Annotated in this window: 34 protein-coding genes, 4 tRNA genes and 4 rRNA genes (1 of these 42 cut by a window edge); 24 read left to right on the top strand and 18 right to left on the bottom strand. The window is 49.1% G+C overall.

Features of this window, described 5'->3' with window-relative positions; genetic code table 11:
• The 5 genes from AB0763_RS11910 to AB0763_RS11890 form a co-directional block, all read right to left on the bottom strand.
• Window positions 1-1,694: the 5' portion of a peptidase M14 gene (locus AB0763_RS11910; protein WP_306101989.1), read on the bottom strand. Its footprint begins 307 nt before the window's first position; 1,694 of the gene's 2,001 nt are visible here — the first part of the coding sequence; its start codon is at window positions 1,692-1,694; its stop codon lies off the left edge, out of view.
• Window positions 1,691-2,548 (bottom strand): ABC transporter permease, encoded by an 858-nt coding sequence (locus AB0763_RS11905; protein WP_306101988.1) that lies wholly within the window; start codon window positions 2,546-2,548, stop codon window positions 1,691-1,693. Before AB0763_RS11905 ends, AB0763_RS11910 begins: the two co-directional genes overlap by 4 nt.
• Before the next feature lie 2 nt (window positions 2,549-2,550).
• Entirely contained in the window at window positions 2,551-3,477 is a 927-nt protein-coding gene (locus AB0763_RS11900; RefSeq protein WP_306101987.1) for an ABC transporter permease, read from the bottom strand.
• 69 nt (window positions 3,478-3,546) lie between these two features.
• Window positions 3,547-5,079 carry an ABC transporter substrate-binding protein gene (locus AB0763_RS11895; RefSeq protein ID WP_306101986.1) on the bottom strand — a complete coding sequence of 511 codons (1,533 nt, stop codon included), beginning with the start codon at window positions 5,077-5,079 and terminating at the stop codon, window positions 3,547-3,549.
• 113 nt (window positions 5,080-5,192) lie between these two features.
• The gene (locus AB0763_RS11890) at window positions 5,193-7,022 is read right to left on the bottom strand and encodes an ABC transporter ATP-binding protein (RefSeq protein WP_306101985.1); all 1,830 of its coding nucleotides are present in this window, start codon (window positions 7,020-7,022) and stop codon (window positions 5,193-5,195) included.
• Between the two features lie 256 nt (window positions 7,023-7,278).
• Between AB0763_RS11890 and AB0763_RS11885 the strand changes: the two genes are divergently transcribed.
• Window positions 7,279-8,178, top strand: a complete 900-nt coding sequence (locus tag AB0763_RS11885) for a LysR family transcriptional regulator (protein WP_306101984.1) — start codon at window positions 7,279-7,281, stop codon at window positions 8,176-8,178.
• Window positions 8,179-8,326: 148 nt separating this feature from the next.
• Here the strand turns inward: AB0763_RS11885 and rfbB are convergent, their stop codons facing one another.
• Entirely contained in the window at window positions 8,327-9,412 is a 1,086-nt protein-coding gene (gene rfbB, locus AB0763_RS11880) for a dTDP-glucose 4,6-dehydratase (protein WP_306101983.1), read from the bottom strand.
• A gap of 765 nt (window positions 9,413-10,177) precedes the next feature.
• Between rfbB and katG the strand changes: the two genes are divergently transcribed.
• The gene (katG, locus tag AB0763_RS11875; RefSeq protein WP_306101982.1) at window positions 10,178-12,352 is read left to right on the top strand and encodes a catalase/peroxidase HPI; all 2,175 of its coding nucleotides are present in this window, start codon (window positions 10,178-10,180) and stop codon (window positions 12,350-12,352) included.
• A gap of 105 nt (window positions 12,353-12,457) precedes the next feature.
• Here katG and AB0763_RS11870 read toward each other — a convergent pair whose 3' ends face one another.
• Window positions 12,458-13,234: an SDR family NAD(P)-dependent oxidoreductase gene (locus AB0763_RS11870; protein ID WP_306101981.1), complete on the bottom strand. Its 777-nt coding sequence runs from the start codon at window positions 13,232-13,234 to the stop codon at window positions 12,458-12,460.
• 399 nt (window positions 13,235-13,633) lie between these two features.
• Here AB0763_RS11870 and AB0763_RS11865 point away from each other — a divergent pair, with 399 nt between their 5' ends.
• Together AB0763_RS11865 and AB0763_RS11860 are read left to right on the top strand one after the other, a co-directional pair.
• Window positions 13,634-14,401: a FadR/GntR family transcriptional regulator gene (locus AB0763_RS11865; RefSeq protein WP_306101980.1), complete on the top strand. Its 768-nt coding sequence runs from the start codon at window positions 13,634-13,636 to the stop codon at window positions 14,399-14,401.
• A gap of 69 nt (window positions 14,402-14,470) precedes the next feature.
• Window positions 14,471-15,679 (top strand): multidrug effflux MFS transporter, encoded by a 1,209-nt coding sequence (locus AB0763_RS11860; protein ID WP_306101979.1) that lies wholly within the window; start codon window positions 14,471-14,473, stop codon window positions 15,677-15,679.
• A 76-nt stretch (window positions 15,680-15,755) separates the two neighbouring features.
• Here AB0763_RS11860 and AB0763_RS11855 read toward each other — a convergent pair whose 3' ends face one another.
• From AB0763_RS11855 to AB0763_RS11835, 5 genes are read right to left on the bottom strand one after another with little or no spacing between them, the layout of a single operon-like run.
• Window positions 15,756-18,068 carry a cellulose synthase subunit BcsC-related outer membrane protein gene (locus tag AB0763_RS11855; RefSeq protein WP_306101978.1) on the bottom strand — a complete coding sequence of 771 codons (2,313 nt, stop codon included), beginning with the start codon at window positions 18,066-18,068 and terminating at the stop codon, window positions 15,756-15,758.
• The gene (locus AB0763_RS11850) at window positions 18,065-19,171 is read right to left on the bottom strand and encodes a glycosyl hydrolase family 8 (protein ID WP_306101977.1); all 1,107 of its coding nucleotides are present in this window, start codon (window positions 19,169-19,171) and stop codon (window positions 18,065-18,067) included. Before AB0763_RS11850 ends, AB0763_RS11855 begins: the two co-directional genes overlap by 4 nt.
• A complete protein-coding gene (locus tag AB0763_RS11845) occupies window positions 19,159-21,459 on the bottom strand; it encodes a cellulose biosynthesis cyclic di-GMP-binding regulatory protein BcsB (protein ID WP_306101976.1) in 2,301 nt (766 codons plus the stop codon). Before AB0763_RS11845 ends, AB0763_RS11850 begins: the two co-directional genes overlap by 13 nt.
• Window positions 21,456-23,711: a UDP-forming cellulose synthase catalytic subunit gene (gene bcsA, locus AB0763_RS11840; protein ID WP_306101975.1), complete on the bottom strand. Its 2,256-nt coding sequence runs from the start codon at window positions 23,709-23,711 to the stop codon at window positions 21,456-21,458. The genes AB0763_RS11845 and bcsA overlap by 4 nt, the downstream gene beginning before the upstream one ends.
• Window positions 23,692-24,135 (bottom strand): hypothetical protein, encoded by a 444-nt coding sequence (locus AB0763_RS11835; protein WP_306101974.1) that lies wholly within the window; start codon window positions 24,133-24,135, stop codon window positions 23,692-23,694. The genes bcsA and AB0763_RS11835 overlap by 20 nt, the downstream gene beginning before the upstream one ends.
• A gap of 350 nt (window positions 24,136-24,485) precedes the next feature.
• Here AB0763_RS11835 and AB0763_RS11830 point away from each other — a divergent pair, with 350 nt between their 5' ends.
• Together AB0763_RS11830 and AB0763_RS11825 are read left to right on the top strand one after the other, a co-directional pair.
• Window positions 24,486-26,345 (top strand): DUF294 nucleotidyltransferase-like domain-containing protein, encoded by a 1,860-nt coding sequence (locus AB0763_RS11830; protein ID WP_306102086.1) that lies wholly within the window; start codon window positions 24,486-24,488, stop codon window positions 26,343-26,345.
• Entirely contained in the window at window positions 26,345-27,133 is a 789-nt protein-coding gene (locus AB0763_RS11825) for an exonuclease domain-containing protein (RefSeq protein ID WP_306101973.1), read from the top strand. The genes AB0763_RS11830 and AB0763_RS11825 overlap by 1 nt, the downstream gene beginning before the upstream one ends.
• Window positions 27,134-27,219: 86 nt before the next feature.
• Here AB0763_RS11825 and AB0763_RS11820 read toward each other — a convergent pair whose 3' ends face one another.
• Window positions 27,220-28,128: a polysaccharide lyase family 7 protein gene (locus AB0763_RS11820; protein WP_306101972.1), complete on the bottom strand. Its 909-nt coding sequence runs from the start codon at window positions 28,126-28,128 to the stop codon at window positions 27,220-27,222.
• 282 nt (window positions 28,129-28,410) lie between these two features.
• On the opposite strand from AB0763_RS11820, the gene AB0763_RS11815 reads away from it, so the two are divergent.
• From AB0763_RS11815 to AB0763_RS11805, 3 genes are all read left to right on the top strand, one after another.
• Window positions 28,411-29,439 (top strand): polysaccharide lyase family 7 protein, encoded by a 1,029-nt coding sequence (locus AB0763_RS11815; protein ID WP_306101971.1) that lies wholly within the window; start codon window positions 28,411-28,413, stop codon window positions 29,437-29,439.
• Between the two features lie 329 nt (window positions 29,440-29,768).
• Window positions 29,769-31,544, top strand: coding sequence for a sodium:solute symporter family protein (locus AB0763_RS11810; RefSeq protein WP_306101970.1), 1,776 nt, complete (start codon window positions 29,769-29,771; stop codon window positions 31,542-31,544).
• A gap of 214 nt (window positions 31,545-31,758) precedes the next feature.
• Window positions 31,759-32,505, top strand: coding sequence for a polysaccharide lyase family 7 protein (locus tag AB0763_RS11805; RefSeq protein ID WP_306101969.1), 747 nt, complete (start codon window positions 31,759-31,761; stop codon window positions 32,503-32,505).
• Between the two features lie 334 nt (window positions 32,506-32,839).
• Here AB0763_RS11805 and AB0763_RS11800 read toward each other — a convergent pair whose 3' ends face one another.
• The 3 genes from AB0763_RS11800 to AB0763_RS11790 form a co-directional block, all read right to left on the bottom strand.
• Window positions 32,840-33,463 (bottom strand): bifunctional 4-hydroxy-2-oxoglutarate aldolase/2-dehydro-3-deoxy-phosphogluconate aldolase, encoded by a 624-nt coding sequence (locus AB0763_RS11800; RefSeq protein WP_306101968.1) that lies wholly within the window; start codon window positions 33,461-33,463, stop codon window positions 32,840-32,842.
• An 87-nt stretch (window positions 33,464-33,550) separates the two neighbouring features.
• A complete protein-coding gene (locus AB0763_RS11795; protein ID WP_306101967.1) occupies window positions 33,551-34,483 on the bottom strand; it encodes a sugar kinase in 933 nt (310 codons plus the stop codon).
• Between the two features lie 145 nt (window positions 34,484-34,628).
• The gene (locus AB0763_RS11790) at window positions 34,629-34,964 is read right to left on the bottom strand and encodes a cupin domain-containing protein (RefSeq protein WP_306101966.1); all 336 of its coding nucleotides are present in this window, start codon (window positions 34,962-34,964) and stop codon (window positions 34,629-34,631) included.
• A 301-nt stretch (window positions 34,965-35,265) separates the two neighbouring features.
• Here AB0763_RS11790 and AB0763_RS11785 point away from each other — a divergent pair, with 301 nt between their 5' ends.
• From AB0763_RS11785 to AB0763_RS11760, 6 genes are all read left to right on the top strand, one after another.
• Window positions 35,266-37,428, top strand: coding sequence for a heparinase II/III family protein (locus tag AB0763_RS11785; RefSeq protein WP_306101965.1), 2,163 nt, complete (start codon window positions 35,266-35,268; stop codon window positions 37,426-37,428).
• 11 nt (window positions 37,429-37,439) lie between these two features.
• Window positions 37,440-39,602 carry a heparinase II/III family protein gene (locus AB0763_RS11780; protein WP_306101964.1) on the top strand — a complete coding sequence of 721 codons (2,163 nt, stop codon included), beginning with the start codon at window positions 37,440-37,442 and terminating at the stop codon, window positions 39,600-39,602.
• Window positions 39,603-39,751: 149 nt separating this feature from the next.
• Complete coding sequence (locus tag AB0763_RS11775) at window positions 39,752-41,101, top strand: MATE family efflux transporter (RefSeq protein ID WP_306101963.1); 1,350 nt, start codon at window positions 39,752-39,754, stop codon at window positions 41,099-41,101.
• A 461-nt stretch (window positions 41,102-41,562) separates the two neighbouring features.
• Window positions 41,563-43,836 (top strand): bifunctional diguanylate cyclase/phosphodiesterase, encoded by a 2,274-nt coding sequence (locus AB0763_RS11770; protein WP_306101962.1) that lies wholly within the window; start codon window positions 41,563-41,565, stop codon window positions 43,834-43,836.
• Between the two features lie 155 nt (window positions 43,837-43,991).
• Window positions 43,992-44,789, top strand: coding sequence for a MetQ/NlpA family ABC transporter substrate-binding protein (locus AB0763_RS11765; protein ID WP_306102085.1), 798 nt, complete (start codon window positions 43,992-43,994; stop codon window positions 44,787-44,789).
• A 248-nt stretch (window positions 44,790-45,037) separates the two neighbouring features.
• Window positions 45,038-46,483 carry an HD-GYP domain-containing protein gene (locus tag AB0763_RS11760; protein WP_306101961.1) on the top strand — a complete coding sequence of 482 codons (1,446 nt, stop codon included), beginning with the start codon at window positions 45,038-45,040 and terminating at the stop codon, window positions 46,481-46,483.
• Window positions 46,484-46,573: 90 nt separating this feature from the next.
• On the opposite strand, the gene AB0763_RS11755 is transcribed toward AB0763_RS11760, so the two are convergent.
• Both AB0763_RS11755 and AB0763_RS11750 read right to left on the bottom strand, forming a co-directional pair.
• Window positions 46,574-47,458: a multidrug transporter gene (locus AB0763_RS11755; RefSeq protein ID WP_306101960.1), complete on the bottom strand. Its 885-nt coding sequence runs from the start codon at window positions 47,456-47,458 to the stop codon at window positions 46,574-46,576.
• 165 nt (window positions 47,459-47,623) lie between these two features.
• Window positions 47,624-47,794 (bottom strand): hypothetical protein, encoded by a 171-nt coding sequence (locus AB0763_RS11750; RefSeq protein WP_306101959.1) that lies wholly within the window; start codon window positions 47,792-47,794, stop codon window positions 47,624-47,626.
• 296 nt (window positions 47,795-48,090) lie between these two features.
• Here AB0763_RS11750 and AB0763_RS11745 point away from each other — a divergent pair, with 296 nt between their 5' ends.
• The 9 genes from AB0763_RS11745 (at window position 48,091) to AB0763_RS11705 (ending at window position 57,648) form a co-directional block, all read left to right on the top strand.
• Complete coding sequence (locus tag AB0763_RS11745) at window positions 48,091-49,347, top strand: HD-GYP domain-containing protein (protein WP_306101958.1); 1,257 nt, start codon at window positions 48,091-48,093, stop codon at window positions 49,345-49,347.
• A 405-nt stretch (window positions 49,348-49,752) separates the two neighbouring features.
• A 16S ribosomal RNA gene (locus AB0763_RS11740) occupies window positions 49,753-51,304 on the top strand.
• A gap of 88 nt (window positions 51,305-51,392) precedes the next feature.
• Window positions 51,393-51,468: transfer RNA gene (locus AB0763_RS11735), tRNA-Glu, on the top strand.
• 131 nt (window positions 51,469-51,599) lie between these two features.
• Window positions 51,600-51,675: transfer RNA gene (locus tag AB0763_RS11730), tRNA-Lys, on the top strand.
• Between the two features lie 51 nt (window positions 51,676-51,726).
• Window positions 51,727-51,802 (top strand) — tRNA-Val (locus AB0763_RS11725).
• A gap of 467 nt (window positions 51,803-52,269) precedes the next feature.
• Window positions 52,270-55,160: ribosomal RNA gene (locus AB0763_RS11720) — 23S ribosomal RNA — on the top strand.
• 242 nt (window positions 55,161-55,402) lie between these two features.
• A 5S ribosomal RNA gene (rrf, locus tag AB0763_RS11715) occupies window positions 55,403-55,518 on the top strand.
• A gap of 437 nt (window positions 55,519-55,955) precedes the next feature.
• Window positions 55,956-57,507: ribosomal RNA gene (locus AB0763_RS11710) — 16S ribosomal RNA — on the top strand.
• The 16S, 23S and 5S rRNA genes sit together here with 4 tRNA genes alongside, the layout of an rRNA operon.
• A 64-nt stretch (window positions 57,508-57,571) precedes the next feature.
• Window positions 57,572-57,648, top strand: a tRNA-Ile gene (locus AB0763_RS11705).
• Window positions 57,649-57,671 lie beyond the last annotated feature (23 nt).

The raw sequence follows: 57,671 nt of genomic DNA, 5'->3' as shown, positions 1-57,671 counted from the left end.
GCCAGCTGGTGAGTCAAATATTCGATAAAGGCCAACGCGAGATGACTGTAATGGGCTTGATAGCGAACAATGACAAAAAAGCCTTTGGGTATGGTCCAGTCTGCAAAGCCAGCCGGAATATAGCCCGACAGTGGCCGTACCCATTCGTGGGCGGGGTAGCCGTGTAAATTGATGTGCAGCTTGGCCGCAGTCTGTTGTCGCGCTTGATCGCGAATGGCGGTTTCGAAACGCTGATGAGACGAGTGGTATTCTAAGTCATTGCCAAGTGCCGTGTAGCGCGCGGCGTGATGCATATGAGTGGGGTTGGCTTGCAACAAGTCGTGATACAAGGCGTAACCATCGGGATTTTCCAGTGGCGAGATAACAAAGTGGTGACCGGGTTGTTGACTCAGTTGCTGCGCGGCGCGCAATGCCCCGAGGATGCCGGTTGATTCATTGGCGTGCTGGCCAGCACTGATGATCACCGGGTGATCGCTGCCTTGACAATACTTGGCGTTCACACGGCGTCCACTGACCGATTGGGCGTACCAAGACTCGCCTTTTATCTCTGCAAGCGCGGTCGCAACCTGGGCACTGCTCAGTGGTTTGGTCGCCGTGTCCAACGCCAGTTTTTCTTCACTGCCGCTTAAGGGGGCCCGCTCTTTTGCGGTCGGAGCCTGATAATCACTTAAATAACAATGACAGTGATAATCCCCGTCTTGATAAGTAATATTGGGAATAATTTGCCCAAACTGGGCATCGCGATCTTGAAGAGATTTACCTTGCTGCAGCTTACACCACTCTTGCAAGGTAAAATAAAAATCCTCGTGCAGGCCTTCACGCAAGCTGATGTGTTCGTGTGCCACGCCAAGCGGTTCATCGAGCAGCGGCGCTTGCACCTCTATCATTAAGCGCTCAAAGTGGGGCCGTTCGCTTAGCGCATCGCAAAGTTGACTTATCGCGCTATCAAAGATTTGCTCGTAATCACAATACACTCGCTCGTCGAGCAGAGGACGATGATCTGGGTCGCTGATTTTTATCCAGCCGGTGGGCGAAAGGCTGGTTTGGCCGGTTATACTGGTTTTGACGGCATTGGGCGCAAAAATGTCATAGTGGATTGGCTCGCAATGAGGCCGTTTTAGCGTCAATTGATAGTGGAGTTGCTGATCGTCGCGCGGGGTGAATTCGATGTTGGCGCGATCAAACACACTGCCAAATGGATAGGTTTCGAGAGCAAAGCGTTTATCACTGCCAAAGGCATCGCTAGGGTAGTGTACCACCAAGGTGCTGTCGGGGTGGTTAAATCGCTCGCGGTCGGCTTGGCTCAAGTCTTCGAATAAGAAATGCACAAAGGGTTTATAGGCACTGTGAATCCGGGCATGTACACCGTGTTTAAACAGTGTTGTTTCGGCTCTGCGACGGGTTTTTTGATCGTTAAATACCCACATTTCGATGTGATGATGACGAAAAGCAGGCTGACATAAGTAATCGACCCACTGAGTCAGGGTCGAGGATAGGGTTTGTCGGACTAACGACACCTCGCCCTGCGCGTAAGGGCGCCAGGCCTTGTCGGGGCAAGATGTCGCGAGTGAGGTCGCCGTCGTGGCCAAGGCCTGCGCTTTAGACATCGCATTGGAGACATGCGCGTTGGAGACATGCGCGTTGGGGATACTCATGTTCGGGCGCACCCAATTGTTGTCCTTAAACAGTCTCATCGCGAGGTTCTCCCTGTCGGATCTAGGGTGTCGCGCAGCCAGTCACCCAATAAGTTCAGGCCCAACACCGTCAACAATATGGCCAAACCGGGAAACACCGTTACCCACCACGCGGTTTGAATGTAGGTACGTCCATCAGCGAGCATGCCTCCCCAACTGGGCGTCAGCGGGTCGACCCCTAAGCCCAGAAAAGTCAAACTGCTTTCTAAAAGAATGTTATTGGCAATGTTGAGCGTCATTAACACAATCACAGGGCCAATGAGATTGGGCAGTAAATGGCGCAATAAGATATTGCGATGACTGACTCCGATCGCTTTGGCCGATTGAATGAACTCGCGGTCTCGTAGCGATAACACCGAGCCTCTCACCAAGCGAGCGTATTGCACCCATTGTGATAAAATCAGCAATAGGATCATATTGGTCAGCCCGCCACCGACAATGGCCATGAACGTAATCGCCAACAAGATAAACGGCAGCGCCAATTGGACATCGGCAAAGCGCATGACAAACTTGTCCCAAACACCGCCAAAGTAGCCAGACACTAACCCCATCGCCACGCCGATCACCACGGCACCAAACACCGAAAACAAGCCCACTTTTAACGACACCGCACCGCCACTGATCACGCGAGCCAGAATATCGCGACCAAGGGGATCGGTACCAAACCAATGCTCGCCCGAGGCAAAAGGCGCTGCCAAACGAGACATCAAGTTGATTTGGCTGGCACTGTCACCAAACACCCAATCCGAGGTCATGACCAATAAGCACATGGTCCCAGTCAGGAGTGCGCCTAAGATAAATTCCAAACAGAGGTAACGGGAGAAAGGACGTTGTTTTACTAGAGAACTCGACATGATTAAGACTCCGTTCTGATACGAGGATCAATCAGTCCATAAGCGATATCGACCAATAAATTAACCCCGACAATGACGAAAGAAAGTAAGGTGATCACCGCTTGTAAAACCGGATAATCGCGACCGGCGACGGCATCAAATGCCAAAGTGCCAAGCCCTGGCCAATTAAACACGCGCTCAATGATGACGATGCCACCGAGCAAACCACCAAATTGCAGACCAAAATAGGTGATCAGCGGAATAGAACAATTGCGCAAAGCGTGTTTGTACAAGACGGTTCGCTCGCTTAACCCTTTGGCTCTGGCGACCATGATGTATTGCGATTGCAGGGTTTCGAGCATTGCAGTGCGCACCAGTCGCACATTGGTCGCGGTTAAAATCACGCCCATGGTCAGGGCTGGCATGACATAGCTTTTCCAATCGTTCATACCGCTGGCTGGCAACCATTGCAGATAGATAGAGAAAAACAATACCAGCATCAAGGCCAACCAAAAGTTGGGAAAGGACAAGCCGATCAAGGAAAAAATTCGAATGGCCTGATCGACCCAAGTGTTGCGCTTGATCGCCGCCTGAATACCGAGTGGAATCGACAGTACAATCGACACCATCATCACGGCAAAAGCGAGCCATAAGGTGGCAGGTAAGGCCAAGCCAATCAGTTGCGATACTGGGGTCCCACCCATAAAGCTGTTGCCAAGGTCACCGGTAAACAGGCCTTGGACAAAGCCCAGGTATTGCTCGATAAAAGGACGGTTGACGCCAAGCGCTTCGCGGATATGAGCCAGATCGGTTTCACTGACACTACCCGCGCCTTGGGTCAACATCAGCGCGGGATCGCCGGTCAAGCGAATGGCAAACGCGACAATTAACGTCACGGCGACCACGACAAATAACGCCTGTAACAGCCGGCTGAATAAAAACGGTATCATGATACACTCCTCAATGCCTGGTGCCTGCCAGGCGCAGTATGAAATCCAATAGCAGCAAAGCGATGGTGATTATTCGACCGTCACTTGGTTGAACAGCAGGCGGTTATCCACCGCGGGGGTGAAGTTTTTCACCTTATTCGAGACACCATAAATGGCATTGAGACTGTACAAAGGCAATTCGAGGGCCTGGTCGACGGTATAGCGCGCGATGGTTTTTAACAGCGCCTCTCGCTCGGTTTTGTCGGTCATGGAGCGTTGCTGCTCGAGTAAGCGATCGAGTTTGGCGTCGCTGTCGTAAGGGTTCCACTTCTCGCCGCTGTGGTACATGAAGTAAGCGGTGTTGTCGTAGTCGAGGGTCCAGCCTCCCCAGCCCTGTTGGAACATCGCGCCTGTCTTGCCATTGGGGATGATGTCATTGAGCATAATGTTGCTTTCATAGGGTTTGATGGTGGCGTTAAGACCAATGATTTGCAGATAACTGGCAATCGCTTGAGCGACTTCATTGAAAGTGGCGTTGTTGCCGCGAATATCGATTTGAATCGACGTACCCGGTTTGACACCCGCTTGTTTCAACAAGGCTTTGGCTTTGGCCGGGTCATAGGGCAAGGGTTTTAACTCTGGGTCGTTGCCAAAGGAAATGCTGCTTTGGAAGCTGGTGATGGCTTGCGCTTGGCCGCCTAAAATGGCATCGATAATGGTCTGGCGATCAACGCCGTAAATAATGGCTTTGCGCACGCGAACGTCTTCGGTAATGCCGTTTTTGGTGTTAAAGCGCAGCGCATACACGCTCGGGCTGGTGGCTGACTCAATCGATAATTTTGCGTCTTTTTCAATCGTCGGGACCATAGAGATCGGAATAATAGGGGGCACCACCATGTCGACGCGACCCGATTGCAACTCGGCCACCGCGGTGGCTGGCTCGGCAATGAAACGGTAGTGCAAGCGGTCGAGCTTTGGTGCGCCACGCCAATGATTGGCAAAGGCTTTTAGGGTCACACCCACTTTGGGATCGTATTGAGTGAGCTCAAAAGCGCCGGTGCCAATCGGGTGGCGGTTAAAATACGCTTCGCCCTTTTCCTCAATGTACTTGGGGGGCACAATCATCGCCCCATAACCGGATAATTTGGTCAGTAACACGGGGTCGGGCTGACTGAGGTAAAAGTCGACCGTGTCGTTATCAACAATCGTCACTTTTTCTATCGCGGAATAGTTAGAGCGTTGCGGCCCTTTGCGACCTTCCTCACCGAGTAAGCGATCAAAGGTGTATTTTACTGCCTCGGTATTAAAAGGTTCGCCGTTTTGGAAGGTCACGCCTTGGCGCAAGGTAAAGCGGATACGTCGGCCGTTGTCGAGCTCTTGCCATTGGGTAGCGAGGGCCGGTTTTAAGGTTAGGTCGGTGTCGCGATAGGTCAAACCGTCAAAAATATTGGTTGCCACCGTTGACCAAGCCAACAAATACGTATCAATCGGATCCCAACTGCCGGGGTCTTGGGAGGTGGCGACATTTAAGGTGCCGCTGGCTAGGGCTGGCATGCTCATCGCTAGAGAAGAAGCCATCAAAAGTGGCGCCGCAAGCTTGCTAAGGGAAAAACGAGGGTTCATCGTAAACTCCATTTACTGTGAGGTGGTGAGACTATCTCCTAGCCTCTTTTCGTTCACAGACAAAGCATGGCATAAACTAAGCGATGTCTTGTCTGCTCGTCTAGTTCGGTTTGTTAAGCGAGTTGTGCGACCCAATGTCCTTGCGAAATCTCGCGATAACACAAGGCGTCGGGCTCTTGGCCAACCGCTCGGATCGGGCTTGGAATATCGCCGGTCATGGCAACGTGTTGGCGCTCGCGAGTGGGGTCGGCGACGGGCACGGCTTGCAATAACTTTTTCGTATAGGGGTGCTGAGGCGATTCCATGATCTGTTGTCGGGTGCCTAACTCGGCAATTTGCCCGAGGTAGAGCACGGCAATTCGGTGACTGATTTTTTCGACTACCGCCATGTCGTGACTGATAAACAGCAGTGCAATCCCTTGTTCGCGTTGAATTTCCATCAATAAGTGAATGATTTGCGCTTGAATGGTCACGTCGAGCGCAGACAGGGCTTCGTCGGCAATGATCAACTTGGGTTTACACGCCAACACTCTGGCGATGCACACCCGTTGTCGTTGCCCCCCAGAGAATTGGTGGGGATAGCGGTTAGCGCACTCGGGATCTAGGCCCACTCGCGTGAGCAGTTGCGCGACCTGTTGATCAATTTCGGCTTGGTTGGTGGCCAGTTGGTGCGTTTTGATCGGCTCAGCAATCGAAAAGCCAATGGTTTTTCGCGGGTCGAGTGAGGCAAAAGGGTCTTGGAAAATGTACTGCACCTCTTGTTTGAGTCGGTGCTGCTCACGCGCGCTTAATTGAGAGATCGCTTGGCCGTTAAACATCACCTGCCCAGAAGTCGGTTGTTGCAGTTGTTGAATGGTGCGACCTATGGTGGATTTGCCTGATCCCGATTCGCCGACCAAGGCCAGGGTTTCGCCGGGATAGACCGTAAAGTTGACGTGCTCAACGGCGTGAACGCGATGGGTGACGCCTTTGAGCCAGTGTTTTTTTACATCAAAGCGCACCACTAAATCCTCTACTCTGAGCAAGGGCGCTTGATCGTAGCGAGCGGTGTCTTGAACCTTTTCCTGGCCAATAATGTGTTTTTTGCCTTCGATCATTTGTGCCATCGGCGATTGCTTGGGATGAGGTTCACCGCGCATCGAACCGAGCTTGGGCACGGCGCTGAGCAAGGTTTGCGTATAAGGGTGTTGGGGCTTAGCAAACAGCGCTTTGACTTCGCCTTGTTCAACTTTTTCCCCTTGCCACATGACCACCACCTCGTCGGCAATTTCGGCCACCACCCCCATATCGTGAGTGATAAAAATGACGGCCATCCCGAGTTCTTTTTGTAGATCTGAGATGATGGCGAGGATTTGCGCCTGAATCGTGACATCTAAAGCGGTGGTGGGTTCGTCGGCAATCAACAGTTTCGGGCGACAGGCGAGGGCCATGGCAATCATCACGCGCTGACGCATGCCGCCAGACAGTTGATGAGGGTAGCGCTTTAACATGCTCTCGGCGTTGGGCAGACGCACCATTTCTAACAGGCGGTGTGCTTGTTTTAGCGCCTCAGCTTTGGTCTTTTTCTCATGCAGTTGGATGATTTCCGCAATCTGATCGCCAAGCGTATAGACAGGGTTGAGCGAGGTCATTGGCTCTTGGAAGATCATGGCAATGTCATTGCCGCGGATGGTGCGCATTTGTTTCTGAGACAGGGTGAGCAAGTCTTGTTTTTGGCCCTGGTGCTCAAACCAGATGTGGCCGCTGTGATACTCGGCACCGGAGAGGTCGGCTAAACGCATAATCGACTGTGATGACACGGATTTCCCTGAGCCAGACTCACCGACAATGGCCAGTGTTTTTCCGGCCGATACCGAAAAACTCAGGTTTTTTACCACCGGAGAGGATCCGAAATTTACCGACAGGTTTTCAACCGTTAGCAATGGGGTATCAAGTTTCGTCACAGTCAATATCCTTATTTTCGCCATAGTCAGAAAGGGGAAACGGGCGTAGACGCGCTGACCCTTTCTTTGATACTCAGTGTCATCCTGACACCCTTGGCAACACAGTTTGGTTGCATTTATCTTACTATCATCGCTTTTTTTAGCATGACATCCACTCATATTAACGCATTAACAATAACAAGATGTTATGCTGAGATGGCATGGTGAGCAGAACATCACCGGTATGGAATGAATCTGAGTGGCAAGGGAAATTATTGTGAAATTTCGTCAAATCGAAGCGTTTCGCTATATTATGTTGCGTGGCACAACGGCGGCAGCGGCAGCAGAAATGCACATCACTCAGCCGGCGGTCAGTCGGCTAATCAAAGATTTAGAAGTCTCTTTGGGCTTTATGTTGTTTGAGCGATCTGGCAATCGCTTAATCCCGACCCTCGAAGCCAACCAGTGGTTTAAATCGGTGGAAGAGAGCTTTCTCGGCCTGGAAAAGTTGGCGGCGGTCGCCGACAAAATTCGCCATCAGGTACCCAGTGAGCTCAAAATTGCTTGTACTTCCGCGATTGGCACCTCTTTAGTGCCTCTGGCGATTAAAGAACATCGACGCTATTTTCCCGATGAACATTTCTCTGTGTTTACCCACTCTGTGTCGGAGATGGTGATCAAATTGCAAAATCATGCCATTGACTTAGCGGTAGGCCTGCCAGTCCCTCAATTACCCGGTATTGTGCAAGAAGAATTGGGCCAGGCCCGATATGTGTTTGCCGCGCGAGACGATCATCCGCTGATGGCGCAAACACAGGTCAACATAGAAGACTTGGTCGACGAGTCGGTGCTGACGGTGATCAACTCCGATCCCAACTATTGGTCGGCGTTGAATCACGTACTCGATCCGATAGAGCATCGAATTCGGCGACATATCGGCATCGACACCTCCCATACTGCTTATGCCATGATTGAACAAGGGTTGGCGGTGGGGGTTCTGGAGCCTTTTGCCGCGCGAACCTGGCAATCAAGCCGAGTGGCGACACGCCGGTTTGAGCCAGAAATTCGTTACCCCTATGGCCTGGCGTATTCCACCAATGCCAAACACCACACGTCTCTCAGTCGCTTTATAGAATCCTTAACCATGGTCGCGAAGACCATGACAGAGTTTGACTGAGTGAAACGCCGATGCAACGCGGATAATCGCCGGTAAAAAGAAGGGCAAGCTCAGCCGGAGGTTTGTATCAAACCGGCTTCACTTCCCCTTTCTTGTGTCTTATACCAATCTGATTAAGCAAAAGCTGACGACAACGTCTCGCTCTTGGTTACTTGGCCATTAACGGCTTCCACCAATCATCGTTGTGCAGATACCAGTTGACGGTTTTGCGAATGCCGGTTTCAAAGGATTCAACAGGCTGGTAACCAAGCTCGTTATTGGTTTTGGTTGCATCGATGGCGTAACGACGATCATGCCCCGCTCGGTCTGTGACATAAGTGATCAATGACTTAGATTGACCTTGAGCGACGGCTTTTCCTTGCGGGTATTTTTGCGCTAGGCTCGGTTCGGCGGCAAACGCTTCATCCATCAACTCACACACTAAGTTAACAATATCGATATTTTGCCATTCGTTATGGCCACCGATATTGTAATTTTCTCCCAAGCGGCCTTTCTCAAGCACCAGTTCAATGCCTCTGGCGTGATCTTCGACGTACAACCAATCGCGCACTTGCTTGCCATCGCCATAAATCGGCAGGGCTTTATCGTGCAAAATATTGGTGATGATCAATGGAATCAACTTCTCTGGGAAGTGGTAAGGGCCGTAATTGTTTGAGCAGTTCGAGGTAGTGACTTCTAGGCCATAGGTGTGGTGGTAGGCACGCACTAAATGGTCGGAAGCGGCTTTCGAGGCTGAGTAAGGCGAATTGGGCGCGTAGGCGGTTTCTTCGGTAAAGGCCGGGTCATTGGGCTCTAGGGTGCCGTACACTTCGTCGGTAGACACGTGGTGGAAACGGTGTGCTAAAGGCGCTTGACCTTGCGTTTTAGGCTCGTCAATCCAACACTTTTTCGCCGCTTTGAGCAAGCTGTACGTACCGAGAATGTTGGTCTCAATAAAGGCGTCTGGGCCGGTGATTGAGCGGTCGACATGAGACTCAGCGGCAAAGTGCACAATGGTGTTGAGCTGGTGCTGTGTGATCAATGACTCAACCAAGGCGGTATCACAGATATCCCCTTGCACGAAAGTAAAGTTAGGGTTTTGCTCGACAGCAGCTAAGTTAGCGCGGTTGCCTGCATAGGTTAACGCATCGAGTACGATGACCTTGTCGTTGGTGTGTTGCTCTAACCAATACAGGGCAAAATTGGCCCCGATAAAACCGGCGCCACCGGTTACTAATACATTGCGTTGTTCCATGAATGACATCGTCCAATAACGGTAAGTGAAAACCCGCGACTCTGAGGCCGCGATTTGAATTGACTAACCTAGTGGAAAATGACCGAGGAGTCTATCGTAAGGGGCTAATTTACTGTTAAAAAATGATCAATTAATCAAAAGACTCATCTAGACTGGCGCAAAGGCGGGGACCGCCTGAGTCAGGCGAATCTGATTCAGTATGGGGACAATGATAGCGCAGGAAAAAGCGTGAGAGCCAAGCAAGAACAGACGGTGAGTCTTTCTTTTACCAGGGATTTTCTTCACGGTGTTATTGCGTTTCTCAACCCGCCATTGAGTGAGATAGGTATTAAGGCCTCATGGCGCAATCAAGAGCGCGAGATTGTCAGGCCAACAAGCCTTGATAAGAAAAAATTGACCAAAATTTGTCATTAAATCTTCAATCGTCATTGGGGTCAGGATGTTAAGGTATTTGCACTTGATTTGCTAAGGGATGTCTTGGCCACTAGCGCCTTTTTCTTATTTGGCGATGACAATTGAATAGTTTCGAACTATTAATTAGATAGGTTCAATCGACTTTACCGAACACCCAGGTGTGATAGAGTTCAAATCAAGCAGGCTTGGTTAAAAAATACGCTGGCAAGGCTCGGTGAATTGAACAATACTGACCTTACTGGTTAGCAAGCCATATATAGATAACTAACTGGAATATAAGAAAAGCTTGTCGTTCCTCATGTCGTTTCAATAAGAGGTTCACGAGATCATCAACGGAAAGCGGAGTACGCAATGAGCAATCAAAATCAGTCTTCAGGCAAATGTCCTGTTATGCATGGTTCAGTTACCTCGAACGAAAACCCCAATGCACATTGGTGGCCGAACGCACTAAATTTGGATATTTTGCATCAGCACGATCGCAAACCCAACCCTATCGATGAAGATTTTAACTACCGTGAAGCAGTAAAAAAACTCGACGTAGAGGCACTGAAAGATGATCTTCGCCAACTGATGACCGACAGCCAATCTTGGTGGCCGGCAGACTGGGGTCACTACGGCGGTTTGATGATTCGTATGGCTTGGCACTCAGCCGGTACCTATCGAATCGATGATGGCCGTGGCGGTAGCAGCACGGGCAACCAGCGCTTTGCTCCCCTCAACTCTTGGCCAGATAACGCAAGCCTAGATAAAGCGCGTCGTTTGTTGTGGCCAATCAAGAAAAAATACGGCAACAGCTTAAGCTGGGCTGACTTGATGATTTTAGCCGGTAACGTGGCGATTGAAGACATGGGCTTAAAACCATTCGGTTTCTCTTTCGGTCGCGAAGATATTTGGCACCCTGAAAAAGACATCTACTGGGGCTCAGAAAAAGAATGGTTGGCGCCATCGGGCAGTGAAGGTTCTCGTTACTCTGGTGAACGCGACCTAGAAAATCCATTGGCCGCGGTGATGATGGGTCTTATTTACGTGAACCCAGAAGGCGTTGATGGCAACCCTGATCCACTGAAAACAGCGCAAGATATGCGAGTGACTTTTGCTCGTATGGCGATGAATGACGAAGAAACTGTGGCACTTGCTGCAGGTGGTCACACCTTTGGTAAATGTCATGGTAACGGCAATGCCGAAGACCTTGGCCCAGATCCAGAAGCCGCTGACATTGAAGACCAAGGTCTAGGCTGGAACAACAAAGTCGGCCGCGGCATTGGCGCGAATACCGTCACCAGTGGGATTGAAGGCGCGTGGACGACGAACCCAACCAAATGGGATAACGGTTACTTCTACTTACTGTTCACCTATGACTGGGAATTGACTAAGAGCCCTGCAGGCGCATGGCAATGGGAACCAGTGAACATCAAAGAAGAAGACAAACCGCTTGATGCCGAAAACCCGAATGTTCGTCGTAACCCAATCATGACCGATGCCGATATGGCGTTGAAAATGGATCCGACTTACCGCGAGATTTCTGAGCGCTTCTACAATGACCACGAAGCCTTTGCCGATGCGTTTGCTCGTGCATGGTTTAAGTTGACGCACCGCGATCTCGGCCCTAAATCGGCGTACATTGGCCCAGAAGTACCAGCAGAAGATCTGATTTGGCAAGACCCGGTACCAGCAGGAACCACAGACTACGATCTTGGCGGACTTAAGCAAGCCATCATCGACAGCGGTTTAAGCCAAACCGATATGATCACCACTGCTTGGGACAGTGCGCGTACTTACCGCAACTCTGATCGTCGTGGCGGTGCCAATGGCGCGCGTATTCGCCTGGCCCCACAAAAAGATTGGCAAGGTAACGAGCCAGAGCGTCTTGCTCGCGTCTTGTCCGTACTCGAGCCGATTGCCGAGCAATTTGGTGCCAGTGTCGCGGATACGATTGTCCTTGCTGGTAACATCGGTATTGAACAAGCCGCCGCTGCCGCGGGTTTCCCAACGGAAGTGCCGTTTACCCCAGGCCGTGGTGATACCACGCAAGAGCTGACTGATGTGGAATCGTTTGAACCGCTAGAGCCGGTCGCTGATGGCTTCCGCAACTGGCAAAAAGCCGACTATGTGGTTCAGCCTGAAGAAATGTTGCTCGACCGCGCGCAATTGATGAACTTAACTGCGCCTGAAATGACCGTACTTCTTGGTGGTATGCGCGTACTTGGTACCAACTACGGCGGGACAGGTCACGGTGTGTTTACCGACAATGTCGGCGCACTCACTAATGACTTCTTTGTCAACTTGACCGACATGCAATACAGCTGGAAGCCAAAAGGCAAGAACGTTTACGACATCTGTGACCGTGAATCTGGTGACGTGAAGTGGACAGCGACTCGTGTTGACTTGGTGTTTGGTTCAAACTCAATTCTTCGCGCTTATGCTGAAGTCTACGCACAAGACGACAACAAAGAGAAGATGGTCAAAGACTTTATCAAAGTGTGGACCAAAGTGATGAACGCTGATCGTTTCGACTTGTTGGCTTAATCACAATCTTCACCGCAATAGAAAAGACAACGCCGAGCTCAATGCTCGGCGTTTTTTTAAATGGTGTTGAGTTTATACCAATCTCACGCAATCTTGGCTTTGACTCTAAGGCGCGATTTGACCGCCGTTGACATCCAACACTTGGCCGGTGATGTAGCCCGAGCAAGCATGGGAAGCCAAAAAAGCAAAAGAAGGAGCGACTTCTTCACTGGTGCCAAAGCGACCCATCGGAATTGAGTTGGCGATCGCGGTACGGACTTCGTCGGATTTACCGTCGTGGAACGCGGTATCAATGGTGCCCGGCGAGACAATGTTAAAGCGAATATTGTCCTTGGTGAATTCTTTGACCCAATTGCGGTGAATATCGTGTAGCCAAGCTTTAGAAGCGGCGTAAATCCCAGCGCCGACACCGCCGCCTTCACGTGCAGCAATCGAGCCGGTACTGATCACACAACTGGTTTGCCCAGATTGTTGTGCCGATTGCTTGAGAAAGGGAATGGCGTATTTGGTCATCATCAACGCAGAGCGCGCATTGAGGTTCATGACGTGATCGTAAAATGCGTCATCGATACCTTCTAATGGGCTTCTTCCTCCTAGGCCGCCGGCGTTGTTGATTAAAATATCAAGGCCACCAAAGTGGTCGGTAAAGTCTTGTACTAACTGTTGGCATTGCGCGCTTTGCGTCAGGTCGGCGGCAAAAAACGCCGCTTCACCTTGCTCTTGATTGAGCTCGGCGACCAATTGATCGATAGCATCAGAATGGGTACGGCCATTTAAGCCGACTTTTGCCCCTAATTGGACAAAAAGTTTTGCTGCGGCCAAGCCCATGCCGATGGTTGAGCCGGTGATTAAAATGCGTTTGCCTGCAAGATCGTTAAACATAGTCGGGTTACCTCATACAATGGGAATGTTCTGAACAACGAAATAATTGTAGTACAATATTACATTAAAGGCTATTTTTGGCTATGTTTATGATTTTATTTGTGATTGATGACGCAAAATACCGTTCGACATCGATCAAGTCCTTATTGTTGTTCACGTTATTATCAACAGGCGGTTTTGTGAAATAAGTCGAAAGTTATGATTGAAATATCACTCTATGTTGCCAATTTGATAGAGAATTGGCGACCTTTCATCCAGAGTGACACGACTGGCCTCGATACAACAAATACTGTTAAGTTGAGTAAAAAAACGCAAATAGATGGCAGAAATCACGGCTGAGATTATTTTTTATGTTATATTAGTATTAAATACTACTAATTATTTTAGGTTGTACGCACCATGGCGAATTCTTTTTCTTCAATCTCTGGCTCAAAGCGCAGCTTGCACGTTCAAGTGGCACGAGAGATTGCTCGAGGAATTTTATCGGGAAAAATTGAGCAAGGTTCTATCTTACCTGGTGAGATGTTCTTGTGTGAGCAATTTGGCGTAAGTCGCACGGCGCTTCGAGAAGCGGTTAAGCTACTGACATCGAAGGGCATGCTAGAATCAAGACCTAAAGTTGGTACCAAAGTGGTCGAAAGAGCTTATTGGAATTTCCTCGATTCACAACTGCTTGAGTGGATGGATGGCATTACCGATAAAAGCGTTTTTTACCGTCAATTCCTCGGCTTGCGTTTGGCCATCGAGCCAGAAGCCTGTCTGCTGGCGGCGAAACACGCCACCGCGGAGCAACGCATTCAACTGTCGGAAGCATTTCAAGAAATGTGTGTCGTGGCTGAGGCACAACCGTTTGATCAGCAAAAGTGGACTCAGGTTGATATGCGCTTTCACGATCTGATTTTCCGCTCGACGGGCAACGATTTTTATTTGCCGTTTGGCAACATTCTCAAGACCATGTTCGTCAACTTCTTTATTCACTCTTCGAAAGATGGTGGTACGTGCATTGATGAACATCGCACGATTTACGAAGCGATCATGGCGGGCAATGGCGAAAAAGCCAAATTGGCGTCTGTGACTCATCTCAATGAAAACAACCATCGCTTACAAGCGCTTGAAGAACAAAACCAAGCCTTATTAGCACAAAGCGGTATTAAAAAAGCCGTTTAACCATTCATGATTTGTGACCCCAAAAAAGAGAACTTCGCGTTCTCTTTTTTATGGTCTGAGGAAAATGTCTTGCAACAATTACAACCGCGCCTTGGTCGCAAGTGGACCCTGTTATTTTTGGTGATCATCAGCGCCTTTCCCCCCCTTACGACCGATTTGTATTTGCCGGCTTTGCCCCACATGGTCGAAACGCTAAACACATCACAAACCTTGATCAACTTGACCCTGAGTGGTTACTTTGGCGTTTATGCCACGGGCTTGTTGTTTTGGGGGCCATTGAGTGAAAAGTTTGGCCGCAAGCCGATCATGTTAGTCGGCATCGGGCTTTATATCCTGGCCAGCTTGGCTTGTGCGGCCAGTTACTCCGTGGAAATGTTGATTGGTTCACGGGTCTTGCAAGCGTTTGGCGGCAGTGCCGTCACCGTTGTCGCGACCGCGATTGTCAAAGACATGTATCAGGGACGCGAGCGAGAAAAAATCATGGCCACCATCATGTCCTTAGTGATCATCGCGCCGATGATCGCCCCGGTATTAGGGGCCTTTTTATTGACGATCGGCAACTGGCACTGGATGTTCATTGCATTGGCGCTTTTTGGGGCCTTGTGTGTGCCGTTTGCTTTGGCCTATCGAGAAACCCTGACTGAAAAGTACACCGGCTCTGTATTTCGCGCTTGGGGGCGATTGTGGGTAGTGACACAAAATCGCGCGTTTTTGCAGTTGCTGTTGATTTTTTCTTTACCTGCGCTGGCGATGATGGCCTTTTTGGCGGCGGGCTCTTATGTCTACATCAATGGCTTTGGCCTTACCGAGCAGGTATTTAGTTACTTTTTCGCGTTTAACGCCTTTTGTGCGTCGTTTGCCCCGCGGGTGTATTTAAAAGTGACGCGTTATATCTCGATACCCACGATGATAAGCTGCAGTTTTCTTGGTTTGACTTTATCGGGCGTGGCGATGACCTGCTTAGGGGCCAGCAGTCCCTACGTATTTGCATTATTGGCGGCGACGGCGACCATGTCGGTTATCTCTTTGCGGGTGCCGGGGACGAACTTAATGTTAGAACAACAAAGCAAAGACACAGGCTCTGCGGTGGCGGTGATCCAATTTTCGACCATGATGTGCGGCGCGCTTGGCATGTCGCTGGTGTCACTCAATCCAGAGACCATGTTGCAAAACCTTGCCTACATTCAGCTGGCGATTGGCTTGGTGGGCAGTGTGCTGTGGTGGCGAGTCAAACATCGGCCTTTTGTGGTTGATAAGCTGCCTCAGGTTGAACCTTGATAGACCATGGTCAAAGCGCCGAATAAAAAAGGGCAGCACTTCAGTGGGCTGCCTCTTTTTTATTACCATGTGCTGATCAATACCAAGCGTAGTGTAATCGATATGGAGAAGACGAGATCAAGCCATCACTGGTCACGCCAGTCCGCTCGGCTTGATTCCAGCGTAGTTCAATGCCTAACAATGCTTGATCGTAAGAGGCACTGGCCTGATATTCCAATAAACCGGCTAACTCCCAGCGCGAGTCTAACAACCACTGTCCTTCTAAGCGCAGAGCCGCGCCCAAGCCACTGTCGTTACTTTGGCTGACCGAGGTTGACGCGCCATATCGATCGCTGATGACATCGCCATTATCGACTTGGTTATAGCCAAGCGCGATTCGTCCTGCCCATTGCCAAGTGCGATTTTCTTCGCTGAGCCACTGCAGTTGTCCGCCAGCACTGATAAATTGTTGTGGGCTAAAGTAACCGCCATTGCCCAGTGAATAATCGTTTTGGTTCTCTTGATAATGCATCCAAGACAAGTAAGGCCCGAGGCGAAGGTAGTCAAACGGATAAGACAATTGACTGGCGATATCTTTATTTAACCCAGTGCTTATACTGAATTTTTGATTACTGCCGACGTCAGTGCCTTCAATCCAAGCCCAATCAAGCTGCGCATTCGATGACCAGGTAGGGTCCCATTGGTAATTGAATAAGGCGCGAGCCCCATTGGCACTGACACTGCCCCAGCGTTCACCCTCGTCGTTCACTCCTGTGGTGCTGAGTATGGTTTCTTCTATCGGGTCGCGATACAGGCTCGCAGCGTAACTCCAAGGATCGTCAAACCAAACCCCTGACAGCATGGCAAACCACCGCGACGGCAAATTGTCTTGAGGTTGTTGATACGTCAAGCGAGCAAGGGCGTTCCAATCGCCGCCTTGTCTGCGGTAAAAAGCCTGTAATTGGCTGGCTTGAGTATCGAAATTGCCACCTTGGTATGTCAAGTAAGCGGTTTTTAGCCCATATTGAGCACCGTCATTTCGGCGGGTGTAACCCAGTGAGTATTGCTGGCTCTGCAAGCCGGTTAAGTTATTGCCGGTGTCGTTATTTTGCCAATCAAACCCCGCTGATAACGTGGTTTGATCTGCTTGCTGTGAGGTACTGTCCAAGGCGTAAAAACGATTAAATTGTTTGCGAGACCAAGCGGTTTGCTTTTGCTTTTCGGTTAGCGCGTGTTGCACAGAAGGGTAAGAGTGAGAAAATTGATCCAAGAGGGGGTCTTGAGGATCAAAGCTGTCGACCAAGGCCTTGGCAAATGTGTGATTGTTCGGCTGACGGGAGATCAGTTGAGCAAAGGCCCACTGCCGTTGACCGCGATGGTTAAGTTTGGCTTGTGTCCAAGCGTAAATCTCCATCTGCTGATCGTTTAACTTGCCGAGGCTTTGGATGGCCTCGGCCATGATTTCACTCTGGTGATACTCTTGCTGCTGAAAGTGGGCTAACTGGCGTTTGGCATAGCCCTCAATACAGTAATGGAGTAAGTTTGCTTGGGTGACGTGTTGGCAGGCCAGTTCAAACGCTTGTGGCTCTTGGCCCATTTTCTCAAGGGTTAACACTTGGCCATATTGATGACCTGACGTGGTAAATAGAGTGAGCGCGGTGTCGAATTGTTGTGCGTCAAAGCGTTGCCAGGCGCTGGCATTGATCACCGCGTTGGCGAGGGTCGGGGCTTGCGCGATCAGTTGGGTTAACGCGGCTTGGTCGTTGCGCTTTATGGCCTCGTTGATCATGCCTTTTAAGGCGGTGTCTCGCCCATCTTCGGCACTGGTATTGGGGCCGGTGATCGCCAAAGCATGTTGAAAATGTTCTAACGCTTGGCGATATTGAGAGCGACTGAGCAAAATCCAGCCGACGAGGCGTAAGCGTTCAGGGTTATTTTGCGCAAAAGCGGCCTTAGACGCCGTCGACACCGTTTTGTTAGGCAGCTTTTGCCATTGTGGTTTGCTTTGCCGACTCAAGCGAGAAAACAGCTGTTCTACAGGGTCAACAACGACGGTGGGCCGAGCACTGGCCTTGGGTTGTTGCTCACTTTCTTGCGCCTGTGACTGCAAGCGCAAGGCAATACGAAGTTGCGCGGCAATCGCGTCTAAAATCGCCTTTTCAGGGCGCCAAGTGGGGTAAGTTTGTTTTAAACGCTGTAACTCTTGCATCGCCAAGTCGGTGCGCTGCTGGCGAATGTAATGCCAAAGAGCAAAGGTGTCGACCTTAGCGCCGAAGAGCTCTTGGGCGTTGAGCTCAGCGCTTTGCTGATCCAGGGCTTGTTTCTGGTAATCGACGTTCACGGTATTCGCCGATAGTGCAAAGGAGACACACGCACTAAGCCAGAGTGGGGAAGTCGAGCGCCGCGTCATGATTTAGGGTTCTCCTTGAGTAATGAAAGTTGAGACAGCAAGATTAAACTCGCAGAGTAATAATCGCTGGCGCTGTCTATGCTCGGCAGAGGCACGCCTGAATTTTCCGCGTTCGATTTGGATGCTTGCGCCTGACTGTCTCGGTGATTGTGATGCGGTTGATACCGATGCTGGACACTGGTGGCGATCGATTGCATGCCACTGTTCATGGTGTAATCAGCGTGAGAATTGTCGCTCAGATTGACGGTACCCGGCACCTTGTCTTGCTGCCAAAAATTAAGAAAAGGCGTCAGTAAAGCGCGATCGCCATGGTCAGACATAGCTATATACAAAGGAATGCGACAAGCGTTATAAGCGTAATCTGGCGATAAAGCCCCCTCCAGCGTTAATCCTTGCTCGGTGAGCATGACCCAATCTGGCGGCAGGTGCCATTGGCCAAATTGCGCCAACTCGATCAATTGCTCTCCCGATAGGTACAACTGATGCCAAATGGGATCTTGAGTTTGCTGGCTAAACTGCTCTAGGGCCGGAAACACCCAATAAGACAAATTCAACTGCACTCGTGCTTTATCCGGTTCAAAGCCGTATTCGGCAGGCAGCAGGATTAAATGGCCAAAACGTCGCGTGATCAATTTGGATTTTACCGCGTTTAACGTTTGCAGGGCGGCTTGCTGCCAATCTGGCTCTTGCCATTGCTCGGCGGCGAGTAGCAAGGCCCACGCAATGAGAATGTCGCCATCAGACGCATTGTTACTGTCACTGACGCAGGCTTTGTCACGACTGGGACACGGCTGATATTTCCAACTGTACAAGTGATCGTCGCGAGCGAGTACCGCTTGTGTCCACTGCCACAGTTGTCGAAAAGCGCTTTTGTCTTGAGCGTGGACGGCAAACAACATGCCATAGCCTTGCCCCTCACTGTGAGAGATGTCTTGATTGGCCGTATCCACCACGCGCCCGTGCTGCAAGAAGCGCGCTTTGTAGTGCTGCCAATCATCTTGAAACGGGCTTGGCTCCTGTGGCGTGCAATGACTTAGCCCGACCGCCACACAGGCGGCGAGCAGCGCGTTTTTGAGTCTTGGGTAAGGCGTTATTGTTGCCATTGTTCTTCCACCTGACGGTGTTTGCGCTTGAGTAAAATAAACGCCAATATCGCAACGAGAATCACTAAACTCACAGTAATGAGCAACCAGTACCAAGGATTTTGCGACAGCCAGGCGCGAATTTCCATAAAGGTTTCTTCGTGCCCTATGTTGTAAGGTGCCGAGGTTTGCATCACCAAGGCGGGCTTTTCGCCGCTTTGCCAAGCAAAAAAGTCACCGTGGATCTGTCCCCACATTTGATTGTCAACCAACTCTTCCGTGCGCTTTTTGAGCAGTTCAGCACTGTCAGCGGTGAGGATAACGAGTGTGCCCACGCGCTCAGATAGAGGGTTTTTGGTGCCGAGTAAAATCGACAATGGGCCTAAACTGCTTTTTTGCTCAGTAAAAGAGCTGGCGGCAATCGGTTCAGCCTGAGAGTCCAACGGCTGTTGAGCGACCAAGTTATACAGGGTGTTTTGCAATCGATACGCCCAGTTTTTGGTTTTGGTAATCGATGTGGTGACATTGTCAAACAAGGCTGGGCTTAATTGCTCTGGGGTAGCCAGCACAATGGCATTGGCTGAAAGCTGCTCAGGAATGGTATTTTCTATCGTAAGGTTAGGCAAAATGTTGCCCGCCGATTGCGCCATTTTCCCGATCAGCGTCAAAGCTGGTGACAGCATGGCGGGACTGGCCAGGTAAATGTTACTGACTTCCTGATTATTAAACTGAGCAAAGGGATAGCCTGTTTGTGTCATTAAGCGCAAATCGGGTTGGCGGGCGATGTGCGAGGCTTCGGGAATGGTGATTTCCGAGGTATTGTTGAGGTTAAAGCGCAAATAACCGCCGTAGACATCGGTACATTGGCCCGAGACTTGCGGGGTATTTTGGTTGACGTAAAAGTTGAGGTTGTTAAAGCCACCGCTAAAGTAGCGTGCGGGGATGGTAAACACGAAGTCTCGGTAAGCGTGGCCTTGCACTTCATCGAGCGGCACCGAATGCACCACATCGCCATTGACGGAAATATTTAAAATTGACCCAGTGCCAAACCCAGCGCCATAACCAAAGTTGAGTGACAATTTGATCTTGGCGTTTTCGGCGGGGTAAAAATCGGCGGGTAGGCGCACGGTCATATTTTGGCTAAAGCTGCCGCGACCGGTGAAATACAGCGGCGCTTGCCCGAGCTGACTAAAGGCATAGGTTTTTCCTGGGTGAAGTACCATGCGCTGCTGATCTAAGGTTTCTGCCGAGTTGTGTTGGCTCAAGATGGTCAGTTGATCATCGGGGTTGAGCACGTCATCCATATGAGCAAGTGTATCGGCAGCTTGGATCACATCGTCGGCCGTCACCCCTGAGACCAATAAACGGTAATGGCGTTCGCGGGCGGATGCGCTTTGGGTGACCCCCTCAGCCGTTGGGGTTTGCTGAATGAGCAAGAAAGGCCCATTGATTTGTTGATAGACGCGGTCACTGACCAAGGGCTTTAACGCCTCACGGGTGGCCGCCACAATGTGCAATTGCTCCAAAGGACTTTGCTTGGGTAAATACCAACTGCTGCGTCGATTGTTGTTCGCGCCCGATAACGATTCGTCGGTAGGGGCGTTTGCAGGAGAGATAGTATGGTGTGTAAAGGTCACGGAGCGGTATTGTTCGCGAATTGCCACCCCTTGTGCAATTAACGGCAACGCTTTTTGGCTCAATGCCTTAAGTCCTTTATCGCCGTCGATGGTAAAAATGTCCGCTTGATGCTGGCCACCAATACCGGGGTGAAAAAAGCCAGACAGAGATTGTAAGCGCATCGGCTTGGCTTCAATGGCATCGTCTATCGACAGCGTGGAGCGGTTTAAATTAATTTCGGTCCAAAGCTCAGGCGCATCGGGGTCTTGGCAGAGCTGCGAGTGCTGGCTGACCGCAAAAGTAAGGTTGTTGTATTCAGCGCGCCATAAGTCTTTGGGTATCGAAAGGTCGGCTGAAATCAGGGGTTTGTTGGCATTGAGCTCGATTTGACCAATGGTAATGTCGTTAAAGCGTATCGACAACACCGATTGGCGTTGTAATAACGCAATTGACGTGGTGGCTTCTAGATGTAACTGAGCCGATTTTATTGAGGCAAGCGGCGAGACGGGAATTGAAATGTTGGCCGACGCGCGTTCGCCTTCGAGGCGCAAGGTGTTGTTGCCGCCGTAAAAGGGACTGAGTGGCAAATGGTGATGCACCATGGCTTGTGCTTGACTGGCCCACAGGACCATCAAAGTGGACAGCAGAATTGCCGACAATCTGCTTAAGTGATTTAAAAAAGGTATCGTCATCTTTGCGTCAGTCTCATCCATATATGGGTAAATAAAGGTTTTATGCCAATACTCAATACGTGCTTTACACCAAAATAGTATGACACATGGCGAGCACGTCGGGATTGAAAGTTTTCCCAGCGGGCACTGTCGCCGAGGGTAAAGGCAATAATTTGTTGGTGATCGTCATCGCTCTGGGCGACAAATTGAACCGCAATTTCGCCGCGCTGTGGTTGATAAAACCGCGACTCACAGCGAATGGCCACGGGCATGTGTATGCTGTGGGCGAAACTGGCCAACAGCAATTGCTCGGGTAACTCACCGTGTTGGGGGGAGTGTGATGGTGCGCTATGCTGTTGAGCCGTGGAGGGATCTAAAATCACTCTTGCCCCATCGACACTGAGATCCACCAGGCGACCGGGCCAAGCATCGCCATCATCGCTGTATAAGGTCACTTCGTCGTACGCGGGCAGGCGAGAGTATTTGCGCAATTGTCTTTTTTCGATCAGTACTTCCAATAGCCCCAAACACAGCACCAGGTTAATGCTGTTCCACAACAAGACAATCAAAGTGAGCTCGGTATTGGTTGTGGTTTCGACCAAGCGATAAATGCCTGCTGCGGTGCCCAACAACAGCAAGAGGATCAACCAATAAAACACCCCAGACAGCGAGGAAATCGAATCTTTATCGAGGTTTTCACCTTTGGGTGTCACTAAAAATGACGGCTGGCGCGGGTTTTTGATCACCGTCAGCAAAGCCTGGAAAATAAAGGTACATTGCAACAGCTCATACAATTCAGAGACCAAAGGCCAGCGCTTTTTGCCGAACAAGACATGGGATAAGCGAAAACTGATGATAATGTGTGGAATGGTATAGGCGCATACCTCGAGCAGGGAGGCATTGATCAAATCCAGGTCCAACAACAGATAGAACAAGGGAGACAGCAAAAATACCAAGCGCGCAAAGGGGAAAAACCAAAAGAGAATGGAGCTCATATAACCCAAGCGCTGTTTCCAACTGAGTGCCTTTCTCAGATAGGGTTTTTTGAGAAATAAGATCTGCGCCATCCCTTGTGCCCAACGAATTCTTTGTTGGATAAACGACGCAAAGGTTTCCGGCGCCAGGCCGCTGATCATTGGCTTGGCAACGTAGACCGATTTATAACCGAGTGAGTGGAGCTCAAGCGCGGTTTCAGCATCTTCGGTAATCGAATCCCCAGCAATCCCGCCCACCTGATCTAAATGACGGCGACGCAACACCGCGGCAGAGCCACAAAAGAAGGTCGCCGACCAAAAATCGAGCCCCTTTTGGATAACACCGTAAAACATATCGTTTTCCGATGGCATGCGATCAAAAGCAGAAAAATAGTTGCGCTCTACCGGGTCGGGATTGATCATAAAGTGCGGGGACTGAACCAAAAACACGTCCTCGTCATCAATCATCCACGGCACGGTGCGCGCCAAAAAGTCCACCGTCGGTACGTGATCAGCATCTAGGATAACCACCAGTTCACCAGACATATTGGCCAGAGCGCTATTGATGTTACCGGCTTTGGCGTGTTCATTTTTAGCGCGAGTGTGGTATTGGGCGCCCATTTTTTCGCACAGGGCTTGCAGCTGCTGGCGTCGCGCGAGCGCGGCTTGGGCCGCCTCCTGGTTGTCTTGATTGATTTTTTGATCGGTGCCGCCGTCATCGAGTAAGTGAATCGATAACTTGTCGGCAGGGTAGTCGAGCATAGTCGCGGCGCGCAAGGTAATCTCTAGCATGTCCGCGGGTTCATTGTAACTGGGGATCACCACATCGACTTGAGGGTGCTGTTCATGGCGATAGCCTTCTAAGCTTCGCTCGGGGCGGTTTAATGGGTAAACGTTAATAAAACAGCCGATAATATGAATAATAAACGAGTAAAGCTCGGCCGCAAATAAAACCCACATCGCGATCAAAGAGAGGATTTCTTCGCTTTGCATGGTGTACAAACCGCGCCACATTAAGTAACGCACCGACAGCGTACAACTCATCAAAATGGCAATAATACGATAGACGTCATGCCAGCGACTGTGTTGCAGAGCGTCGGTTGAGGCGGCGTAAACAAAGGCCATGACCACTAAAGACATACTCAATTGCGACATGGCGTTTAACGGAATGGCCGAAAAGGTGACCAGCAATAATAAGGCGCAGACAAAAAAGGTCTTGAGCAACAACCCAGAACTCGACGGCAGGGCAGTTGGGCGCGCTGCGGTGTTGGTTGAGTGATCATTGGAATGGGTAGGCATGTAGCGGTCCGTCGGTCTTAAAAATAATTTGAGAGCTAGGGCGGTGTCGCAACCAAATCTCATCGGGGTAAAACTCGATGACCAAATCGTTTTGGTAAAAAAACCGCGCCACTTGGTGTCGATGACGACGACTTTCGCGAGCAAAAGGCATCAGCAACAAGGTCAAAAAGAAACTGCCGCCGCTGAGTAACAACGCAAACACAAACAACCAATCGGGCATCAATTGAGGAATGGCAAAGGTAAACACCAACATGCCCAATCCCATCACTAAGATACAGCGAGACACTGTCAGGCTCGCATGAAAGCGGCGCATGCTGACTTCGGCGTTTAAAAAGGCCTCGATATGCTCATCCCAATGCAATTGCTCTTTGGAATCGAGTGGCCAATATTGCTCGGTGATCTCTTGTTTATTCTTAGAAGCCATCGCATTGCCCTGTCAGACTGCCATCACTTGTTATCGGTCATTTTATCGCAAACGTTATCTTTATGTGGTGAAATTAATGCACTTGAGTGACCCGCGACAGATAGGTGGTGTCTTTGTGGTGTATTCCATTGGTCTTTTGGTTTGGCCGAGTACGTCACATTTCATTGATAATCAATATGAGTATAGACCAACCTAGAAAGTGTGATGTACCTTGGCGAAACCGGTTATCATCATAGGCTTTTGGTGAGGTTTAAGGCAAACTAAAATAACGATTTAATTGATTTTTTGACAATGAATTAAGTGTGTTATCTGGCATGTTGATGTTGGTGGCGCCGGAGTGAGTCGAGATGATGAATGACCCCGTATTACCCCATATCGATGGTTTTTTACAACAGGTCGCCCCTTTTGATCAGTTGCCTGCTAAAGCGCTGGCTGAAATCAGTCGCGAAGTTGAAATACGTTACTTTTCCAGTGGTGAAATGGTCATTCACGCTCAAGACCCCGCGCACTATTTGTACGTCATTCGCCGAGGTTCGGTGGAGCAAAGAAAGCCCGACGGCGTCTTGCGCGCTCGGTTAGGGGAAGCGGATTTATTTGGTTTTGGCTTGCTTTCTTCTGCCAGTGATGCGCCGCACTATCAAGTGATGGCCATTGAAGATACCCTGCTTTATTTGATTCCCTATCAGCGCATTGCCAAATTGTGTCACGATGACCCCAAACTGGCTGATCACTTTGCCTTCCAAGTCCAAGCTCGTTTGCAATCGGCGCTCAATGTGGTGTGGTCACAAAAAGAAAAAGGCCTCTTTTTTAAAAAGATAGAGGAGGTGACCTGCGGCGCGATTGCCAAGGTGGATATTAACGATTCGATTCAGTCGGTGGCCAAAACCATGCGCCTCAAAGTACGCACCTCGTGTGCGGTGGTGTTTGAGCAAGAACGCATTGTTGGCCTGGTCACCGATCGCGATCTCACCTTAAGGGTGATAGCAGAAGGCGTGGATATTCAAGCCCCGATTTCGACGGTCATGACCCCCGATCCCATGACCATCAACACCGATGATTTGGTGCTGAAAGCCGCCTCGATCATGATGCAAAACGACATTAAATGCTTGCCGATTGTCCAGGGGAATAAAGTCAAAGGATTACTGACCACCAACCACTTAGTGCAAAATCACCGCGTGCAGGCCATTTTCTTGATTGAAAAAATTAAGTATTGCCACAGCACGAGCGAATTAGCCCACCTCAGTGTGGAACGACAAGCGATTTTTGAGGCGCTGGTGGACGGGCAAGTAGTACCGAGTGTGACAGGTCAAGTGATGTCGATGATCATGGATGCCTATACTCGGCGTTTGATCGCCATTGCCATCGATAAACTCGGTGAACCGCCGTGTCGTTTTGCGTGGATTGTCGCTGGCTCTCAGGCGCGCAATGAAGTCCACATGTGCTCAGATCAAGACAACGCCATTGTGCTGGCCAACGAGGCCAGTCGCAACGACAAGTTGTACTTTCAACATTTGTCGATGATGGTGTGCAATGGCCTCGCGCGCTGTGGCTACCCCTTGTGCAGTGGCCGATTTATGGCCGCCAACCCCGCCTGGTGTCAGCCCGTCACGGTGTGGAATCAGTATTACCACAAATGGATCAGCAACCCAGAGTACGAAAGCCTGCTCAACCTAACCGTGTTTCTCGAAACCCGCACCTTGGTTGGCGACGCGGAGTTAGAAGCACAAATGCGCCGCCCTCTTGGCCAGCACTTATCCGATCAAAGCGGCTTTTTAACCAATTTGGTTAACGACATCAATCGCACTAAGCCGCCATTGGGTATTTTTAACAGTTTGGTACTGGAAACCTCTGGGGAAAACTCGCGCACGCTCAATATTAAAAAGAATGCCATCAACATTATCATTGACCTCGCTCGGGTATATGGCATTGCGGCAGGCAGTGATGTGCAAAGCACAGAAGGGCGCTTTCAGGCCGCCTATCAAGCGGGGATCATGAGTGAAGAAACCTGTGATAACGTCGTCAAAGCGTATCAATACTTGCTCTCGGTTCGCCTTTTCCATCAACGAGACGCCTTAAAATATGGCAAGGTGGCCGATAGCCACATTGATCCCCAAGCGATCAGCCACTTTGAGCGGCAGCACCTCAAAGACGCGTTTCGCGTGATTGCCGACTTGCAAGAAGCGGCGAAACTCAAGTTTGGGATGTACTGATGATCAATTGGCATCGATGGTGGAGCTCATCACCGCTCAGCCGTTATCAACGCAAGCGCAAACAATGGGCTGAGCGTGTCGCTGCAAGTCGCAGTGAACAAGCCCGCCAAGCCTACCCTTGGCCCGAATCTGTCAATGCGATGCTCTGCGAGCCGAGCATTGACAGTCACACCCCATGCCATGCGCTAGATTACTTAGTTTTTGATATTGAATGCAGCGGCTTAGATGCCGAAAAAGACACGATATTATCGATAGGATGGCTGAGTATCGAGCAGCAAAGCATCAAGCTCAACAGCGCGCAACACTATTACATTACCCCCGATGCGCCCAGTGCGATGGATAAAGACGCGGTGGCGATTCACCAGATCATGCCCAAACACTTACAGCAGGGCATCGCCATTGAAACCGCTTTTCAGCGCCTTTTTGACGCTGCGCAAGGCAAGGTGTTGGTGGTGCATGGCAAATGTGTCGAAGTGGCTTTTATGGCGCAGTTTTTTGCCCGTTATTACCAAACGCCCTTACCGCCGTTTTACTGGTTAGACACCCTGACAATGGAAAAAAATAGCTTGCAAGCCAAAGGCGATTTTCAACAAGGGGTAACACTATCAGAAGTGAGGCAGCGCCATGGCTTACCCCCTTACCCAGAGCACCACGCTTTAAGTGATGCCCTCGCCACCGCAGAATTGTGGTTAGCGCAAATGCACCGTCGCGACCGCCAATCACCGGTGACGTTTGGCGAGGTCTTTGCCGTCAGCGAAAAGCCGCCTCGTCGTGAAGCCTTGTTTTAATCGCAGACGCCTTGCCGTTCTAGCCAGGCCTTGACGCTTTTCGCCCTGTGACCGCGACGGCTGTGGGCATGTTGCGCGCTATTTGGTTAAGGGGTTTGGTAGAGCAAGGTTTCAAATTGCACGAGAGCGCTGCCATTTTCAAATTGATTATAGACGCCCGCTTTAAAATAGCTCAGTAAATGACTCCAGTAATCAATTGGATAACTGACTTTAAGCTGCCCATCAACATGGATCAACAACAAGCTGTCGCCAACCGTGAGTGTCATGGCGGTGAAGCTATCGAGGTTTGCGGCGCCAAGATCATAGCGGTCATACGAGTTATCGCACGCATCGGGTGGGTTATCTATACTGCAATCGAGGCTGTTGTTTTTGATGATCGCCCAGTAATGCCCGTAAAGATTATTGCGATTGGCCTCGTAGACAATTCTCACCAGGGGATGGGGGATATAGCCTGTCCCAGAATCATCTTCGCCTTTGTTGTGTACTTGTAAAAAGGTGACCGCATCATTGGCACTACTGGTGCTTGACATGGCCGCTTCGATGCCAATCGGTTTAAAACTGGCCGTGAGTACGTAGGGCTTACCGGTGGTATCAAAGTTATCGATCATACGAAGCTCAGAGCGCATCTTATAACCGGACATGGCAAACGACAGAACCTCTTCAGTACCATCATAATAAAAGTAATCATTATAAAAATCAGCAAACTGTCCGGCTTTAACCAGATCGGATTTGTTGCCCTCATCGCCGTCGGGATCCGATTGTTGTAAATTTGCGTGTTCGAGCAGATCTTGCCAAGCGACATAGCTGTAAGGCGCACTGGCATCGGTGCTACTGGATGCACTGGTGACCGTCGAAGCGGCGTCATCACTCACGCTATCGGCGCTCTCCGATCCCGATTGGCAACCGAGTAATAATAACAGGCTCAACATCGGCAACAGGGAACGGGAATTGCGCGTGTTTTTGCCGTGTTGTGGGGTAGTGGCTGGGTGTCGCATCGAGAGGTACCAAATGATTAATTTGTATTATTGTATATTTATAATAAATAGCGTGTCGTGATGTCTTTCACGATAACGACGACGTAGATAAGCGTTTTTTGTCGTCCTATTGCACATTATTGGGCGTTTTATTGATTTTTCGTCGTAGTTCATCGGATTTTTTGAAATGCTTCACGGTGAGTTAGGGGTATTTTGTAGTATTAATGCTTGGTGTTTGCTGTGTTATTCGCTCGATTTGTGATGGCCAGTAAGCGAAAAATACCAATAAATGAGGAACCCTACATGTTATTTCGCCTTTCACTTATCAGCGCGACACTGGTTTTAAGTGCGTGCAGTCAAAGCCCCTCTTTAGGTCAGGCCGCGCCGGTGCACACAAGCGAGCCGGCCGCGCTCAATCAGGCCGCGCCGAGTCAGTATTTTGCTCTGGGCGATTGGAAGTTGACGTTGCCAGAGCATGAAACCTCAGGTAAGCGCAAAGGAAAAGCACGAGAGATCAACAAGCATCAATTATCTCAAGGCTTTATTAGTCAAGAGTGGTTTTATTATGATAACGCGCGTCAAGCCATGGTGTTTAAAGCGCCAAATGATGCGCCCACAACGCCGAACAGCAAAAACGCCCGCAGTGAGCTGCGAGCGATGTACGCGGAAAAATACGACGAGCCGGCCAATAACTTTGTACTCGCTTCTCACCCTGATGCCGAAAAATACGGTTCAATTGGCGGACAATTATCGGCAACGGTGAGTGTCGACTGGGTCAGTCAAAGCGGGGATGCAAATAAAACCGGCGCTTACTCTGTGGTGATTGGCCAAATCCACGCAGCCAAAAATGAACCGTTAAAAATCGCTTATCGAAAATTGCCAGGCCACGATTTGGGCTCCCTGTATTGGGGCTATGAACTCAACCCGCCAAAAGCACAGCAAAAGTCGAAACTTCGCAAAGACATACGTTCCAATGTATGGGGTAAATACAACCTCAAAGCCGGCGATGAGTCCCCCCTTGATGGCATTGCTTTAGGCGAAAAATTCCACTACGACGTTGAGGTAAAAGGCGATGTGATGACCTTGACCTTTATCAAACACCCCGGTGAGGCGAACGAAGAGAGCAAAACCTTTCAGGTCGATTTAGCGCATGGCCATTATCAAGGCCATGACATAGACCAAGGCTATGGCGATGATTGGATGTACTTTAAAGCCGGTGCTTACAACCAATGTAATACCAAAGCCAGCTCTTCGGCGTGTCAATACCGAGGCGCCGACTCAGGGGACTACACTCAGGTGAGCTTTTACCAACTCGATTTAGCGCGTTTTTAAAGTTTGATCGGGATCAATGGGGCAGGTTAACTGCCCTATTAATCATACAATTATGCCTATTTATACCTTGATTAAAGGGTTTTTTAGCCGTTCGTTCACTGACATTCTCGCTTTTTTATCCCGACTCATCTGGGCTAAAACCGTCTTCTATTGACGATAAATCTGAGCCTTTTCTGTTATTTTCCCTTGATACAGTGACCAAGATCAGAGTTTTGTCGATCAGAATGATGGAAACGTCTACTGCATCACGAAATGATTATATTGTACTACAAATAGATATTGGGTGACTTATTATAGTGACACACACACCTCACCCTAAAGGTCGAAAAATGGATCTCAATACAATAATAGTCGGCATTTATTTCTTGTTCCTCATCGCGATAGGTTGGATGTTTAGAACCTTTACCAGCAACACCAGTGACTACTTCCGCGGGGGCGGTAGCATGTTGTGGTGGATGGTAGGGGCGACCGCATTCATGACGCAATTCAGTGCTTGGACATTTACAGGTGCTGCCGGTAAAGCCTACGCCGATGGCTTTGCGGTGGCGATCTTGTTCCTCGCTAATGCCTTTGGTTACCTGATGAACTACTTGTACTTTGCGCCTAAGTTTAGACAGCTGCGCGTAGTGACAACGATTCAAGCGATCAGAATGCGCTTTGGTCGTTTTAACGAGCAAGTGTTTACCTGGTCTGGTATGCCAAACAGCGTTATCTCAGCGGGTATCTGGCTTAATGGCTTGGCCATTATCGCTTCTGGTATCTTTGGCTTCGATATGACCACCACCATTATTCTTACCGGTCTGGTGGTTTTGATCATGTCGGTGACCGGCGGCTCTTGGGCGGTTATCGCGTCTGACTTTATGCAGATGGTGATCATCATGGCGGTCACGGTGACGTGTGCTATCGTGGCGATCGTACAAGGCGGTGGCGTCACACAGATTGTCGAGAACTTCCCCGTACAAGAAGGCGCTTCCTTTATTTCAGGTAACAACGTCAACTACCTCAGCATTTTTGGCCTATGGGCATTCTTTATCTTCTTCAAGCAATTTAGTATTACCAACAACATGCTGAACTCTTACCGCTATTTGGCGGCAAAAGATTCGAAAAATGCGAAAAAAGCCGCATTGCTTGCGTGTTTGTTGATGACGTTAGGTCCACTGATTTGGTTCATGCCTTCTTGGTATATTGCCGGTCAAGGTGTTGACCTGGCTCAAGTTTATCCGGATGCAGGCTCTAAAGCGGGCGATTTTGCTTACCTTTACTTCGTTGAAGAATACATGCCAGCAGGGATGATTGGTCTTTTGATTGCCGCGATGTTTGCCGCCACCATGTCATCGATGGACTCTGGTCTTAACCGCAACTCGGGTATCTTTGTTAAAAACTTCTACGAGCCGATTTTACGCCCACAAGCGTCAGAAAAAGAGCTGGTGTTTGTTTCTAAGCTCACTTCAACCTTCTTTGGCATTGCGATCATTCTCGTTGCGCTGTTTATTAACTCTCTCAAAGGATTGAGCCTGTTTGACACCATGATGTACGTCGGTGCCTTAATTGGCTTCCCAATGACAATTCCAGCGTTCTGTGGCTTCTTTATTAAGAAAACCCCAGACTGGGCGGGTTGGGGAACACTGATTGTTGGCGGCGTCGTGTCTTACTTCGTTGGCCTGGTGTTAACCGCTGAAATGGTTCAAAACTGGTTTGACTTACAGCCGCTTACCGGTCGTGAATGGTCTGACTTGAAAGTCGCGATTGGCTTGATTGGTCACTTGGTGTTTACCGCAGGCTTCTTTGTCTTGAGTACTCTGTTCTACAAACCCCTGTCTGATGAGCGTCAAGTTCAAGTGGATCAATTCTTTGATAACTTAGCGACGCCGTTAGTGGCCGATTCGACAGCACAGAAAAAACTCGACAACAAACAGCGCCGTATGTTGGGCAGTTTGATTGCCGTGGCGGGCGTAGGCGTAATGGCCATGTTTGCCCTGCCTAACCCAATGTGGGGACGATTAGTCTTTATTCTGTGTGGCTTTATCGTGTTGGCGGTTGGTCTATTACTGGTCAAATCCGTCGATGATAAAGTGGAGGCAGAAGCCGAAGTCGCCACTAAGTAATTCACCGATTTGTTCGATACTAAGCCGTAATAAGTTCTCTTTATTACGGCTTTTTTTTACCGCAATAAAGAATCACGGGTCAGTCTAGAGAGCACAATCTACACCGTAAAAGCGTGCTCTCGATTGGGCGGACACCTAAGTGATCAATGATGAAGCCAGAGTAGTCTGGTGAGCCATGTTATTTGACGTTTAATCCAATCAACAAGGAAATCTAATGAAGACACAATTCGCACTCGCCTTAGCGCTCCCCATCAGTATCTGCAGCTCGCTGGCACTGGCCGACAGTGCCCCTTACGATATTGCCCGTTATCAGTCCGTGCTCGATGAATCGAAATTGCAGGCGCCAAACAGCGCCACTTATATTGCCAATGGCGACTTTGAGGGGCAATACAATCAATACTTTTATGTCCCTGACACTGGTAATGCGTGGATGACCTTTGAGGTCACGGGCGATCACGCCCGCTCTGAGTTAAGGCAAGTCAACAACTGGTACACTTCAGACACACAATACCTCAACAAGATGATCGCCAATGTGCTGGTTGATGATCCTTTAACTGGTGAAGTCGACGAGATCACTTTCTTGCAAGTACATGACGTGACCAGTAACAGCAATGCCATCAATTTGCCCTTAGTGCGGATTGTGTGGATGCGTGAGTACGACGATGTCAGCGACCACTATTGGGCGATCATCAAAGAAGATGCCTGTGAGAGCTGTAAAAACTACGCCAAAATTGACCTAGGTGAATATCGTGACTCTGCCGTTAAGTTTGAAATTCGTATTGAGAATAATGCGCTGACAATAAAAAGAGACAGCGTGACTCATTCTGAGATCAATAAACTCGACATCAGTTACTGGGGCGAGTTGGAAAGCTACTTTAAAGCGGGGGTTTACAATCAAGACTCAGGCACCGGACGAGTGCAATTCGAGTCACTCAAATACTACCAGCAAGCGATTGACTGATCAGCGCATCTCGCTAGTAAAAGGCAGCCCGTTGGCTGTCTTTTTTTATCGGTGTGCGAGGTCTTGCCGCAAGACAAAAGAGAGACTTATCGGTGGTGAACGAATCAAGTAGGAGGCGATAATAGTGAGTTATCATCGATGGACGATGAATAAAGAGAAAAAGCGATGGAATAAAAAAGCAAAGAAAAAAGGCACAGCGCAAGGAGCAACCATAAGGAGTAAATAGCTTACTGTGCCGAAAAGGCCTTTGACCGTATAAAGGCAAACGTGACAACAAAACAACAAAACAACAAAACAACAAAACAACAATTATTTAAAACAATAAATAAAGCGATTAAGCGACGGTATTGACGGCTTCTTTAACCAACTCACCTAACTCTTGCCAACGACCCTCATCCATCAATTGGCTCGGAACCATCCACGTACCGCCACAGGCAATTACAGAAGAAATGTTCAAATATTGGTCGATGTTATTCGGGTTGATCCCCCCGGTTGGCATAAATTGCACCGGGTAAACGGCCGCGAGCGACTTGAGCATGCCGACACCGCCAGAAGGCTCAGCCGGGAAAAACTTCAGCGTTTTTAGCCCCATTTGCATCGCTTGTTCGACTAAGCTGGGGTTGTTGATACCAGGAACAATCGCAATGCCCTTATCGAGACAGTACTGAACAGTGACCGGATTAAAGCCAGGGCTAACGATAAAATCCGCACCGGCGGCTACCGCTTGATCGACTTGTTCTATCGTCAATACGGTGCCTGCGCCGATCAGCATTTCTGGGTACGCATCGCGCATAATGGCAATGGCCTCTTGGGCGCAATCGGTGCGGAACGTAATTTCGGCACACGGCAGGCCATTCTCGACTAATGCTTTACCCAGTGGCAGAGCGTGTTCGGCCTGATTAATGGCAATCACGGGAATGACTTTTAGTTGCGCTAATTGGTCGACAAGTTGAGTCATGATGTTTTCTCTTAATAGTTTCTGTTTGAGGGCTAAGCCCAGAAAAGTGTGTTCATCGACACTGGCCGATGAGCTGAATCACGGCGACTAAAGCTCAACCGATTGCATCGCAGCTGGCGGAATTAACGCGCCTTTGGTTTGTATGACTTGCCCTGCAACGCGATGGCCAAATTGGGCCGATTCAACGGCGCTGCCTTGGGTGAGTCGCCGAGCGAGGTAGCCTCCGCTAAAGGAGTCACCGGCTGCCGTGGTATCGACAATTTTCTCAACCGGGGCAGGGGCGACGGAATCCATCTGCTGGTCGAGCACGACCAAGGCCGCCTCACCACCGCGTTTAATGATGATTTCTCTCACGCCAAATTCTTGGGTGCGAGCAATGCATTGTTGTTCCTCGCGGTCGCCGTATAACAACTGTTCATCGTCAAAGGTCAGCAGCGCGGTGTCGGTCAGGGCCAAGACCTGAGCGTAGGCTTGCTGAGCTTGCTCTGGGGATGACCATAACTTAGGGCGGTAGTTGTTATCAAAATACACTTTGCCGCCTTGCTCGACAAATCGAGCCATCAGCTCAAAGAGGGTCTGACGACCAACATCGGTTAAAATGGCTAAACTGATACCACTTAAATACCAGGCATTGAATTCGAGAAGTTGATCACTGAGATCGCCAATCCGATCAGGGTCAAATAGGTATTTTGCCGCCGCATCGTTGCGCCAGTATGTAAAACTGCGCTCACCGCTGTCATCGGTATCAATGTAGTACAGGCCAGGCGATTTATCGTCAAAGCGACGCACCAAACGAGTATCGATGCCCTCACTTTGCCACGCTGTGAGCATATCTAGGCTAAATCTATCTTGGCCAAGAGCAGTGACATAAGCGGTGGTAAACGGGTGTTCGCGAGTGAGGCGGGTAAAGTAAACGGCGGTATTTAAGCTGTCTCCACCAAAGGATTGACGCAACCCTTGTTCGGTGTGTTGCAGCTCAACCATGCATTCGCCAATGATCGCGAGTTTAAATGGGCTCATGTTCTGCTCCTTTACAACAAAAAGTGATGATGACGCTGTGCGTTTTCATCTTTAATCTTACATGCTTTGCTAATACGCATGTTTTTTGTGTCTATTTTTTATCGAGTCACGATGGTGATAACGGTGACTTTTATAACGGTGACGGTTACTTTAAAAAGTCTTCACGGGCCGGTGAAAAAGCGTCGAGCAAAATGCTGTTCTCTTCTAATGAGACGGCACCGTGCACCAGGTGTTTGGCCGCGATATAGGCATCACCCGCTTTTAACACTTGTTTTTCGCCATCGACTTCGGCTTCAAAACTGCCACTCACGACATAACCGATCTGATCGTGGATCTCATGAGAATGGGGTTCGCCAATGGCACCTTTAGCAAAACAAAGGTGAACCAGCATCAAGTCATCGGTATAACCGACGATTTTTCGCTTGATACCCGGACCGACTTCTTCCCACGGGTGTTCGTCAGATTTAAAAAATGCAACCATTGTTCAGCTTCCTTTTCATATTAGCGATGTGGTAACCATAAAACACTTTTTTATTATTGTCATACAATATGTTTTAAATCGTGACTGGTATCAAGGTTCAAGAGGGATAAGTCAGCGAGAGTGAAGTGCGGGATTGGCTTCTTTGATCTTGCTCACTATTCTCTGTGAATAAGGCGTGGCGAGCCTGGTTCTGTGTTCGGTTGTGATTGTGATCATCATTTGGATCATTGGAGTTGCTGAAGAGGGTCTATTTGTATTATTTTAGGATTTAAATAATGTAGTGAGAAATTTAAGGGATACCATGATGACGACCCCTCTGTTAATGAATGAAGCAGAAATTCATGCTTTGACGCAATCCATGGCAGATAATGGATTAATGGCCGAGAGCATTGCGCAGCAACGTGTCGCTGTTGAAGCGTTTATGGCTTTACCACTGGAGGTTCCAGGGCATGGTGAGGCTGGCGGTCCCGAGCATACGAGACACAAACAAAACTACCAGTATATGAATGTCGCGGGTCGTCTATTCTTGATCACTGGCGAGCAAAAGTATGGGCAATTTGTCACAGATTTACTGACAATATACGCTGACCGTTATCTGGGCTTTGATTTTCATGTGCAAAAAAACACCAATCCCACCGGGCGCTTATTTCATCAAATCTTAAACGAGCACTGTTGGTTGCTGTTTAGCAGTTTGGCTTATTCCTGTGTTGCGGCGTCGATGACCCAAGCACAGCGCGATCACATTGTCTCTAATCTGTTTGAGCCGATGTTAGAGATGTTTACCGTCAAATATCGCCACGATTTTGATCGCATTCACAATCACGGTATCTGGGCCGTGGCCGCGGTGGGCATTGCCGGCTTAGCCATTGGCCAGCGCCACTATCTCGAGATGGCGGTGTACGGCTGTGATGCCGATGGCACCGGCGGCTTTTTAGCTCAGCTCGATCAATTGTTCTCGCCATCGGGTTATTACCTTGAAGGGCCTTACTACCACCGTTATGCGATTCGACCCACTTGTCTCTTCGCGGAAATCTTGCATCGTCATTGGCCCGAAATCGACATCTTGAACTACAAAAACCAAGTGATTAAACACAGCATTAAAGCGCTGCTGTCCACCGCTTACCCAGATGGCGTCTTCCCCGCCTTAAACGATGCCTCGCGCACGATGAGCATTCGCGATGAAGGGGTTAAAGTCGCGGTGAGTTTGTACGCGCATCACTATCAATGCGATGACAATATCGTCGCCATGGCGCAGTTACAACAAGGGGTGTGGATTCACGCTTGTGGGTTAACCTTGTCGCAGCAGCATCAAAAAGCCCGCGCTCAAGGGCCCATTGGTGTGCCAAATTGGCCAAGCTGTTCATTGAGTGAAGGGCCGCAAGGCGATCGCGGAGCACAAGGCTTTTTACGAGCAAAAACCTCGGCAGGGCAAGTCAGCCAACTGGTGATGAATTACGGCCAGCACGGTATGGGCCATGGTCACTTTGATACCTTAGGCGTGAGTTTTTTCAGCTTGGGTCAAGAGGTATTAACCGAGTATGGCTTTGGCCGCTGGGTCAATGTCGAAACCAAGTTTGGCGGGCGCTATTTACCCGAGAACCAAGGCTATGCTAGACAGACCATTGCCCATAACTTGGTGACGGTTGACGAAACCAGCCAAAATCTCGCCGATGCAACACTGGCGGATACTCGCCATGGTGTCGAGCACTTTTTTGCCGACATCAATGATCAGCGACAAGCCATGAGCGCGTTTGCTGATCAGCATGTCGATGGGGTCAAGATGCAGCGCAGTGTCTTTTTGATTGGCTTACCCGAACTCGCGGCGCCCCTTTACTTAGATTTGTTTGCCTTACAAAGCGAGCAGACGCATCAGTACGATTACAGCCATTATTATCAAGGTCAAATCGTTCGTACCCATCAAGGCATCGATGCCAATTCGCCGCTCATGCCACTGGGTGAGGGCAACGGTTACCAACATCTGTGGAAACTCGGCCAAACCTGTGCCGACCAAGGCGCTTTAGTCAGTTGGTTACAAGGTCAACATTACTATACGTGGCTCGGCACTTGCAGCAGTGCGAAAAGTGAGCTGGTGATGACGCGCACAGGTGCTAATGATCCCCAAATGAATTTGCGCAGTGAGCCTGGGTTTGTGTTGCGTACTCAAGGCGACAACACCTTGTTTGCTTCGGTACTTGAAAGCCATGGTTATTTTAACGAAGCGTATGAAAAGTCAGAGCAAGCCCGAGGCCAGGTTCAACAGATCACCATTGTGCATTCCGATACCCAGGCCAGCATCGTCGAGGTCATGACAAGCGAGCATCAAGTGACGGTGATGGTAAGCCATCGCCGCGACGATAACTCTGCGCAAGAATTTGATATTGAAGTCAGTGGGCAACACTACGCTTGGCAAGGGCCGTATCAAATTGACATTCAAGCTCACACCACGGCCACCGCACAAGATTAAGGAGTTACCCGATGAATTATCAACCTTTGTTATTGTCACCCCAAGAAGCCAAAGCCATGCAAGCTGACCTCGAGCGCAATACCTTGCTCGGCCAAGCGTTGCAGCGCGACATGAAGCAAGTCGAAGAGTATATGGCTAAGGTCGGCATTGAAGTCCCCGGCCACGGTGAGGCGGGCGGTTATGAACACAATCGCCACAAACAAAATTACATTCACATGGACATGGCGGCGCGCTTGTTTCTCATTACCGAGAGTCAGCACTACCGCGATTATGTCGTCGACATGCTTACCGCTTACGCCAATGTCTATCCGAGCTTAGAAAGTCACACCAGTAAGGACACCAACCCACCGGGGCGTTTATTCCACCAAACGCTGAATGAAAATATGTGGATGTTGTACGCGTCGTGTGCCTACAGTTGTGTGTACACCACCTTAACCTCGTCACAGCGTCAACACATTGAGCAAGACTTGTTTGAGCCAATGATTGATTTGTTTGTTGTCACTTACGGTCACGACTTTGACATCGTACACAATCACGGTCTTTGGGCTGTCGCGGCGGTGGGTATTTGTGGCTACGCGATCAACCGCCAGGATGTGGTTGACAAAGCGCTCTACGGTTTAAAACTCGACGGCGAAAGCGGCGGCTTTTTAGCGCAGTTAGCGCAACTGTTCTCACCAGATGGCTACTACATGGAAGGGCCGTATTATCACCGTTTCTCTCTAAGGCCTATCTATTTGTTTGCCGAAGCGATTGAACGTCGTCAGCCCGAGATAAAAATTTATGACTTTAACCAGCAGGTGATCAAAACCACCTCTTATGCCGTGTTTAAAACCGCGTTTCCCGACGGCTGTTTACCCGCGCTTAACGATTCGTCGAAAACCATCAACATCAATGACGAAGGGGTTATCATGGCGACCTCGGTGTGTTTTCACCAATACGAAGCCAACCCCAATTTGTTGGCGATGGCGGAGCATCAAAAAGACGTGTGGGTTCACGCGTCAGGCAAGTGCCTATCAGATGCGTTGGCAAAGACCAAAGCAGAGGGCAACACCGTGGCTGGGTTTGACTGGGGCAGTGTCTTATTAAGAGATGGGGCTCAGGGTGAAAAAGGCGGGGTGGCGATTTTAAGACGTCGCGTTGAGCAACAAGACAGCATGGCCTTAATGTGGTTTGGCGGTCATGGCTCGGACTCTCGTTACCACTCAGCTTTAGACCACGGTCACTTTGATGGCCTACACGTCAGCTTGTTTAATCGCGGGCACGAGGTCTTACACGATTACGGCTTTGGTCGTTGGGTCAATGTCGAACCTAAATTTGGCGGTCGTTATATCCCTGAAAACAAAAGTTACTGTAAACAAACGGTGGCGCACAACACGGTCGTCGTCGACCAAAAAACGCAAAACCAGGCCAAAACAGAAATCGCGGAAGCCACTCACGGACAAGGGCTCATCTTTGCAATTGACAACCTCGACCAGCAAGTGATGGCCGCCAAAGTGGCTGAGTATTATCCTGGGGTGACCATGACCAGAACGGTGGCGCTACTGAATTTACCAGAATTTGAAGCGCCCTTATTGTTGGATGTGTTTGCGCTCGATAGCCAAGAGCAGCACCAATACGACTTGCCGTTCCATCACAGCGGTCAGCTGATGAACACCGATTGTGAGGTCATCATGGCCTCGGCACTGGCGCCTTTAGGTGACAGCGATGGCTATCAACATTTGTGGCACCTAGGCCAAGCGTCTGAATGTGGTCAAGGCCAGCTAACCTGGTTACACGACAGCAGCTTTTACACCGCCAGCTATGCGATGTTTGATGTCGACCAGCAAGCGACGTCAAGTGGCAGCCTGCATTTGGTGCGCACCGGTGCGAACGACCCCGACTTTAACTTGCGCAGCGAGCCCGGCTTTATTCTCAGGCAGCAGGTGAAATCGGGCGTGTTTGCCAGTGTGATTGAAACGCACGGCCATTTTGATGAGTCGATGGAAGTCTCGCTCAATGCCACGAGTCGTATTCAAGGCGTCAACGTCTTGGCGAGTAACTCACAGGGCTGCGTGATTGAATGGCACGGCAAAGACGGGCAATACTACTGTTATGGGGTCAGCTTTGGCACCGTGAGCGGGGTTCATCAAGTTGCTGATTATCAATGGCAAGGCGCTTTGGAAAGGCTCAGTTAGGCACAACACTTCGTTAGCCCTGAGTCATCATCAATGAATAAGGCAATGAGGATGAGTGAATCATTGCCAATGACTGTCCTTTAACCGCTGTCTACCTGTCTGTGTCGACAGCGGTTTTTTACTTGTTGAGTTTGTCGCGGACGACTGTGATGCGCTATTTATCTTCTCGTGCGGTAAAGAAAAACCTGCACATCGCCTGGCCTCTTGCCATCAATGCGTTGTTAATGCAATCCATGTTAATGGTGGATGCGTTATTGATCTCACCATTAGGAGAAGCGTCTTTAGCCGCATTGGGGATCGCCACAACGTTAATTGCCTTTTGTTTTGGCACCCAAATGGCGTTGGCCAATGGCAGCCAACTGCTGTTTAGTCGCGCGATCGGCGCGAAAAACAAAAAGCAACTCGAACAACACTTCACATCGGCGCTGTGGATTAACCTTGCCAGTGGCGTGTGTTTCCTGCTGGGTATGATGGTGCTTGGCCCTTGGCTGGTGAGGCAATTGAGCCAGGAGAGTCGAGTCATCGAGCAGGCGCTTGAGTACTTAGCCCTAGGTCAATATTTGTTGTTGTTAAATGCGCTGACTCAAGTACTGCTCGCGCTGTTTAACGCCGATGGCAAAACCAAAATTTCGCTTTATGGCTATTTATTGGAAATGCCCATCAACGCCATTGCCAGTTATTTTCTTATTCACGGCGTCTTGTCGTGGACGGGGATGGGCGTATCGGGGGCGGCACTGGGCAGTCTTGTCGCCATCGTACTGCGCGCTTTGTATCTTGTGTGGCGCTGTCAGAGTGCGAACATTATCCAGGTGACGCTTACCTTTCCTGGGTGGGATGTGATCTATCAGCATTGGTTGCACATTTACTCTATCGCGGCCAATGTGACCTTGCTCTCGATGGGGATGTCGGCGTATCAATTGATTTATTCTCAACTCCCTTTAACGGCCTATGTCGCCATCAGTTTGTTATTTCCCTGGGTTCGCATTGGCAATCAAGTGGGGACTGCCTGGGCACAAGCCTCGGCCATCTGTCTGAGTCAGCGTCTCGGCGCCGGCCGTTGGTCTTGGTTGGCATTGGAGACCCGCTTATTATTAAAAGGGTCAATGTGGATTGCGTGCTTAAGTGTGGGCTTTTTTGTGCTGTTAAGTGCTTTGTTCCCATTGTTGTACCCCGATTTAGCCGCTGAGACCCAACGCCATTTAATGGTATTGGCGCCGCTTTATATTCTCTTGCCGTTGGCTCGGGTTTACAACACGTCACAGGGGCATATCTTACGGGCGTTGGGTCACGCGAAATGGGTGTTTCGCGTTCACTTTATCGGTCAATGGTGTGTGGCATTACCGCTTTGTACGCTGGTGGTACTTTATACTGACGTCCCGGTATTTTGGGCGTTTGCGATTTTTGTCTGTGAAGACGTACTCAAAATTGTGCCGTTTATTTTCTTGATGCGCCGTGCCATACGCACCGCGCCTGCTCAAGGTGGGTTGAGTTCACCGTGATGCACACCGGGTATCAGTCAGTATCCACTTTCTTCCTTGCTGTGTGGCTGAACGCTATTGTCAGTTTTGTCATTACTTTCTTTTGTTATACGACAAAATACAAAACCTCGGTCACGCTTTTTACCTTCATAATCCTGCCAATATAATACCGTATTCTATACTATTACTTGATACGACCAAGTGTGTATATACTGACAAAGAGAGGGCTTTGACAAGCGCGACCAGTCGGTTGAGTATCGAGAGGCCTTCGCGCTGGTTTGTCGTGAGCAATTACCTTGGTGATAGGCCCCAAAAAGAGGGGTTAACAAGGTGAGCTTTTTTCTTATAAATAAATGGTCTAACTCATTATTATATAAGTTGTTTTTAACTATGGTGTCGAGCTTTTTAATCCGCTAGGGTGACCCGCTATGTCGTGAGATTTGTATTTTGGGGTTGTTTCTCTCTTGTTTAAGGACATGTCTGTGTTTGACGGAATCATATTAAGCGTAAAGTGGTTATTGGTAATTGCATTGATGGCAGCGGCGGCGATCACCGGCGCGGTTGCCTTGGTGAGCGTACTGGTTGGTTCGGGCTTGATTCCCGCTCAACTCTTGGTGGTCTTCGCCTTGATCGCAATGGGGCTGTTTGTTTTCTTGTATGTCTTCACCAATAAAGTGAACCGCAAGATGAAGGTGATGGACGCTTTGGTCAACAGCATTTCTGATGTGATCGTGGTGAAGGACTTTGACGGTAATTTTGTGTATTGCAATCAGTCGGTGGCGGATTTGTACCAATGTCAGCCCAGTGAGATGGTGGGCAAAAACGATTATTATTTTACTGGTAACAAAGAGCAATGTGATTTTTTCACGCAAAGCGCGCAGAACATTATGCGTTGTTTTAAAAGCGAAGAAGTTATTGAATCTTCCACCGATGTCAACACCGGTGAGATCAGGCACTTCAAATCATTAAAGATCCCGTTTTACGATCACAGTCACGAGCTCAATATTCTCATTTTTGCCAAAGATATTACCGACATCATCGAACTCAAAGAACAATCTGAGCGCAATAAACACCGCTTAGAGCACGTGTTAGAAGTGTCTGATGAAGGCTTGTGGGAGTGGGATGCGCAGACCGGTGATATTTATCACAATCAAAAATGGGCCGAGATTTGCGGCATTGATCAAATGCTCGACTTTGAGCAGTTTGAACAGTGCATCGTCGAAGAAGACAAACACATTGTCTACAGTGCGATTGATCGCTTGATGGAGAAAAAAGAGCCTTACAACATTGAGTTTCGCATTACGCACACCAATGGCGATGTGGTGTGGATCTGGGACAGAGCCAAAGTGTCTGAGTTCGATCAAGACGGCAATGCCAAAGTCATCGTTGGCATTGTACTCGACATCACTGAAGAGAAGAAAAACCAAGATAAAGTGTACCAGTTGGCGTATTACGACCCGCTCACTGGGTTAAAAAATCGCGCGCATTTACTCAATGATATCAAAGCCAATTTAATGCTCAACCAAAAGCGGGGCACGTTTGCGGCCTTGTTTTTTTTGGATTTAGATCGCTTCAAATTGTTAAACGATAACTACGGCCACTCGATGGGGGATTGCCTGCTCAGTGGTGTGGCAGAGCGTTTAAGCAGTGTGCAAATGCTCGGTGGTACGGTAGCGCGATTTGGCGGTGATGAATTTGTGATTATCCTGCCCAACTTAGATCAAGACCAACAAATGGCGTACCAGCAAGCTAAGCGCTATGCTCAGCGGTTGATTGACGTTATAGGCCACCCCTTTGATTTATACTGTCCAGTGCAAGATACCAAAGTCAATTATGCGATCTCGACCAGCGTTGGCGGGGTAATTTTTCAATACGGTCTACCAGAAGCCCAGCTGTTGCAATCGGCGGACATGGCGGTGTATCGCGCTAAAAAAGCCGGCGGTAATCGCGCGGTGGTGTTTGACACCAAAATGCAAAATGAAATGCGCACGCAAACTCATTTTCACCATGGGATCAAAGAGGCATTACAACAAAGACAGTTCTGTTTGTACCTGCAACCGATCGTGGATACTCGCTATAATATCATCGGCGCAGAAGCGTTGATCCGCTGGCAGCACCCGACCATGGGGTTAATTGAACCCGATCAGTTCATGCCGATTGTCGAAGAGAGTAACTGGGGAGTGGCATTAGGTGAGTACGTTTTGTCTTTGGTGTGCGAGCAATTGGAGTGCTGGCAGCAAAACCGAGAAACACAGCACCTCTCTTTGTCGATTAATTTAAGTGCTAAGCAGTTATGGCAAAATAAGTTTACCGAACAAATTTTGTCGATCATCTCAAATTATCAATTTGATCGCAGTAAATTAACCATCGAAGTGACTGAGTCGGTCTTGATCCAGGATATCGACGATGCTTGTGACAAATTGTCGCAGCTCAAATCCTATGGCATGCGGATCTCACTCGACGATTTTGGTACCGGGTATTCGTCGTTAAACTATTTGCGCCTATTGCCTGTCGATGAGCTCAAAGTCGACAAGAGCTTCATCAGCGATCTTTCAAGTGATGAACAGGTCTATCAATTGGTGAAAGCGATCATCGAGTTGGCGAAGCACTTTAAAATCGATACCGTGATTGAAGGGGTTGAAACGGCAGAGCAACTGGTCAGGTTGCAAAAGCACAAAATACATCGCTATCAGGGGCATTACTTTCATAAACCAGTGCCGATCGAACAGTTTAGCCTCGTACTGGATGTCGAGTAACTCAGCATTGAGTACCGCTGGTGATAGGGGATGAGGCCAGAGTGGTAGAGCTTAGACACGATCCTGTGAATGGTGACTGCTGCGACTTGTGTTGTTGATGACTTTGTCTTTATACTACTGGCCTAATTGATTACGGAGAGAAATACATGCAAGGAATAACATCGCGCTGGCGTCTTGCCAGTGTAGTGCTGGGTGCGGCTTTGGTTTTGGCCGGTTGTGGTGAGCAAAAAGAAACCACTATCAAGGTGGGCGCCACGGTTGGCCCTCATGCTCAAGTGGTAGAAGCAGCTGCTAAAGAAGCCGCAAAACAAGGGCTTAAAGTTGAGTTGGTCGAGTTTTCTGATTACATTACTCCCGATGCGGCGCTCGAAGATGGCAGTATCGATCTCAATAGCTATCAACACCAACCCTTCCTCGATACCTACAATAAAAACAATGGCTCTAACCTGGTGCCGCTTGGGCAGTCTATTTTGATGAGAATGGGCATTTACTCGGATAAATATCGCTCTGTCGCGGACTTACCAGACGGTGCTCGTGTGGCTATCCCGAACGATCCGACCAACGGTGGGCGTGGTCTGCTGTTATTAAGAGATGCGGGGCTCATTACTTTAAAAGACGGCGCCGGTTTTAACGCGACGCTACAAGATATCGTCGACAACCCGAAAGATCTGAGCATTTTGGAAATCGATGCCGCACAGTTGCCACGAAGCCTCGACGATGTCGATGCCGCAGCGATCACCATGAATTACGTGATGTCAGCAGGGCTTGATCCGAAAAAACAAGGTATTTACCTAGAGTCGAAAGACGCTCCCTTGGCTGTGATGGTGATTGCCGCGCGCGAAAAAGACCAAAACAATCCAGATTACCTTAAGTTTGTTGAAATATATCAATCAGAAGCGGTAAAAAACTACATTGATGAAACGTTTGAAGGCACGATCGAAGCGGCGTTCTAATTCGATTTAAAAGCCTTGATGTTACGTTGAGAGTACAATAACCCCGACAAGAGAGGCATCCGCCTCTCTTTTTTATATTCTTCTACTGCGTTTTTTGTCATCTATCGACAATTATGGGCCATTGGTTCGTATTTATTCATCACTTTGTTCTATATTAAGTTTATCTCGCCAATACCTAGGTTCACTCTCTGTGGTATACCAGAGTCGTGACAAGGTGGCTTCCTACAAGGTATCAAATAAGGATAAAGATGCGTATTCACTATCGAGCGGGTCTCACTGCGAAATGCTATTTGCTCGCAGGGATTATTTTTGCTGTCTATGGCGGCCGAGTGTGCCCTATGCTGGCGACATTAAGCTTTTGGGAGGTGTTTAGCCATTCTGGTGTGGTGTTTTCGTTAATGTGGATAACGCGCCATTATGTGTCGACCCGTTCTCTGACCGAGAGAATTCAATCGACCATCGCTCTTGATACTGGGCTGTTTTTCTTATTTAGTTTGCCTTTCGCCGCGTTTTACGCCCTCAACTATACCTTTCCGATAGACAGTAATGCCAAAGTGATTTTTGGGATGTCGTTATTTGGCTTTTTAACCGGCTTGATTCTCGAACTTGATAAACGCTTGTCCGACGTTAACCAGACTCAACAAGGCGAACAGATTCTGTCGGTGGATTCGATGGCGCAGAGACAATCTATCGTCAAACAGGCCATTTTATTGGTGGTGTTTTTAATTGCGGCTCTCACGGCGTCACTGACGTTGGTCGCGGTGAAAGACGTCTTTTGGCTCAAGCACAACCCTGAGTATTTGGTCGGTTACAGCGGGACCATTTCCGTGATCAAAGAATTTGTTTTTATCGGTGTGGTGGTGGCCGGTTACTCGACTTACATCTTGTATCAGTGGAGCCAATTAATGAAAACCGTCTTGGATGGCCATGAGTCGGCGCTGCGACAAATTGCCACGGGCAAAATAGACTCGCGAGTCCCGGTTTACTTTAACGATGAATTGGGACACGTGGCGTCCTTGACCAATACCATGCTAGACACGCTTGAGCAAACGCATCAAGAAATTCAAAGTACCCGTGATGCCACCATCATTTCTCTGTCCGCGTTAGCAGAATCGCGAGATAACGAAACCGGCGCACACATTTTACGCACGCAAGAGTATGTGAAAGTGTTGGCCGAACACTTATCGAAACACGCCAAATATCAAGCGCAATTGAACGAAGACTATATCGATTTGTTGTACAAGTCTGCGCCGCTGCACGATGTTGGGAAAGTGGGGATCCCCGATGATATTTTGCTAAAGCCAGGCAAGTTGACCGAGCAAGAATTCGCCGTGATGAAAACCCATGCTCAAATTGGCGCGGATACCTTGGCCATTGCTCAGCAGCGATTGGGGGAGTGCTCGTTTCTCGACCTCGCTGGTGAAATCGCGTTAACTCACCACGAAAAATGGGATGGCAGTGGTTACCCCAATCAACTCAGCGGTGAGGCGATTCCTTTATCAGGGCGTTTGATGGCTCTGGCCGATGTCTATGATGCTTTGACCAGTCAACGCGTGTACAAACCGGCGTTCAGTCATGATAAGGCCAAAGCGATCATCATGGAGGGTAAAAATCAGCATTTTGATCCCGATGTGGTCGATGCTTTTGTACAGGTAGAAGCGCAATTTATTTCGATTGCTCAATCGTACCAGTAAGCAACAGAATTGGTTATCACCCCAGTGTCGATTGTACTTGTCATCTCGGCACTGGTCTTTTGTCATGATTGCGTTTTCCCGATGAAGGTATTACTGCCACATCACAAGCACGGCGGCAATGGCGATCAGCAGTAAAGCCGACACTTCTCTCATCTTCGGCGGTTGTTTTAGCCAAAATACCGCAATTAAAATCGTGAAGAAGACTTCCACTTGGCCCAGAGTTTTGACATAAGGCACGCTTTGCAGCGACATGGCATTAAACCAGCCAAATGAACCGATAAAACTGGCGATACTGGTGAGCAATACCGGTTTGGGATGGGCAAACACACGCTTTAACCCCGTGCGATCAAAAAGACACAAATAGCCAAGCAACAGTAACGTCTGTAGATTGATGATCATGGCGAGTACCCAAGCCGCGCTGAGCAAGTAGGGCAGGTTTAGGCTTAAACTGGCTTCTCTTATCCACAGTGAGGTCAAGGCAAAGGCACTCGAACACGACAAGCCGAGTAAGGCCGTTGTCAAGGATACCTTTTGCCAGCCTTGTGGGGCGCTGAGCATAAAAACCGCCACGCCTCCCAATACCACACCCAGCCAACCGGCCGCGCTGAGGTTTACCCCAAAAAACAGCACACCGAGTAGTGCGGCAATCGTCGCTTCGTTTTTGGCTAAGCCGGCCCCAACGGCGAAGTTTTGCTGCTTAAAAAGCAAGACCATTAATGCGGTTGCGATGATTTGCATGAGCGCGGCTAAGCAAACATAGAGCAGAGTGGTGTCACTGAGCTTTGGCACTGGCGCAGAGCCACTGGGCGCCCACTGATATAGAGACCATAGATAGAGCAGTGATAAAGGTGCAGCCCATAAAAAGCGTGCTAGTGTCACCCCGCTCGTGGTTAGGGATTGGCTTAATTGGCTTTGCAGCGCATTGCGCCAAGACTGGCTAAACGCAGCCAGGAAAGTGAAGATAACCCAGGTCATGATCTCGTTACTTATCGGTGTGGTATAGAAGTGCTTATTATAACCGCGATGGCAAACGAACCAAGGCTATATCGATTGATCGGCCTTCGCCATAAAGTCGAAGGCCGTTTAAGGGGAGGGGAAGACCAATCAGATTGGTATTAGGTCTCAACCGCAAAGCGTTCGCTATACGTTAGACGCCTGATCAACCGCCACGGCTTGTGTGTTGTCTGTCACTGGCGTATTGTGCGCAAAATGCCCACGGCCGTGACCGTGACCATGGCCGCCCGGAGGTCCCATACAGCCAGAAAGTACGAAGGCCGATGCCAAGATAGATGCAAACATAACTTTTTTCATAACAAACCTCTTAAAGGGATAGTTTCATGTCATGGTTTTTGATCAAAACCATCTGCCTCTGAGTGTTCAGTGTCAAGGTCGTCCTGTCAATCGACTCGAAAGACTCTAACCAAAGCTTGACCCCCTACCAACGGGCGGTTAAAAAACAGCGTCGTTATAGCCGTGTTATGAAATGAGTCAACGTGCTTAACGAGTGCGATGGTTATTAGTAATGTAGTTAATAAGCAAGACAAAAACGCAGTAATCGTTTATTTTAAACTAAGACGCAATTTCCCCGTTTTAACAAGAGGTCTATTTTGGCAGGCATTAAAATTTTAACCGATAGATTGTGCGTAGGCTTACACATACGGTTGCCACTAAAATGGAATGAACACCCATTTATTCTCAACAGCTTCAAAATTAAAAGTGATGAGCAAATCGCTATCTTGCGTCACTTAGGTCTGAAATATGTCTTTTTCAATCCGGCGCAAAGCGATGTTGACCCATTGCCGAGTTCATCGATAGACACCACAGGAGAAAAACCACCGTTTGGCAATGCCCTTGGTTTATCAGAGCAAATGTGGCAAGAAAAGCAGCGCCGCATCGAAAAGCTCAGTGCCTATCGTCGACGGGTTTCACAATGCGAAAAAGAGTTTAGTCGCTCTATTGCACGCATGCGTTCGGCGATGCAAAAAATGAAACACCGTCCACAAGATGGCATTGCCGAAGCGCAGAGTTTAGCGGCTGATATCGTCGAGCAACTGGACGTGGAAGGCAACCTGACCTTGCATTTAATTAATCACCACATAGATACCGACGACATTTTTTTTCACAGTCTGAATGTTTGTGTCGTTTCACTTTTGATTGGCCGAGCGAAACAGTATCAAAAAGAGCAGTTACAAACCTTATGTCTTGCCGCTTTGTTTCACGATGTGGGAAAAATGAAAATCCCGACGGCGATTTTGAGAAAAGAAGAGGACTTAACCGAGCCTGAACTCAACTACTTAAAGTTGCACGTTAAATACGGCGTCGAGATGAGCAAAGAAATAGACGCTTTCCCCACACAGGCCATGCGAGTGATCGATCAGCACCACGAATTGCTCGATGGCAGCGGTTACCCAAAGGGCCTAACCGCCGATGAGATCGATGAGATGACACAAATCGTCGCCGTAGCAAATATTTTTGATAACTTGTGTCACAGCATTAACGTTAACAAAAGAAAGATCCCGTATACCGCCTTATCTCATCTTTATAAGCATTGCACAGAGCAATACAACTTAGAAAATATCAAAGTCATGATCAAATTCATGGGGGTCTACCCACCGGGGACTTTAGTGCAGTTATCGAATCAAATGCTCGGCGTGGTTATTTCTGTTAACAGTCAACACATTTTGGCTCCCAATGTACTTATTTACGATCCCGATGTACCAAGGGAACAAGCTCCGGTGATCGATTTGTCAGAAAAAGACATCAAGATCGTCAGCGCCGTTTTGCCAAGCAAGGTACCAGCAACCATCCTCGCGTATTTAAACCCAAGGGGCACAAGTTCATACTTTTTTGACCAATCTGATTAACAATAAAGCAAATTGTCTACTTTGTGTTCGGTTGATAGCAAAAAACAAAAAAAATGCCATTAACCCCTTGCTAAATATTCAGGCCTCCCTATAATGCGCCTCCATCGACGGCAAGGTCGGTAGGAAAAGAAAAAAAGAAATTGACATTTAAAATCAATTACTTATAATTCGATTCCGCTTCAGGGAAAGCCTTGAAGCAAAGCTCTTTAACAATTTAAACACTATCAATCTGTGTGGGCACTCGTTGATGATAATCAATAGATTCTCAGGAATCACATTGGTTTCAATGAACTGAGTGACCAAACGAGTCGAAAGACTTGGCACAGTCAATTCACAGTCCTTATTCGGCAACGAATAAAGAATGTAATCAGTATTCATTGAGCCGCTCGAAAGAGCACAAAACTTTAATTGAAGAGTTTGATCATGGCTCAGATTGAACGCTGGCGGCAGGCCTAACACATGCAAGTCGAGCGGAAACGAGTTATCTGAACCTTCGGGGGACGATAACGGCGTCGAGCGGCGGACGGGTGAGTAATGCCTGGGAAATTGCCCTGATGTGGGGGATAACCATTGGAAACGATGGCTAATACCGCATAATCTCTTCGGAGTAAAGAGGGGGACCTTCGGGCCTCTCGCGTCAGGATATGCCCAGGTGGGATTAGCTAGTTGGTGAGGTAATGGCTCACCAAGGCGACGATCCCTAGCTGGTCTGAGAGGATGATCAGCCACACTGGAACTGAGACACGGTCCAGACTCCTACGGGAGGCAGCAGTGGGGAATATTGCACAATGGGCGCAAGCCTGATGCAGCCATGCCGCGTGTATGAAGAAGGCCTTCGGGTTGTAAAGTACTTTCAGCAGTGAGGAAGGGGATTAGGTTAATAGCCTAGTTCTTTGACGTTAGCTGCAGAAGAAGCACCGGCTAACTCCGTGCCAGCAGCCGCGGTAATACGGAGGGTGCGAGCGTTAATCGGAATTACTGGGCGTAAAGCGCATGCAGGTGGTTTGTTAAGTCAGATGTGAAAGCCCGGGGCTCAACCTCGGAATAGCATTTGAAACTGGCAGGCTAGAGTACTGTAGAGGGGGGTAGAATTTCAGGTGTAGCGGTGAAATGCGTAGAGATCTGAAGGAATACCGGTGGCGAAGGCGGCCCCCTGGACAGATACTGACACTCAGATGCGAAAGCGTGGGGAGCAAACAGGATTAGATACCCTGGTAGTCCACGCTGTAAACGATGTCTACTTGGAGGTTGTGGCCTTGAGCCGTGGCTTTCGGAGCTAACGCGTTAAGTAGACCGCCTGGGGAGTACGGTCGCAAGATTAAAACTCAAATGAATTGACGGGGGCCCGCACAAGCGGTGGAGCATGTGGTTTAATTCGATGCAACGCGAAGAACCTTACCTACTCTTGACATCCATAGAACTTAGCAGAGATGCTTTGGTGCCTTCGGGAACTATGAGACAGGTGCTGCATGGCTGTCGTCAGCTCGTGTTGTGAAATGTTGGGTTAAGTCCCGCAACGAGCGCAACCCTTATCCTTGTTTGCCAGCACTTCGGGTGGGAACTCCAGGGAGACTGCCGGTGATAAACCGGAGGAAGGTGGGGACGACGTCAAGTCATCATGGCCCTTACGAGTAGGGCTACACACGTGCTACAATGGCGCATACAGAGGGCAGCCAACTTGCGAAAGTGAGCGAATCCCAAAAAGTGCGTCGTAGTCCGGATTGGAGTCTGCAACTCGACTCCATGAAGTCGGAATCGCTAGTAATCGTGGATCAGAATGCCACGGTGAATACGTTCCCGGGCCTTGTACACACCGCCCGTCACACCATGGGAGTGGGCTGCAAAAGAAGTGGGTAGTTTAACCTTCGGGGGGACGCTCACCACTTTGTGGTTCATGACTGGGGTGAAGTCGTAACAAGGTAGCCCTAGGGGAACCTGGGGCTGGATCACCTCCTTATACGAAAGATTGTCTTTGATGTGTGTCCACACAGATTGATAGAGTTTAAAAAGAGTTCAAAGAAACATTCCCATATGTTTCGCATAGTGTCCCGTTCGTCTAGAGGCCTAGGACACCGCCCTTTCACGGCGGTAACAGGGGTTCGACTCCCCTACGGGATACCACTTTCTTCTTTTATTGCTAGCTTGCTTGTCATCCTTGATGCTTGCGATGCTCAAGTAGGAAACTACACTGCGCTTCTCAGCTCAATGCTGACGTCGCCGCTAACGCAATAAAAAAAGAAAGACTTTAGTTTGGGTCGTTAGCTCAGTTGGTAGAGCAGTTGACTTTTAATCAATTGGTCGCAGGTTCGAATCCTGCACGACCCACCATTTCCTTTCACAGGAAACACCTATTGTTCTGACTTAAAGCAGAATCAATACGGGCGATTAGCTCAGTTGGGAGAGCACCTGCCTTACAAGCAGGGGGTCACTGGTTCGAGCCCGGTATCGCCCACCACTCTTTAAATATTTTTTGGCACGGATGTCCAAACCACACAAACTTTTGTTGCTGGTTCGGATTTTTACCGCCTGAAAGTCTTTAAAAAGTGTTTTTGTAAAGAAAACATTGCTCTTTAACAATTTGGAAAGCTGACAAAACAATCTCTTCGAGATTGTTTGTAAAAGTTCTCAATTATCTCTTTAAGAGATAACCAACACACAATCAAGTGTTCTTGGGAAAGCATAGCGATATGTTTTCAAAATTGAGTCCGGCAATATCGAGTTCGTGACATGTATAAAAACACGAACACACCTTAATTAGTTGATTCATCAACTCATCAAGTTTTGCGCAGCGGATTTTTTCTTTAGACCAGGCGCTGAAAAAATTTGTCGATGGGAGTGTAGCTCGCTACATGACCAAGCAAATTTTAGAAGCAACGCCGTATAAAGGAAAAAGACCAAGCAAAAGACTCTTTTGGGTTGTATGGTTAAGTGATTAAGCGTACACGGTGGATGCCTTGGCAGTCAGAGGCGATGAAGGACGTACTAACTTGCGATAAGCGTAGATAAGGCAGTAAGAGCCACTTGAGTCTACGATTTCCGAATGGGGAAACCCAGCTGCATAAGCAGTTATCATTGTGTGAATTCATAGCACAATGAGGCGAACCGGGGGAACTGAAACATCTAAGTACCCCGAGGAAAAGAAATCAACCGAGATTCTGGAAGTAGCGGCGAGCGAAACCGGATTAGCCCTTAAGCTTCTTATGCGTCAGGTGAAGTGTCTGGAAAGGCACGCGATACAGGGTGATAGCCCCGTAACCGACAGCGCATATTCAGTGAAATCGAGTAAGGCGGGACACGTGATATCCTGTCTGAACATGGGGGGACCATCCTCCAAGGCTAAATACTCCTGACTGACCGATAGTGAACCAGTACCGTGAGGGAAAGGCGAAAAGAACCCCTGTGAGGGGAGTGAAATAGAACCTGAAACCGTGTACGTACAAGCAGTAGGAGCAGGCTTTGTCCTGTGACTGCGTACCTTTTGTATAATGGGTCAGCGACTTATATTCAGTGGCAAGGTTAACCGTTTAGGGGAGCCGTAGGGAAACCGAGTCTTAACTGGGCGCTCAGTCTCTGGATATAGACCCGAAACCAGGTGATCTAGCCATGGGCAGGTTGAAGATTGAGTAACATCAATTGGAGGACCGAACCGACTAATGTTGAAAAATTAGCGGATGACTTGTGGCTAGGGGTGAAAGGCCAATCAAACCTGGAGATAGCTGGTTCTCCCCGAAAGCTATTTAGGTAGCGCCTCGGACGAATACTACTGGGGGTAGAGCACTGTTAAGGCTAGGGGGTCATCCCGACTTACCAACCCTTTGCAAACTCCGAATACCAGTAAGTACTATCCGGGAGACACACGGCGGGTGCTAACGTCCGTCGTGGAGAGGGAAACAACCCAGACCGCCAGCTAAGGTCCCAAATTATAGCTAAGTGGGAAACGATGTGGGAAGGCTTAGACAGCTAGGATGTTGGCTTAGAAGCAGCCATCATTTAAAGAAAGCGTAATAGCTCACTAGTCGAGTCGGCCTGCGCGGAAGATGTAACGGGGCTAAGCTATAAACCGAAGCTGCGGCAATACAGTTTACTGTATTGGGTAGGGGAGCGTTCTGTAAGCCGTTGAAGGTGAGTTGTAAAGCTTGCTGGAGGTATCAGAAGTGCGAATGCTGACATGAGTAACGATAATGGGGGTGAAAAACCTCCACGCCGGAAGACCAAGGGTTCCTGTCCAACGTTAATCGGGGCAGGGTAAGTCGACCCCTAAGGCGAGGCTGAAAAGCGTAGTCGATGGGAAACGGGTTAATATTCCCGTACTGCTTATAATTGCGATGGGGGGACGGAGAAGGCTAGGTGGGCCTGGCGATGGTTGTCCAGGTTCAAGTGCGTAGGCTAAGGAATTAGGTAAATCCGGTTCCTTGTTAGGCCGAGACACGACGTCGAGTCACTACGGTGATGAAGTCATTGATGCCATGCTTCCAGGAAAAGCCTCTAAGCTTCAGATTATAAGCAATCGTACCCCAAACCGACACAGGTGGTCGGGTAGAGAATACCAAGGCGCTTGAGAGAACTCGGGTGAAGGAACTAGGCAAAATGGTACCGTAACTTCGGGAGAAGGTACGCTCTTGACGGTGAAGTCCCTTGCGGATGGAGCTATTAGGAGTCGCAGATACCAGGTGGCTGCAACTGTTTATTAAAAACACAGCACTGTGCAAAATCGTAAGATGACGTATACGGTGTGACGCCTGCCCGGTGCCGGAAGGTTAATTGATGGGGTTAGACTTAGGTCGACGCTCTTGATCGAAGCCCCGGTAAACGGCGGCCGTAACTATAACGGTCCTAAGGTAGCGAAATTCCTTGTCGGGTAAGTTCCGACCTGCACGAATGGCGTAATGATGGCCACGCTGTCTCCACCCGAGACTCAGTGAAATTGAAATCGCTGTGAAGATGCAGTGTACCCGCGGCTAGACGGAAAGACCCCGTGAACCTTTACTACAGCTTGGCACTGAACATTGACCCTACATGTGTAGGATAGGTGGGAGGCTTTGATACATGGGCGCCAGTTCATGTGGAGCCATCCTTGAAATACCACCCTTGTAGTGTTGATGTTCTAACTTAGCCCCATCATCTGGGGTGAGGACAGTGCCTGGTGGGTAGTTTGACTGGGGCGGTCTCCTCCCAAAGTGTAACGGAGGAGCACGAAGGTGGGCTAATCACGGTTGGACATCGTGAGGTTAGTGCAATGGCATAAGCCCGCTTAACTGCGAGAATGACGGTTCGAGCAGGTGCGAAAGCAGGTCATAGTGATCCGGTGGTTCTGAATGGAAGGGCCATCGCTCAACGGATAAAAGGTACTCCGGGGATAACAGGCTGATACCGCCCAAGAGTTCATATCGACGGCGGTGTTTGGCACCTCGATGTCGGCTCATCACATCCTGGGGCTGAAGTCGGTCCCAAGGGTATGGCTGTTCGCCATTTAAAGTGGTACGCGAGCTGGGTTTAGAACGTCGTGAGACAGTTCGGTCCCTATCTGCCGTGGGCGTTGGAGAATTGAAAGGGGCTGCTCCTAGTACGAGAGGACCGGAGTGGACGAACCTCTGGTGTTCGGGTTGTGTCGCCAGACGCATTGCCCGGTAGCTAAGTTCGGAATCGATAACCGCTGAAAGCATCTAAGCGGGAAGCGAGCCTTGAGATGAGTTCTCCCTGGCGCTTAAAGCGTCCTAAAGGGTTGTTCGAGACTAGAACGTTGATAGGCAGGGTGTGTAAGCGTTGTGAGGCGTTGAGCTAACCTGTACTAATTGCCCGTGAGACTTAACCATACAACACCTAAAGGGTTTTTATCGGACTCGATAAAGAAACTTGATTGTGTCGAGAACACAAACAGCTTTCCAGATTATTTGGATTCTTCCCAAGCTAGTAAGCTAGCGCCGGGATAAAGTTCGATAGCAAGGCAATTTGTGAACGAGCGAAGGAGTTTATGTTTTATAAATGACTGAGCGAGAGAGCAAATTAACACCGCTAGCGGGCTTTATAGCCAGCGGAAGAAACCAGAAAAATTTTGCTTGGCGACCATAGCATTTTGGACCCACCTGATTCCATGCCGAACTCAGAAGTGAAACAAAATTGCGCCGATGGTAGTGTGGGGCTTCCCCATGTGAGAGTAGGACATCGCCAGGCTTTTATTCTTTTTTGTTTTCAGATTTTAAAAAAATCTAAAGGCAAAAAGCGTGTTTTCAGATTGTTAGAAAAATCTAAAAACAATGACTGGATTTCGCAAGAAATCAGTCACCATAACGTTTTATTGTTTGGTGTTAAATTTAAAACCAAAAAAATAAAATTTTATGTTGACTTACAGAGTCAATAGCGTATTATACGCGTCCTGCTTCGGTGATAAGTCATTGAAAGCAAAGCTCTTTAACAATTTAAACACTATCAATCTGTGTGGGCACTCGTTGATGATAATCAATAGATTCTTAGGAATCACATTGGTTTCAATGAACTGAGTGACCAAACGAGTCGAAAGACTTGGCACAGTCAATTCACAGTCCTTATTCGGCAACGAATAAAGAATGTAATCAGTATTCATTGAGCCGCTCGAAAGAGCACAAAAACTTTAATTGAAGAGTTTGATCATGGCTCAGATTGAACGCTGGCGGCAGGCCTAACACATGCAAGTCGAGCGGAAACGAGTTATCTGAACCTTCGGGGGACGATAACGGCGTCGAGCGGCGGACGGGTGAGTAATGCCTGGGAAATTGCCCTGGTGTGGGGGATAACCATTGGAAACGATGGCTAATACCGCATAATCTCTTCGGAGTAAAGAGGGGGACCTTCGGGCCTCTCGCGTCAGGATATGCCCAGGTGGGATTAGCTAGTTGGTGAGGTAATGGCTCACCAAGGCGACGATCCCTAGCTGGTCTGAGAGGATGATCAGCCACACTGGAACTGAGACACGGTCCAGACTCCTACGGGAGGCAGCAGTGGGGAATATTGCACAATGGGCGCAAGCCTGATGCAGCCATGCCGCGTGTATGAAGAAGGCCTTCGGGTTGTAAAGTACTTTCAGCAGTGAGGAAGGGGATTAAGTTAATAGCTTAGTTCTTTGACGTTAGCTGCAGAAGAAGCACCGGCTAACTCCGTGCCAGCAGCCGCGGTAATACGGAGGGTGCGAGCGTTAATCGGAATTACTGGGCGTAAAGCGCATGCAGGTGGTTTGTTAAGTCAGATGTGAAAGCCCGGGGCTCAACCTCGGAATAGCATTTGAAACTGGCAGGCTAGAGTACTGTAGAGGGGGGTAGAATTTCAGGTGTAGCGGTGAAATGCGTAGAGATCTGAAGGAATACCGGTGGCGAAGGCGGCCCCCTGGACAGATACTGACACTCAGATGCGAAAGCGTGGGGAGCAAACAGGATTAGATACCCTGGTAGTCCACGCTGTAAACGATGTCTACTTGGAGGTTGTGGCCTTGAGCCGTGGCTTTCGGAGCTAACGCGTTAAGTAGACCGCCTGGGGAGTACGGTCGCAAGATTAAAACTCAAATGAATTGACGGGGGCCCGCACAAGCGGTGGAGCATGTGGTTTAATTCGATGCAACGCGAAGAACCTTACCTACTCTTGACATCCATAGAACTTAGCAGAGATGCTTTGGTGCCTTCGGGAACTATGAGACAGGTGCTGCATGGCTGTCGTCAGCTCGTGTTGTGAAATGTTGGGTTAAGTCCCGCAACGAGCGCAACCCTTATCCTTGTTTGCCAGCACTTCGGGTGGGAACTCCAGGGAGACTGCCGGTGATAAACCGGAGGAAGGTGGGGACGACGTCAAGTCATCATGGCCCTTACGAGTAGGGCTACACACGTGCTACAATGGCGCATACAGAGGGTTGCCAACTTGCGAAAGTGAGCGAATCCCAAAAAGTGCGTCGTAGTCCGGATTGGAGTCTGCAACTCGACTCCATGAAGTCGGAATCGCTAGTAATCGTGGATCAGAATGCCACGGTGAATACGTTCCCGGGCCTTGTACACACCGCCCGTCACACCATGGGAGTGGGCTGCAAAAGAAGTGGGTAGTTTAACCTTCGGGGGGACGCTCACCACTTTGTGGTTCATGACTGGGGTGAAGTCGTAACAAGGTAGCCCTAGGGGAACCTGGGGCTGGATCACCTCCTTATACGAAAGATTGTCTTTCGATGCGTGTCCACACAGATTGATAGGGTTTAAAAGTAAAGAGAAATGGGTCTGTAGCTCAGCTGGTTAGAGCGCTCGCCTGATAAGCGGGAGGTCGGTGGTTCAAGTCCACTCAGACCCACCACTATCTTTTCCCAGAGATAGGGG

It is taken from the genome of Vibrio sp. HB236076 (assembly GCF_040957575.1).
Taxonomy (GTDB): Bacteria; Pseudomonadota; Gammaproteobacteria; order Enterobacterales; family Vibrionaceae; genus Vibrio.
The sequence above is the reverse complement of the archived record's forward strand: the minus strand, read 5'-3'. Positions and strand labels throughout refer to the sequence as shown.

Bases quoted from the DNA above. Each gene is read 5' to 3' on its own strand.
- AB0763_RS11785 (WP_306101965.1), top strand. From the start codon at position 35,266: ATGATGACGACCCCTCTGTTAATGAATGAAGCAGAAATTCATGCTTTG.
- AB0763_RS11870 (WP_306101981.1), bottom strand. From the start codon at position 13,234: ATGTTTAACGATCTTGCAGGCAAACGCATTTTAATCACCGGCTCAACC.
- bcsA (WP_306101975.1), bottom strand. From the start codon at position 23,711: ATGCCTACCCATTCCAATGATCACTCAACCAACACCGCAGCGCGCCCA.
- AB0763_RS11850 (WP_306101977.1), bottom strand. From the start codon at position 19,171: ATGGCAACAATAACGCCTTACCCAAGACTCAAAAACGCGCTGCTCGCC.
- AB0763_RS11800 (WP_306101968.1), bottom strand. From the start codon at position 33,463: ATGACTCAACTTGTCGACCAATTAGCGCAACTAAAAGTCATTCCCGTG.
- AB0763_RS11780 (WP_306101964.1), top strand. From the start codon at position 37,440: ATGAATTATCAACCTTTGTTATTGTCACCCCAAGAAGCCAAAGCCATG.
- AB0763_RS11895 (WP_306101986.1), bottom strand. From the start codon at position 5,079: ATGAACCCTCGTTTTTCCCTTAGCAAGCTTGCGGCGCCACTTTTGATG.
- AB0763_RS11790 (WP_306101966.1), bottom strand. From the start codon at position 34,964: ATGGTTGCATTTTTTAAATCTGACGAACACCCGTGGGAAGAAGTCGGT.
- AB0763_RS11760 (WP_306101961.1), top strand. From the start codon at position 45,038: ATGCGTATTCACTATCGAGCGGGTCTCACTGCGAAATGCTATTTGCTC.
- AB0763_RS11775 (WP_306101963.1), top strand. From the start codon at position 39,752: ATGCGCTATTTATCTTCTCGTGCGGTAAAGAAAAACCTGCACATCGCC.
- AB0763_RS11905 (WP_306101988.1), bottom strand. From the start codon at position 2,548: ATGTCGAGTTCTCTAGTAAAACAACGTCCTTTCTCCCGTTACCTCTGT.
- AB0763_RS11845 (WP_306101976.1), bottom strand. From the start codon at position 21,459: ATGACGATACCTTTTTTAAATCACTTAAGCAGATTGTCGGCAATTCTG.
- AB0763_RS11900 (WP_306101987.1), bottom strand. From the start codon at position 3,477: ATGATACCGTTTTTATTCAGCCGGCTGTTACAGGCGTTATTTGTCGTG.
- AB0763_RS11755 (WP_306101960.1), bottom strand. From the start codon at position 47,458: ATGACCTGGGTTATCTTCACTTTCCTGGCTGCGTTTAGCCAGTCTTGG.
- AB0763_RS11830 (WP_306102086.1), top strand. From the start codon at position 24,486: ATGAATGACCCCGTATTACCCCATATCGATGGTTTTTTACAACAGGTC.
- rfbB (WP_306101983.1), bottom strand. From the start codon at position 9,412: ATGGAACAACGCAATGTATTAGTAACCGGTGGCGCCGGTTTTATCGGG.
- AB0763_RS11815 (WP_306101971.1), top strand. From the start codon at position 28,411: ATGTTATTTCGCCTTTCACTTATCAGCGCGACACTGGTTTTAAGTGCG.
- AB0763_RS11750 (WP_306101959.1), bottom strand. From the start codon at position 47,794: ATGAAAAAAGTTATGTTTGCATCTATCTTGGCATCGGCCTTCGTACTT.
- AB0763_RS11810 (WP_306101970.1), top strand. From the start codon at position 29,769: ATGGATCTCAATACAATAATAGTCGGCATTTATTTCTTGTTCCTCATC.
- AB0763_RS11825 (WP_306101973.1), top strand. From the start codon at position 26,345: ATGATCAATTGGCATCGATGGTGGAGCTCATCACCGCTCAGCCGTTAT.
- AB0763_RS11865 (WP_306101980.1), top strand. From the start codon at position 13,634: ATGGCGAATTCTTTTTCTTCAATCTCTGGCTCAAAGCGCAGCTTGCAC.
- AB0763_RS11855 (WP_306101978.1), bottom strand. From the start codon at position 18,068: ATGACGCGGCGCTCGACTTCCCCACTCTGGCTTAGTGCGTGTGTCTCC.
- AB0763_RS11835 (WP_306101974.1), bottom strand. From the start codon at position 24,135: ATGGCTTCTAAGAATAAACAAGAGATCACCGAGCAATATTGGCCACTC.
- AB0763_RS11795 (WP_306101967.1), bottom strand. From the start codon at position 34,483: ATGAGCCCATTTAAACTCGCGATCATTGGCGAATGCATGGTTGAGCTG.
- AB0763_RS11805 (WP_306101969.1), top strand. From the start codon at position 31,759: ATGAAGACACAATTCGCACTCGCCTTAGCGCTCCCCATCAGTATCTGC.
- AB0763_RS11820 (WP_306101972.1), bottom strand. From the start codon at position 28,128: ATGCGACACCCAGCCACTACCCCACAACACGGCAAAAACACGCGCAAT.
- katG (WP_306101982.1), top strand. From the start codon at position 10,178: ATGAGCAATCAAAATCAGTCTTCAGGCAAATGTCCTGTTATGCATGGT.